Here is a 55,218-nt window from a genome sequence, read left to right as displayed (position 1 = left end):
CCCGCGACGGCCCGCATCGGTGGAAAGCCGCTGGTGGGGCGGGAGCTGCTGGCGTGGACGGGGGAGTTCCTGACCACGATTCTGGGGTCGTGAGCGGGCCGGGCCGCTGAAACCGCTTGCCTGTGGAGGCACCGTGCATGGAAAATGCATGCATGGTGGCTTTGCAGATTCGGGATGTGCCGGACGAGGTTCGCGACATACTGGCCGACCGGGCGCGGCAGCTCGGTCAGTCCCTCCAGGGCTATCTTCTGGAGCTGGTGAAAAGTGAGGCTGAGCGGGCGGGCAACATCGCGCTGTTGCAGCGGTTCGAGGGCCGCGCGGACGGTGTCGAGAGCGCCATGAGCGAGACGGTGCGTGAGCTCGACGCCGCCCGTGCCGAGCGCGACGCACAGCTCGGGCTCGACACGGGAGAGCCGGGGGCGACCGCGTGATCATTGTGGACGTGAGCGTGCTCACCGAAGCGCTCACGGGGGACGCCGCCGCCGGGAAAGCGGCTCGCGCACGCCTCGCCCAGGACCCGCACTGGGCGGCGCCCGGCCATCTCGTCGTCGAGACCTTCCACGCCGTACGCGGTCGGCTTCTCGGAGGGAAGATCAGTCGGACCCGCGCCGAGGATGCCGTGGCCGCACTGACCGGCGCGTCGATCGAGGTGATCGGCATCCAGCCGCTCCTCATACGCATGTGGGAGCTGCGGGGCAATGTCTCGGGCTATGACGCCGCGTACATCGCGGCGGCGGAGGCGTACCGGGCCCCGCTGATCACCGGTGACGCCAGGCTGAGCCGCTGCACGGTGGCGCGCTGCGCGATCGAGGTCATCGGCTGACGGTCGCGAGCCCGTCCGGGCCCAGGGGGGCCAGGCCCGGACGGCCAGGGGAGGCCGCCGCGCGGCACCCCCGTGGCCGCGCGGCGGCCGGCCCCGGGTCCCCGTAGGCGCGTTGGCGCATGGCGCATGCGGTCGGGGTCTTCCGTGGCTTGTTCAAGGACATTAGGCGGGGGCGGCGCGGGCGGCGAGGAACGATGTGCACAGTCATCGCGGTGCGCGGTTGTCCTTCGAACGGTGAGCCCGCGAGCCGCTCAGAGCGAGCCCAGCGCCCGCATCGCCAGCCATAGCTCGTACTTGGCGCTCGGCGCGCCGAGCAGCGACCGCCCCAGCGCGTTCTCGGCCCTGACCAGCCGCTTGCGCGCGCCCGGCAGCGAGATCCCGAGGGCGGCGGCGGCCGCGGACAGCCGGGCGTCGGCGCGCAGCCAGGCCCGTACGGTCTCGGGGCCGGCCGTCGGCCCGGCCTGTTCCAGGGGGCGGAGCTGGGCCCGCGCCCAGACCCCGGCGGTGGGCGTGGCCAGCAGGGCGTCGAGCGTGGCGGCGCGCCCCGGCGGCGCGGCCGCCCCCGGTGCCGGGTGCGGTGGCGCCGGGTCCGGTGGCGCCGGGTGCGGTGGGGCCGGGTGCGGTGGCGCCGGGTGCGGTGACGTCGAGCGTGGCGGCGCCGCGTACAGCCGCAGCGCGAGCCAGGCGGCCGACTGCCCGGCCAGGCTGTGGCTGACGTCGACGCCGAGCAGCTCGTCGATATGGCGTACGCGCGCGGCGAGCGTATTGCGGTGGATCTTCAGATGGCGGCTCGCCGCCCCGCCGAAGCTGAGCCATGAGCCGAGCGTGTCCAGCAGCTCCCGCGGGCCGGGGTCGGCGCGGCGGGGCGGCGCGTACCGCAGACAGGGCGCCAGCAGATCGCTCGCCCAGGTGTGCCCCTCGGGGCCGGCCAGCGCGGTGACATCGGCGTCGCCGCCGAAGGTCGCGCACCGCTCGGGCGCGTTACGGGCCACCGCCAGCGCGTGGATCGCCTGCTCGTAGCCGATCGGGGTGTCCCGCAGTGCGACCTCGGCGCTCACCCCGACCCGGCACCCGGGCGCCTGACGGGCGATCAGCAGATCGAGCCCCTCCGGCTCCTCGTCGGGCGTCGGTACGAGCGCGATGAGGTGATGGGGCTGCACCGGACACGGCACGATCCACGCCCGGCCCCGCACCGTACGGTCGATCCGGCCGGCTATCTCGCGCCGCCGGGGGCTCGGGCACTCGATCACATACACCCGCGTCACGGCGGGCAGCGCCGGGCGCAGCGCCCCGGCGATCCGCTGCGCGGCGGGCACGCTGCCGACCATCAGCAGATGCAGCACCGCCTCCCGGCTGTGCGCCTCGGCCGACTCGATCCGGCGCCGCGCCCGTTCGGCCTCCTCCAGCCGCCAGCACAGGGCGAGGGTGCGGGAGGCGTCGGCGAGGAGCACCCCGCAGCGCGGGTCGTCGGGCCCGACGACGGCGAGGTACGCCGCCGTGTCGGTGTCGAGGGCGACGAGGTGGACGGGGTGCGCCCCGTCGCCGCCCAGCACGGCGGACGGCGCACCGCGCCGGTGCAGTTCGGTGGCGGCGGTGGCGGCGGTGGCAGCGGCGGCGGCGGTGGCGGTCGCGGTGGTGGAGGTCGCGGTGGGGCCGGCCGTCCCGCCCGGCGCGGCCAGTACGGAACCGTCGCCTCCGGCCAGCACGGCCAGCCCCCCGGTACGCCGGGTGAGCCAGCCCAGAATGGCCCGTACCGCGTCGCGCTGGGCGGAGAGCCGGGCGAGGGCGAGCACATCGTCGGCGCGGTAGGTGCGCGGATCCAAGGACGAGGCTGCCATGAAGCAGCACATTAGTGCCCATGTTTCCGGCCGTGAAAGCGCTCGGCCGGGCCCGGGGGCCACACGGCGGCAGCCGCTGGGCTCGGCGGGGTGTCCGCCGTCATAGCCGCCATGATCACCGCCATCGTCGGCGTCCTCGGCACGCTCTTCGCGCCCGTGCTCGCACAGCGTATGACGGCACGTCAGCGCGGTGAGGACGCACGGGCCGAGGAGCGGCGGCGCCGCGCCGGCCCGCCGCGGACGCGGCCGTCACCGCCCCACCGCGTACCCCTGCGCCCCCCGCGGATTGGCGCCGGCCATCAGCACACCCGTCTCCGGGTCGCGCGCCACCGCGCACAGCCGCCCCTCCGACCACGCCGCGCCCACCGCCACCTCGTGCCCCCGGCGCCGGAGTCCGGAGATCACGCCCTCCCCGATCCGGGACTCGACCACCACCCTCCCGGCCGCCATCGAGCGTGGGTGGAAGGAGCCGGGGAAGCTCTCCTGGTGCCAGTTGGGCGCGTCGATGGCCCCCTGCAGATCGAGCCCGGAACGCACCGGTCCGCGCAGCGCCACACCGAGGAGGAAGTGGACGCTCCACTGGTCCTGCTGGTCGCCGCCCGGGGTGCCGAAGGCCATGACGGGGGTGTCGTCGCGCAGGGCGAGGGAGGGGGTGAGCGTGGTGCGCGGGCGGCGGCCGGGGGTGAGGGAGTTCGGCAGACCGGGGTCCAGCCACGCCATCTGGAGGCGGGTGCCGAGCGGAAAGCCCAGCGCGGGGATGACGGGATTGGACTGCAGCCAGCCGCCGCTGGGGGTGGCGGCGACCATGTTGCCCCAGCGGTCGACGACATCGAGATGGCAGGTGTCGCCGCGCACCGTGCCGTCGCCGCCGACCGTCGGCTCCCCGCCCCCCGGCCCCGCCACCGGCCCCGGCGTGTGCGACGCCGAGCGGGCGACGGCGGCCAGGGCCTGTTTGCTCAGACGCGGCTGCCGGCCCCCCGGCCGCCCCGGGCGCAGCTCGTACGAGGCCCGCTCGCCGATCAGCGTCCGCCGCTCGTCGTTGTACGGACGGTCGAGCAGCTCCGCGAGCGGGACGTCGGCGGCGTCCCCGTACCACGCCTCGCGGTCGGCCATGGCCAGCTTGCTGCCCTCGATCAAGGTGTGCACAAGGTCGGGCGTGCCCAGGTCGTCCGCGCCGAGTCCGTCCGGCAGCAGGGCGAGTTGCTGCAGGAATACCGGGCCCTGGCTCCAGGGGCCCGCCTTGCACACGGTCCAGCCGTTCCAGGTATGGCGGGCGGGAGCCTCGTACGTGGCCTCGAAGCCGGCCAGATCCTCCCCGGTGAGCGTCCCGGCGTGGCGCTCCCCGGACGAGTCCATGGCGGGCCGGGCCGCCGCGTCCGCCAGCTCCTCGGCGATGAAGCCCTCGCGCCAGACCCGGCGGGCGGCGTCGATCTGCGTCTCACGCCCCGGCCCGGCGGCCTCCGCCTCGGCGATCAGCCGCCGCCAGGTCGCGGCCAGCGCGGGGTTCTTGAGCAGCCGCCCGGGCGCGGGGGCGTGGCCGCCGGGCAGATACAGCTCGGCCGATGCCGTCCACTCGGTCTCGAACAACTCCCGCACCGTCTCCACCGTCTCGCCGATCCGCTCGACCGCGGGATGGCCGTGCTCGGCGTACCCGATCGCGTACCGCACCACCTCGGCGAGCCGCTTGGTGCCGTGGTCGCGCAGCAGCAGCAGCCACGCGTCGAACGCGCCGGGGACCGCCGCCGCGAGCGGACCGGTGCCCGGGACGAGATCGAGGCCGAGCGCGATGTAGTGGTCGATGGTGGCCCCGGCGGGGGCCGGGCCCTGTCCGCACAGCACGGTGGGCGCGCCACCCGCCGGCGCGAGGATGATCGGCACCTCGCCGGCCGGTCCGTTCAGATGCGGCTCGACCACATGGAGCACGAACCCGGCGGTGACGGCGGCGTCGAAGGCGTTGCCGCCGTCCTCCAGGACGGCCATGGCGGACTGCGAGGCCAGCCAGTGGGTGGAGGACACCATGCCGTGGGTGCCCTGGAGGGTGGGCCGGGTGGTGAACATGAGGGCTCCCTGATCCGAGGGGTGCGGCGCGCCGTGGTGCGGTCAGCATGGCGCAGGTACGGATCATCGGTCCATGGAGCCGGAGGCCAACCCTCTGGGGAGCGTCCCGTCGGACAGCGCTTACGGGCGGACGTACTTCCGGCACCCTCACCAGCCCCCCCGCCCGCCCCGGAGAAGATCTCCGACCTCCCGGAAGACGGCACCCTCGCCTTCCAGTTGACCATCGACGACGGCCCGTCCGCCTTCCTCATGGGCGCCAGCGACTTCAGCGAACGCGACGCCACCGGACTGCGCCCCGACGTCGCCATGATCGCCACCCCCGGCAGCCCCTCAACCCACCATTACGTCCCCCGCCTCCGTGAAGGCCCTGGGCAACCCCGCCACCGTCGTCCCGGTCCACTGGGACAACTTCGAACGCCCCCTGACCGACGGCGCGCACCGGGACCCCACGATGGATCTGGACGGCTTCGTCGACCGGATCCGCAAGACCAGCCCCGGCTCCCGCGTCCTGCTGCCCGAGTACCTGACGCCGTACCGCTTCTGACCCCCTCCCTATCCGAGCGCCGACGCCAGCAGCGCGGCCGTCTTGGCGACGAGCGGCTCGTCCGCCGGGGCGTCGGCGTCGTCCTTCGTGGACAGGACGGCGAGCACGACCGGTGCCCGATCCGGGGTCCAGGCGACCCCGACGTCATTGGTCGTGCCGTAATCGCCGGTGCCGGTCTTGTCCCCGAGGGCCCAGTCCTGGGGAAGGCCGGCCCGGAACCGTGCCCCGCTGGTGGTGTTGGCCAGCAGCCACGCGGTCAACTGCCTCCGGTCCCGGGGCGTGAGGGCGTTGCCGAGGGTGAGCCGTGCGTACGTCCGCCCGATGGCAACCGGACTCGTGAGGTCCGTGGTGCGCCACGGCTCGGCCGAGTTCAGCGCGGGCTCCCACCGGTCGAGCCGAGTCGTTCCGTCCCCGATCGAACGGCAGAAGCGGGTGACGGCCGTGGGACCACCGAGCTCGCGGAGCAGCAGGTTCGCCGCCGCGTTGTCGCTGTACGCGATGGCGGCGGCGCACAACTCGGCGACCGTCATCCCGTTCGCGAGGTGCTCGGGCGTGCCCGTGATGGGGGCATAGCCCGAGTCCTCGACGTCCTTTTCGCCGTACCGGATCCGCTGGGCCAGGAACTCGCCGTTCCGGTCGAGGTCCCGCAGAACTGCGGCGGCGGCGAGCGTCTTGAACACCGAACACATCGGAAACGCCTCGTCCGCGCGGTACAGCACGCTCTCACCGGTGACCGTGTTCCGCGCGAACACCCCGAGCCGAGCGGAATGCTCCCCCTCCAGCTCCCTCAGCGCCTGGATGATGTCGTCCTGCCCGCTCCGCGACGCCGCCCGCGCCGACCCACTCAGGGGCAGGGCGGTGGCCAGTGCCGTCCCGGCACCGGCGGCGAGCACCAAGCGGCGCCCCGGGCGCCTTCCGTAGGTCTCCACGATGTCTGTCTCTCCTCCGACCGGTGATCAACGTCTCAAGAGCAAGACTCCTCGACAGCCCCGTGAGGTTCCCGTAGCGCCGTGCGGAGCCGGCCGTAACCGCCCGGGCCCGGCCCGGTCGGACGCGTGCGCGGGCGTCCCGCACTCGGTGACATTGCGTAGACGCAGGGCTGCTTCCGGTCGCCGAGCTGCGCGAGGGGAGGGCCACGGATCTATGGGGACGGATCGTCCCGATACGCGCAAAACCGTGCAAGGCGACACGCACAAGGCACTCAGCCCCGCACCTGACCCGCCTGCGCTCGCTCTTGACCAACCTCTTGACCAACCTCTGGATCAACACGTCGGAAGAGCCCGCGCAGCGACGGACCTCCGCGCAGGCACCACAGCGCGATGACCGGGTCGCAGATGGCGCAGCCCAGCGATGAGTCGTGGGAGAAAGCGATCAAGGGGCTGCCCTTGAGATGGTGGACGACATCCCACGCGGTGTGCAGCAGCCAGCCGATGCCGATGAAGGTCCACGAGTCCAGGCCCCGGTAGGCGACGTAGGTGGCGAGCGCGGTGAAGGCGAACTCCCAGCCGCCCAGGCCGCCGCCGCTGAGGTAAGCGGCGCCCGCTCCGGCGACCATGATCGCGTTGAAGCGCCGCCGGTGCGGTTCGCGGATGAGGGACATCAGCAGCGCGTAGAGGATGCCGATGCCGACTGGCGTGAGGTACTGCATGCGAAAGCCTTCCGGAGGTGGCGGGTGGGCCGCGCGGCACGGCGGACGGAAGCTGCGCCGCCTTCCGCGTACGGGAGGCGCGTCCGGACCGGCGGCTGACGTGGGCCGGATCCGCCCCGACGCTATCCGCGCGGCCCCTGCCTCCCCAGTGGCGTTAACGACAGGTGTCAACGGAATACCGCCACGCTCATGCATGGCGTGTCTGCCCTGCCCCGATGGGCAGGGCTGCCGCCCCCTCGGCCGATCGAGGACGTCTGTCGGTCCGATAAATTCTGGACATGCACACGGTCGCCGTCCTCGCCCTCAGCCAGGTGATTCCGTTCGACCTGTCCACCCCGATCGAGGTCTTCACCCGCACCCGGCTGCCCGACGGCCGCCCCGGCTACCACATCCGCGTGTGTGCCGAGGAGCCCGAGGTCGACGCCGGTGCGTTCACCCTGCACGCGCCGTGGGGCCTGGAGGGGATCAGGGGCGCGGACACGGTCATCGTGCCCGGCACCGCCGACCCCGCCGCCCCGCTCGCACCCGCTGTGCGCACCGCGCTGCGAGAGGCCGCCGCCGACGGCACCCGCATCGCCTCCATCTGCAGCGGCACCTTCATTCTGGCCGCCAGCGGGCTGCTGGACGGCCTGCGAGCCACCACCCACTGGCTTGCCGCAGGCCAACTCGCCGCCGCCTACCCGGACATCGACGTCGACCCCGACGTGCTGTACGTCGACAACGGCCAGATCCTTACCGCCGCCGGCGCGGCGGCCGGGCTGGACCTGTGCCTGCACATGATCCGCCGCGACTACGGCTCCGCGGTGGCCGCCGACGCCGCCCGCCTGTCCGTGATGCCGCTCGAACGCGAAGGCGGGCAAGCCCAGTTCATCGTCCACGACCACACGCCCACCCCGGCCGGTTCGGCGCTGGAACCGATCCTGACCTGGCTGCGGGACAACCTCGCCCGCCCGCTCACCCTGGACGACATCGCCGCCCACGCCGGCATGAGCACCCGTACACTCATCCGCCGCTTCCGGGAACAGACCGGCACCACCCCCCTCCAATGGCTGCACCGCGCCCGCATCCGCCGGGCTCAGCACCTGCTGGAGACCACCGAGCACTCCGTGGAACGCGTCGGAGCCCAGGTCGGCTTCGGCTCGCCCACCGCCTTCCGCGACCGCTTCAAACGCACTACCGGCGTCAGCCCTTACGCCTACCGCCGCACCTTCAGCCGACCGGCCGACACGGTCTCTCGCGCCTGATCAGCAGTGCGGTCGACCGCCGTTCGATCAGTCCCACAGCTGTCCTCGAGCGGCGATCGAACCGTCAACGCCGGCGTAAGCCTCCAGCGGGCCCTGCCCGCATCCATGTCCCTCGCGGTCATCCGAATGGCGCACTGAGGTGAGGATCGGGACACGGGGCCCATCCGCGGGCCCATGGGAATCAGGCGTGCGGTGGAGAGGCGGTCTGCCATGCGATCCCTCCTGAATCGACCCGTTGAGGTAACCGTGTCCTGTACCTGCTGGGAAGCGCCGCCGCCCCTTCAGGATGAAGTGTTCCCGATGAAGTCGAGCAGGTCCTGGTTGAGTTCATCGGCGTGGGTAATGAAGATGCCGTGCCCCGCTCGGGGGTACTCCTTGTAGATGTTGTCCGGCACCAGCTTCGCCAGCCGTCGCCCGCACAGATCGATGGGAGCGGAGGCATCGGCGTCGCCGTGGATGATCAAGGTCGGCACCTGTAGCGCGCCGGCCTCCTCGCGCAGATCCGTGCAGAACCCAGTCCTGATCACCTCGACAGCCGCCTTGGCCGAGCAGTCAAGGCACCTCTGCACTGTCCACTCCATGAGCTCGGTGGAGATCTTGTTGCCCAGATGCGTCCCGAAGAACGCCTGTGCGTTCTGGGCCATCCACCTCGGGCGGTCTCTGGTCCGCTCCGCCTGCACGGCCTCGAAGGCGCTCCGGTCGATCCCCTCCGGGTTGTCCGGCCCCCAGACCATCAACGGCGCGGTGGCCGCGATCAGCACCACCCGGCTCACCCGGTCATAGCCGTGGCGGGACAGGTAGCGGATCACCTCCCCACCGCCCATCGAGTGCGCCACCAGGGTCACCTCGCGGAGGTCGAGGTGATCGAGCAGCGCCGCGAGATCATCGGCGAGGGTGTCGTAGTCGAAGCCGTGGCCGACCCAGTCCGAGCGGCCGTGCCCCCGCTTGTCAAAGGCCACGCAGCGCAGGCCCTCTTCGGACAGCGGGAGCATCTGGTACTCCCATGAGCTGCTGCTGAGCCAGGCCCCGGCCACGAATACCACCGGCTTGCCCTGTCCCCAGTCGGTGTAGAGCAGGCGTGTCCCGTCGGAGCCTTCGAAGTACGGCATGATCGAGTCCTTCCTGGGCGATGAAGTGGCTGCGCGGTGGAAATTCTCGTCCAGCGGAGGTCACACCGTCGATTACTCCGGAGGTAACGGGCAGCGCGAGCACCCCCGTCCGGTCCCGCAGCAGCACGCAGCCGCGCCCGGCCGTATCCACACCGACCAGCTTCAGCGCGTCGCCAGGCTCGGCCGCGGCTTCCCTCGCGTCCCGCCGGCCGCCCATGTAGTCCCCTCCGCGTACCCCCATCCCCGCGTGCAGGTCTTCCTCCTCCCGGCCGAACCTGTCGTCTTGGCCGCGTCGAACGAGGCACGACGACAACCCCGGTATCTTCGGCACCGGGGTTCGTCATGTGATCCTCAGCCGGACCACCCCGGAAGCTGTCCAGGCGCGGGGCGGCCCGGTGCCGCTTGTGCGGTTGTTGCGGCGTGATCCGGTCCGGGCGACCTCAGTGCCGTTGTCGGCCGCCGGGGTAGCGGGTCCCTTCTCGACACGGCGGCGCGTCGTCAGGGGCCGGTTCGCCGTCGAGCGCGTAACACAGGGCGGCGTGCAACTGCTCGGCCTCCACTACTGTCAGGACCAGCGAGGCCAGGGCGGCGCGCCCGGGGCGGAGCACCTGAAGCGGCAGTTCAAAGCGACCGTCCTTTCCTGGACGCAGACCACGGCCCGGTGCGGGAGCGACCTGCCATCCCTCCGATCTGTTGCTCATCCGAATGCCCCGCTCGCTTGAGTCGGTCCGTCGTCCTCGTCCTCCTCGGTCACGGGGAGACGCCTGCCGCGGCTCTCCGCCACGCGAAGCGCGTCCCTCAGCGCCTCGACCAGACGATTCGAGAGGAAGCGGAGCTCTCCGGCTTCCGTCTTGGGGTTGCCGAGCAGCAGGCCGGCATGGCCGAGTAGCTCAGCGCCCATGCGGAGCTGAACCGCTTCCATTTCGTCAGCGAGCCTCGACAGATACCCCTTGCCGTCTTCATCCGTCACCAGATAGCAGGGCTTGCCGGACGGTCCGTGCCATGGCAGCAATCGCGGTTGCGTACTCACCTGATCACCACCGGGCAATGAGGGGCGCGCATCGAGTGTCGGCGTTGGACAAGCTGAAGCTCCTATCTGGTCTCACGTGCCTTCAGACCGTCCAATGTGCTGCTTCAAACCGGCTGTGACTTCCCAGCCACGGGCATCCCCACGCTGGGTACACTCGGTGCGGGCTGATCAACGCTCGGTAAGACCGCGACCCTGGGGGTGCACCCTTGGCAGAGTCCCTCGCCCCCAACGCCCTGCCGGAACGACTGCTGGCGCGCGAGGACGTGCGGGCGGCTCTGCTGCGTCATGACTTCGGCACCTTCTTCGCGCTAGCTCGCAAGTGGTCCGGCATCAGCTTCATGCGGATCGCCGAGGCATGCGACATGAAGCCTGAGCGCGTCGGCAAGCTCGCACGGGGCGAAGGGCGCGTGACGAGCGTCGAGAAGATGGAGCAGATCGCCGATGGGCTGCGCGTCCCGGGCGGATTGCTGCGCCTGGCTCCCCGGCCTTGGGAGGCCCGCGAACCACGGCGGGCCTCTGACGCCGCCCGGGTCGGACGTACCCAGACCATGCCATGCTCGTCGGCATCCCCGGATTTGGCCGCGGTGGAGTCCTTCCGGGCTGCGGACCGGCAACTGGGCGGAGGGCATGTGTACGCCTCCGTTCTCCACTACCTGCATCACACGGTGGGACCACGGGTCTTTGGCAGCGAAACCGGCTACGACCCTGGCGAGAGCGGGACGTGACCATGTAACCGGTGGACCCCGTGTCCCCACCCTGGTAGCGAGACTGTATGCCATGGAAGCGCGAGCGCTCGCCCAGCTTGGGAATGGCGACGGGGCCCGCCGCGCACTGGCCGAGGCACAGAAGGAGATCGCCGAAATGCCGGACATTCAGTCATCTCCTTGGATCAGCTCCTTCGACACCGCCGCATTGGCGAGTGAGGCAGCCCTGGCCCTGCAGGATGCGGGTCGCCTGCCCGCCGCCGTGGAGGTGGCCGAAGAGGCCATCGCCCTCCGCTCCGGCGACCGCGCGAGGAGCCGGGTATTCAGCCAGATCACCCTGGCGTTGATCCGTACGCGGCAGCGGGAGCTCGAAGCAACGTGTGAGGTCGGCCGCGCGCTCCTCGGTGATTGCGGGACGCTCGGATCCCTGCGTATCACTCAGCAACTCGACCTTCTGGCCCGTGCCTTGGATCGCCACCGAGCGGAACGGATCGTGAGCGAATTGCTGGACTATCTGGCTGAGACGAAGCGGCAACGAGCGCTCATCCTTGCGGGTATCGGCGCGGTGCCCGCAGGTGGGGGCGCTGGGATATGACCACGCGCCCCCAGCCAGGCACCGCCGAATGGGACGCCTACTTGGCGGAAGGGAACGCCAAGCAGGCACGCAAGCGTGTGTCCGCAGACGTGCTCTTACGCGATGCCGGCGGGCGTCTGCTGGTGGTCAAGCCGACGTACAAGGAAGCGTGGGACCTTCCCGGCGGGATGGCCGAGGCGAACGAGTCCCCCGAGGATGCGGCCAGACGCGAACTGCGCGAAGAACTCGGGCTTGCCGTAGAACTGCGCGGGCTCCTGTGCGTCGACTGGGTCGCGCCGCACGGGCCCTGGGACGACCAGCTCGCGTTCATCTTCAACGGAGGCACGCTTACAGAGAGCCAGGCCCGGAGCTTGTATCCGCGCGACTATGAGCTCTCGGCCTGCGAGTTCGTCACCTCGGCTGACGCTCTGACCATGCTCCCGCACCGCACCCGCCGACGAGCCGCCCAAGCCCTCCGAGCTCTGGCTGAGCAGCAGCCCAGCTATCTGGAGAACGGTGAATCGACCAGTTGAGGCGAACCATGTCCTGTACCTGCTGGGAAGCGCCGCCCCGCCCGTGCTGAATGTCGCTGGAGTCGTGGAGCGAGCGCAGGCCGCCGGCTGGGATGTGTGCCTCGGATTGACCCCTACGGCCGCGCGCTGACGATCAGCTAACGGGGCTGGAGGAGCTGACCGGGCACCCTGTGCGCAGCCAGTACAAGCTGCCCTGGGAGCCGGAGGCCTGGCCTCCCGCGGATGTCGCCGTCCTGGCACCCGCCACCTTCAACACGATCAACCAGTGGGCCCTGGGATCACCGAGAAGTTCATCGTCGGATTCGTAGCAGAGGCCATCGGCAAGGGCATCCCCACCGTGACCATGCCGTGCGTCAACGCCGCCTACGTCCAGCACACCCAGTTCGACACCAGCGTTGCCACGCTCCGGGCGATGGGGGTGCGCGTGCTGTACGGGGAAGGCGGATTCGTGCCCAACAAGCCGGGCCAGGGGCGACCGGATGGCTATCCGTGGCACCTGGCCCTGGACGCGGCGGCGTCAGTCCTCGGTTGGGGAGATGCCGGTCGGGCATGAGCCACCCGAGCCCTTTTGCGACAGGACACCTGGCGGCATGGCGTCACCACGTAAAGGCGAACCGGTTTCTCTCGCCGTCGAAAGAGACGCTGACAGGGCGGGCGAACAGGCCGAACTCCTCCTCGGCCCAGGCCAATAGGGCCGCGGCAAGGCCCTCAGCCTGGAAGTCGGCTTCGGGGAAGAGGACGAGATGCACCGTGACCACGATCTGCTTCCCCGGGATCCGGGCCTCGATATCGCGCGCCGCCAGTTCCAGGCCGTGCCGCAGCCAGTCGGCTTCGTCCGCGGTAAGGCGCAGACTCGAGCGGTCGGCAGGCGTTGCTCGCGGACGGGCGTGGTGTCCAGCCACACCCGTTCGGCGAGCCGATCGGCACGGTGCGGAGGCGCCGAGGTGAGGCGGGCCTCGGCGGTGAGGTCGATGGCGATCCCCCGGGCAGACCGCAACAGCCGGTACGCCGTCGTGCGCACCGGCCGGGTCAGCCGTCGGCCGGGGCCACGCCGACCGGGCAGGAGACGCCCGTGCCGCCGATGCCGCAGTAGCCGCCCGGGTTCTTGTCCAAGTATTGCTGGTGGTGGGCTTCGGCCGGGTAGAAGGGGCCTGCCGGGAGGATTTCGGTGGTGATGTCGCCGTAGCCGGAGGACGTCAGGACGGACTGGTAGGCGGCGCGGGAGGACTCGGCCTCGGCCTGCTGCTCGGGGGAGTGGGTGTAGATCGCCGAGCGGTACTGGGTGCCGACGTCGTTGCCCTGGCGGAAGCCCTGGGTGGGGTTGTGGGATTCCCAGAAGAGCTTCAGGAGGGCGCCGTAGGAGGTGACGGCCGGGTCGTAGACGACGCGGACGGCCTCGGTGTGGCCGGTGAGGCCGGAGCAGACCTCTTCGTAGGTGGGGTTCTGGGTGTGGCCGCCCTGGTAGCCGACCAGGGTGGTGAAGACGCCCGGGGCCTGCCAGAACTTGCGCTCCGCGCCCCAGAAGCAGCCGAGGCCGAAGTCGGCGACGACCAGGCCCTCGGGGTACGGGCCGGTGAGCGGGGTGCCGAGGACCGTGTGGCGGTCGGGCACGGAGAAGCCCGGTTCGGCGCGGCCCTTCAGCGCCTCCTCGGGGGTCGGGAGGTGATTCTTGTGGCGGCTGAACAGCATCGGGGCTCCTCGGGCGACGCGGGCAGTGCAGGGGCGGGTACCCGGTACAACGGGCGTGGGCGCCGGTGAATTCCGCGCCGCCTCACTTCGGCAGCGTCGCCGGAGAGCCGCCCCGGCCCTCCCAGCCCGCGACCGCCAGCGCCCGGTAGACGGTGTACTCGGCGGCCGGGTCCGCCCCGTACGACCACGGCACCGCGCCGACGTGGCCGTCGACGTGCCGCAGCTGCTCCATCGCCTCCGCGTACCGCTCCGCCCGCACCAGGAACCAGACCAGCAGATGGCGGACGTGCGGCAGCACCGGGTGGTCGGCGGGGGCCTGGCGGACGGCGTAGAGGGCGCCTTCGATGGCCTTCGTGATCACCTCGCTCTGGTAGAGGGTGCGGACGAGGTTGCCGTCCGGCATGTGCTCGAAGACGCCGAAGAGCGGGAGCGCGGGCAGCAGGCTCTTGTCGGGGGCCGAGCCGGCGGCCGCGTGGGTGAAGGTGTCGGCGAGGTCCTGGGAGCCGTGCCACTTCTCGCACCAGTAGTGCAGGGCGGCGAGATGGGCGCCCATGTGGTGCGGGGCGCGCTCGGTGACCTTGGACCACAGCTCCTCGAAGTCGGCCTGCCGGTAGCCGAGGCCGCGGGCGACGCCGAGCTCGACGATGTACGGAACCGGGTCGTCCGGGGCCAGCCGGGCCGCCTCGCGGCAGACGCTCTGGGCCTCCTCCAGGATCATCCGGAAGTCGGGCGAGGACGGGTCGAGCAGCGCCTGGCGGACCAGGAACTCCGCGTGGACCGCCGCCGCGCCCGGGTCCTCGGGGGCCGCGACCCGCCAGGTGCGCAGCCACATGCCGCCGCGGCCGGGCGCCTGGGCCAGTTCGTGGGCGGCCGCCCCGGCCAGCGTCTGGACCCGCTGCCAGCGCAGCTCGGAGCCGGCCTTGGTCAGCGCGAGCAGCCGGGCCGCCGGCTGCCAGTCCTGCCGGGCCTGGACCTCCTCCAGGGCGTCGATGAGTTGGTGGTCCGGGCCGGGCAGCCGTACGTCCAGCCGCTCGCGCGGTACGAAGCCGTACTCCTGCGGGTCGCCGGCGCGCAGCGCGCCCCGCATGGCCTCGCGGCCCCCGCGCAGCCGACGCACCGCCGGCACGACGATCAGCCCGCCGATCATGACGAGGGCGATGAGGAAGATCAGAAGCTCCATGAGATGTCCCCGTGAGAAATCGAGCCCGTGGTCGAGCCGGTGAGTGCGGACGGCTTGCGGTCCAGCCTATGCGCCCCGGAGGTCGCTGAAACCGGACCGTGGCGGCGGGCATTACCCTCGGGCCCATGACCGACCAGCACAGCCAGAGCTTCGAGACGCTCGCCATCCATGCGGGCCAGGAGGCGGACCCGCTCACCGGCGCCGTCGTCCCGCCCATCTACCAGGTCTCCACCTATAAGCAGGACGGTGTGGGCGGCCTGCGGGGCGGCTATGAGTACAGCCGCTCCGCCAACCCCACCCGCACCGCCCTCGAGGAGAACCTGGCGGCGCTGGAGGGCGGCCGCCGCGGCCTCGCCTTCGCCTCCGGCCTCGCCGCCGAGGACTGCCTGCTGCGCACGCTCCTGGTGCCCGGCGACCATGTCGTGATCCCGAACGACGCGTACGGCGGTACGTTCCGCCTCTTCGCCAAGGTCGTCGAGCGCTGGGGCGTGGAGTGGTCGGTGGCCGACACCTCCGACCCGGCAGCGGTACGGGCCGCGCTGCGGCCCCGTACGAAGGTGATCTGGGTCGAGACGCCCAGCAACCCGCTCCTCGGCATCACCGACATCGCCGCCGTCGCCGACGTCGCCCGCACCGCCGGGGCCCGGCTCGTCGTCGACAACACCTTCGCGAGCCCCTACCTCCAGCAGCCGCTCGCGCTCGGCGCGGACGTCGTGGTGCACTCCACCACCAAGTACATGGGCGGGCACTCGGATGTCGTCGGCGGTGCGCTCGTCGTGTCCGACACCGGTCTCGGTGACGAACTCGCCTTCCACCAGAACGCGATGGGCGCCGTCGCCGCGCCCTTCGACTCCTGGCTGGTGCTGCGCGGCATCAAGACCCTCGCCGTCCGCATGGACCGGCACAGCGCGAACGCCACCCGCGTCGCGGAGATGCTCACCGCCCACGCCAAGGTGACCGAGGTCTACTACCCGGGGCTGCCGGAGCACGCGGGGCACGAGACCGCGGCCAAGCAGATGCGGGCGTTCGGCGGCATGGTGTCGTTCCGCGTCGCGGGCGGTGAGGAGGCGGCGGTCGAGGTCTGCAACCGGGCGCGGCTGTTCACGCTCGGGGAGTCGCTCGGCGGCGTCGAGTCGCTGATCGAGCACCCGGGGCGGATGACGCACGCCTCGACCGCGGGCTCGGCGCTCGAGGTGCCCGCCGATCTCGTACGCCTGTCGGTGGGCATCGAGTCGGCCGACGATCTCCTCACGGATCTCACCCAGGCGCTGGCCTGACCCGACGCCGGTTACAGGGTCACCACCCCTCCAGGGGAGGGGTGGTGTCGGCGGGCGGCGCCGTCCACGGATGGACGATCGCCGCCCACACGCTGAAGGCGACGACCGCGGCGAGCAGCAGCATCCAGCCGACGGTCCGCGCCGCCTGCCGACGGCGCAGCAACCGCCGCCCCCGGTCGGCCGCCCGCCCCGCCAGATCCGGCGGCAGCACCGGATGCGGGCCCTCCAGCATCCGGCGGACCTCGGTCTCCTTGCGGTCAAAGCTCATGGCGCCGCCCCTGCCGGGCGGCCGGCGACCGGGGGCCGCTCGGAGGCGCTCCGCCGCGGCATGGCGGAGCGCATCAACGTCACCGCCCGGGTACAGATCGCCCGTACGCGCTCGACCGGCAGCCCGAGCGCGGCCGCCGTCTGTTCCTCCGCGACCCCCTCGTACAGCCGCAGCACCAGCACCAGCCGCTCCTGCGGGGTGAGCCGGTCGAGCGGGCCGCCGCGCGGGCGGCGGTAGCGGCGGCCGCGGTGGGCGAAGAGGTCGGCGAGCTCCCGGCGGGTGCGGTCGTACGGGTCCTCGCCGCGCAGCCGGTCCCAGCGGGCGTAGGTGCGCGCGAGCGCGGCGATCAGCAGGCGCTCGGCGGCTTCGGTGTCCCCCTTTGGTTCCCCCGTGAGCAGCGTGGCGGTGTGCAGCAACCGGCCGCCCGCGCCCGCGACGAATGCCTCGAATTCCCGGGCCCGGCGGCTCTCCCGCGCTGCCCGCCCATCTCGCACCACGCCCTCCGCCTCCCGTTCCCTTAGGACACGGCAGGCACGGGCGCTGGGTCAAGAGGTCTGCCTCCGGTCACGAGGCGACCCGAAACCTGAAACGGGGCCCTCAGGAGGCGGGTGCCGCGCCGTGCGCGGCGGACAGGGCGCTGTTGAAACGGGTGAGCAGATCGCAGAAGAGATCGCGCTCCTCCGCGGTCCAGCCCCCGGTCACCTGGGCCATCAGCTCGCGCCGCGAGGAACGCACCTCCTCCAGCCGGGCCTTGCCGCGAGGGGAGAGCTGGAGCACGACCGCGCGGCCGTCCTCGGGGTGCGAGGTGCGCTTGACCATGCCGGAGTCGACCAGCGGGGCGACCTGGCGGGTCACGGTGGACGAGTCGATGCCCATGCCCCCGGCCAGCGCCTTGACCCCCATGGGGCCTTCCTGATCCAGCCGGTTGAGCAGCAGATACGCGGCTCGGTCCATGGAGTTGCGGGCCTGGCCGACGCCGCCGAGCCGGGTCTGTTCGGCGCGGCGGGCGAAGACGGCGACCTGATGCTGGAGCGAATCCATTACGCCTGTGTTGAGTTGAGTCGTCATGTCCGATTGGGTGGGCATGGCCTGGGGCTCACTTCATGCGGTGGTCTGTGGGATGTGGCACAGAGTACGCGGCTGGGGCCCTGCCCGTACGGGGGCTGCAGAAACCTGCCGATCCCGATCGGGCCGGGCCGCCGGGCCCGGGGCGAGCTGCGAGACTGTGACCATGGCTGCACGACTCGACGGCGAGGGCGGCCCCGACTCCGTCCCGCGCCCCGCACACTCCGCGATCACCCTCGACGATGTGCGCGCGGCACAGAAGACGCTGTCGGGGGTCTCGCGGCTCACCGCGCTGGAAGGCAGCCGCTATCTGTCCGGCCTGGTCGGCTCGCCGGTGCATCTCAAATGCGAGAACCTGCAGCGTACGGGGTCTTTCAAGCTGCGCGGCGCGTATGTGCGGATCGCCGGGCTCACCCCCGAGGAGCGGGCGGCGGGGGTCGTCGCGGCGAGCGCCGGGAACCATGCGCAGGGCGTCGCGCTCGCCGCCTCGCTGCTGGGGGTGCGCTCGACCGTCCTCATGCCCGAGGGGGCGCCGCTGCCGAAGGTGGCGGCCACCCGGGAGTACGGGGCCGAGGTGAGGCTGTGCGGCCAGATCGTGGACGAGACGATGCGGGCGGCGCAGGAGTACGCCGAGGAGACGGGCGCGGTCTTCATCCATCCCTTCGACCACCCGGACATCATCGCGGGGCAGGGCACGCTGGGGCTGGAGATCCTGGAGCAGTGCCCCGAGGTGCGCACGGTCGTGGTGGGCATCGGCGGGGGCGGGCTGGCCGCCGGGGTCGCGCTGGCGGTGAAAGCGCTGCGGCCGGATGTGCGGGTGGTGGGGGTGCAGGCGGAGGGCGCCGCCGCGTATCCGCCCTCGCTCGCCGCGGGGCGGCCGGTGTCGATCGAGGCGCCCGTGACGATGGCCGACGGCATCAAGGTGGGGCGGCCGGGCGACGTTCCGTTCAAAATCATTGGCGATCTCGTGGACGAGGTCCGTACGGTCACCGAGGACGAGCTGTCCAGCGCGCTGCTGCTCTGCCTCGAGCGGGCGAAGCTGGTGGTGGAGCCGGCGGGCGCGAGCCCGGTGGCCGCGCTGCTGTCGGCGCCGGAGTCCTTCGAGGGGCCGGTGGTGGCGGTGCTCTCGGGCGGCAATGTGGATCCGCTGCTGATGCAGCGCATCCTGCGGCACGGCATGGCCGCAGCGGGGCGCTATCTGTCGCTGCGGCTGCGGCTCACGGACCGGCCGGGGGCGTTGGCCACGTTGTTGGGGGCGTTGTCAGTGGCGGATGCGAATGTTCTCGATATCAGCCATGTGCGGACCAACCCGAGGCTGGGGCTGAGCGAGGCGGAGGTGGAGCTGCAGCTGGAGACGAAGGGGCCGGCGCATTGTGACGAGGTCCGTGAGGCGCTGCGCGGGGCCGGGTACACCGTGATGGCCTGAGGGCCGGTTGGAGCCGGTCCGAGGGGTGTGGCGGGTCTGAGGGCCGGTGAGGGGCCTGAGGGAGGCCGGGCTGTCGCGTTTTCGTTGGCCCCGCGTATATCGCGATGTATCGCGTCTAGGATACGATACGGATCCACTTGCCGCTGTGTGATGCACAGGCCGGGGGACGTATGCCTTGATTGAGCAGGTGTGTTCGCCGTGGCGGGAAACATTCGTCGCACATGGCGTCAACTGATCTCCGTGGAACTGACCCAACCCCTGGGAGTGCCAACATGCCAGGCGCTATTCATGCCGAGGGCCTGGTGAAAACCTTCGGCAAAGTAAGGGCTCTGGACGGCGTCGACCTCGACGTACCGGAAGGAACCGTCCTCGGACTGCTCGGCCCCAACGGCGCGGGCAAGACCACCGCGGTGCGCGTGCTGACCACGCTGCTGCGTCCGGACAGCGGGACGGCGGTGGTCGCGGGGGTGGATGTGCTGAAGCACCCCAACGAGGTCCGCCGTTCCATCGGGCTGTCCGGGCAGTTCGCCGCCGTCGACGAATATCTGACGGGGCGCGAGAACCTCCAGATGGTCGGCCAGCTCTACCAGATGGGCGCGCGCCAGTCGAAGGCTCGCGCCGCCGAGCTGCTGGAGCAGTTCAACCTCGCGGACGCGGCCGACCGGACCGCCAAGACGTACTCCGGCGGTATGCGGCGCCGGCTCGACCTCGCGGCCGCCCTGGTCGTCAGCCCGCCCGTGATGTTCATGGACGAGCCGACCACCGGTCTGGACCCGCGCAACCGGCAGGCGCTGTGGGAGGTCATCCAGGAGCTGGTGGCCGGCGGCACGACGCTGCTGCTGACCACCCAGTATCTGGAGGAGGCGGACCATCTGGCGCATGACATCTGCGTGATCGACCGCGGCCGGGTCATCGCGCGCGGCACCTCCGACCAGCTCAAGGCCCGTACGGGCGGGGAGCGCGTGGAGGTCGTGGTGCACGAGCGCGAGCACATCACGGTCGCCGAGCAGGTCCTGCGGGTGCTCGGCAAGGGCGAGACCACCGTCCAGGAGCACACCCGCAAGGTCACCGTGCCGGTCGTGGGCGGCGCCAAGCTGCTCGCCGAGGTCATCCGCGAGCTGGACACCCGCGGAGTCGAGATCGACGACATCGGGCTGCGCCGCCCGACCCTCGACGACGTGTTCATCTCGCTCACCGGCCATGGGGCCGGGGACGGCGGCGCCGCGACCGACGGCCAGGCAGGCGGCGGCGCGGACAAGGCCGCGGGCGACGGCAAGAGCGCGGGCGTGGGCGCGGGCGCGGACAAGGGAGACAAGTGATGGCCGTTGTCGAGGAGACCGGAGCCACCGTCGCGGCGGCCCCCCGGCCGGGCGGCGGACCGCTGCAGTCCAATCCTGTTCGCTCGTATCGGTCAGATTGCACCTCGCCGCGAATCCGAGACCGGCGGCCCAACGCGTTGAAGGAGCAGGTCAAGTGAGCGCCGTGAACGATTCCCTGGTCATGGCCCGCCGGAACTTGATTCGGATGACCAGGATTCCCGAAATGATTCTGTTTGGGCTCATCCAGCCCATCATGTTCGTGGTGCTGTTCACCTACGTGTTCGGCGGTTCGATGCAGATCGGCACCAGCACCGGTCTGGACGTCTACAAGAACTTCCTGATGGCGGGCATCTTCGCGCAGACCGTCACGTTCGCCACCGCCAGTTCCGGGGCCGGCATCGCCGACGACATGCACAAGGGGCTCATCGACCGGTTCCGCTCACTGCCCATGGCGCGCGGCGCGGTGCTGACCGGGCGGACCGTTGCGGATCTCGCGCAGACGGCCTTGACGCTACTCGTCCTCGCGATCGTCGCGTTGCTCGTGGGTTGGCGCCCCGGCTCCGTGGACCCGACCAACTTCGGGAAGATCTTGGGCGGCTTCGGCCTACTGCTTCTTCTGGGATACGCCTTCACATGGATCGGCGCGCTGATCGGTCTGTCCGTGCGCACCCCGGAGGCGGCTACATCCGGCGGACTGATCTGGCTCTTCCCGGTGACGTTCATCTCGAATGCCTTCGTGGACTCCAGCAAGATGACGCCCTGGCTGCGCCACATCGCCGAGTGGAACCCGTTCAGCGCGACCGTGCAGGCGTGCCGCAAGCTCTTCGGTGACCCCGGCCTGTCCCCGTCCGATGCCTGGCCCATGCAGCATCCGGTGTGGGCGTCGCTGATCTACTCGGTCCTGATCATCGTCGCCTTCCGCACGCTCGCGGTTCGCAAGTACCGCCGGACGGCCAGTTGATATTTCCGTTTTCCCAGATTCGGGGAGTTTGGTGAACTGTTCTGAGGCCGCTCGTGCCGGCGGGCGACCTCAGAAGGGCGTGCCGGGGTGAAGAGGTAGAAGCCACCTCCGATCCGCTCTGAGGAGAGGTGGACGCTCAGCCTCTTCGATGCCCTACCATCTGAGACAAAGAAACCGAACATATCGCCAGTACGAAACCTTTCGAGTGCCCATCATCAGCAAGTTTCTTGACTGGTTCAGATGATGCACTTCAGCCGCACTTGCGCGAATATCGGCAATCTGAAGATCCAGCTCTCTCATTCGCTCCCGGAGGGCCTCCAATTCCTCTTGATTTACATCCGCGAGGCGCGTACGGGTAACTGCCAGCTCCTGCCTAGCCTCGCTTCGCTTCTGCTCCGTCTCCTGATCGACTGCCGCCTTTTGAGCCTCAATTGACTCAAATCGCGATTGGAACATGATCTCAGTCTCTGCTTCTTCGTCTGCAGACAGGCGCACAGGGCATGAAGATTGCGACGTGTTCCGAATCTAGGTCATTTGGCTCCACCGCTGCGCCAGCGGTGGAGAGGTTCGAATCGAGTTTTGGAATGTCGTCAAAGTGCTTTTCGCGCAGCACTCTCAGCTGGCTCATAGAAGTGTTGACTACAGGGTCAGGATGGCGCAATAGACCCGGAAAGTGCGCCGAGCGGCGGGTCCTGGTCCGAACGCCCTACAGCCGGGCCGTGGGCGAGTGGGTTTTGCGCTGGGGCGCCCAGGTCGACGCCCGACCGCTCGGCACCAACGGCGCCGGACCCGACGATGACGCCGTTGCGGCGTACGTGGCGAAGTACGTCACGAACGGCGCCAGCGAAACCGGAGCCGGCATCGACCACAGAGTCACCACCTGGGACGGCATCGAGTCCGCACCCGTCAACGAACATGTCCGCACCCTCATGCGCACCTGCTGGCGCCTCAGCGGCCTACCCGAGTACGCGCCCCTCCGTCTCCGGGCCTGGGCTCACACTCTCGGCTACCGGGGCCACATCCTCACCAAATCCCGCGCCTACTCCACCACCTACGCGGCCTTGCGCACCGACCGCGCTGCCCACCGAAAGGACGGCGCGGAGCCGGGAGAGGGGACAGTCACAGAGGCCACCTGGCGTTATGCCGGCTCCGGTCACACCCCTGGTGCTGCCCAATTCGCTGCGGGAAGCGCAGAAGACCTTTCCCGAAACAGGGAGTTCGCCCATGAAGCAATGAACGAACAGGGGCGGTGCGAATGAGCTGCCCGAAGAAGTAACGGCCGCAGCCTGGCGAAGTGGTGTCTCGTTGGCGTGCTGTTGAGTGGGGAGATCGCGAAGAGCAGCGTCTGGCTGATCTTTTATTCGGTCGGCTACCCAACAGGAATAGGCAGGGCGGCAGTTTTCGGAAAAGACCTGCGGATTAGCAGGTGTACCGGCTATCCTGACGGGACATCACATGGAGGTCCCAGAGGGCGGCAACCCCCTGGGACCAGGCCAGTCATGGACCGGCCTGCCAGTCACGAAGGGACTGACATGGGGAAGGGTACCGTCATGCGCGGGCGCCGGACTGTTCGGGGCGTGGTTCGCGTAGCCGTCTACCTTCGCGTATCTACCGCGAAGCAGGTCGAGGGATACGGCCTCGATACTCAGGAAAAGCAGTGCAAGGCATGGCTGGACTACAAGCTAGGCCCTGGAAAGTACAAGATTCACAAGGTCTACGTCGATGGTGGAGGGTCCGGGAAGAACGACTCGCGACCTGACCTCGACGAGATGACCGGAGCAATTGAAAAGGGTCTCATCGACCTCGTTGTCTTCGGCAAGCTGGACCGCATCGGACGGGCCATGGAGGACATCCACCTTTGGGTGTTCAACGCCACCAAGCACCACAAGATCAGGGTTGCTACGGCGGATGGCCGTCTGGACAGTGACGACGAACTCTTCGGCATCATGATGAGCCTGCTGTCGTACATGGCGGAGCTGGAACACACCCTGATCCTTGAGCGAACCATGGGCGGTCGGGAGGAGAAGTTGGCTGCCGGCGGTTGGCCTCTTGGCCAGCCTCCGTACGGGGTGACTCTCGGCGGCAAGGGAAGGAAGGCGACTCCCGTCCTCTGTGAGGATGAGGTGCGCGTGATCAACATCGCCACGAATCTGGTCGTAGACCTCGGCTACTCACGCAACGAGGCTGCCGAGCACCTGAACACCCTTGGCATCCGCACCCGTAAGGGCCTGCCGTGGACCGGGTCGAACCTGGCCAGGCGGCTCAACTCCACTGCGCTTGACGGATATGTGGAGTTCCGCATTGAGCGCACGGCCGAGGATGACGAAGAGGAGGCCTTTGAGGTCTTCCGGATCGAGGTTCCCCGTCCGATCAGTGATCCGAAGCGCGTGGAAGCTCTGCGCAAGGCTCTCAACAGGCGGTCGTTCACGAAGAAGAACCTCAATCACTACCTGTTCACCGGTCGTCTGTACGCCCTGTGCGGCGGTCACTACACAGGTGGGAAGTCCGGCGAATCGCCCATCGGTTACTACCGCTGCATGGGCAAGCGGCTGGGACTGAACTGCGAGTGCGCGGAACTGCCCGCACCCGATGTGGAAAAGACCGTCTGGGCTGAGATCGAGGCTCTGCTCTCGGAGGTGGACAAGTTCAGGGCGCTCGCTGCCAGGTGGTTGGGAGCGATCCCGGCCCGAAGTGAGACCTATCGGGAGCGTCTCGCCGAGCTGGACGCGCAGATCGAGAAGAAGAAGGCCAGCCGCAAGGGGCAGCTCCTCCAGAGGCTCACCCAGCTCTTTGAGGACGAGTTGGGTGAGGGCGCCGGCGACGGCATCGACGAGGAGACGATCAGAGAGGTGAAACAAGCCCTCCAAGCGAAGGAAGAGGAGCTGACCACCGAGCGCGAGCGGGTGGCTCGTTGGCTTCGAGACGCCGAAGATCAGCAGCAGCGAGCAGACGAGATCGTTGCCCTTGTGGAGGGGCAGGCGACCGAGATGGACTCCTTCACTCCTGTGCAGCGTCGTGACCTGCTTGAGCTGTTGGACATCCGCGTGCAGGTGGTCGGCAAGGGGCAGCAGCACCGGAAGGGCATCGCCGAACCCCTCACGGAATGGCACAGGGAGACAGGCACGCTTGTGCCTCTCAAGATCAGCAATGAGGAGTGGGAGACAGTCGATGCCATGCTTCCCGGCCCTCGCCAGAACTGGACGCCGAAGCGTGAGATGTTCGAGGCGATCTTGTGGAAGCTACGGACCGCTGCCCCGTGGAGCGAGGTGACGGTCTCTGGGAACTCCTGGAGTGCCGTGAGGCGGCGCGCAGAGGTCTGGCGGACCTCGGGTGCATGGGCGGCCGTCATGGAGGCTCTGACAGGCTCCGGTGGGGTCCCGGTGCCGCCGCTTCTGATCCTGCCTCCCATGGAGGTCACAGGCAGCATTGATCCCAAGTTCGCGGCGCTGGAGCTGGAGACTCTGGATGCCTGCGACGGGAGATGGTGATTTTCGGCCTGATCCAGCCGATCATGTTCGTGGTGCTGTTCAGCTATGTCTTCGGCGGCGCGATCATGGTCCCGGGGCAGGCCAGCGCCGACGCGACCGTATATCGCGAGTTCCTGATGGGCGGGATCTTCGCGCAGACCGTCACCTTCGCCACGGCGGGCGCGGGCGCGGGGATCGCCGACGATATGCACAAGGGGCTGATCGACCGCTTCCGCTCGCTGCCGATGGCGCGCGGCGCGGTGCTCACGGGCCGTACGCTCGCGGATCTGGTGCAGACGGCGCTGACGCTGGTCGTGCTGGCGATCGTCGCGGTCATCGTCGGCTGGCGCATCCACGACGGCATCCTGAAGGCGCTCGGCGCCTTCGCGCTGCTGCTTCTGCTCGGCTACGGCAGCTGTTCGGCAATCCGGAGGGCGTGGTCTCGGACGCCTGGCCGATGCAGCACCCCGTGCCGGCGTCGATCCTCTGGTCGCTGCTGATCATCCTGGTCTTCCGGACGCTGTCGGTCCGTAAGTACCGCTCGGCGACCGCCTGAGAAGTCTCAGAAGACCGATAGAGCCCCGGCCGTCCGGCCGGGGCTCTTCCGTGGGCGCTCAGCCCTGGTAGGGCTTGGCCTCCAGGATCCGCACCGAGGCGGTGCGGCCATTGGGCAGCTCGTACTCGGCGTCCTGGCCGACCTTCTTGCCGTTCACACCCGAGCCCAGCGGGGACTGGGGCGAGAAGGTCTCGATGTCCGAGCTCGCGTACTCACGCGAGGCGAGCAGGAAAGTGAGGGTGTCGTCCGGGTCGCCGTCGAAGGCGATCGTGACGACCATGCCGGGGGCGACCACGCCGGTGTCCGCGGGTGCCTCGCCGACCTTCGCGTGCTCCAGGAGCTGCGTCAGCTGACGCACTCGGAGCTCCTGCTTGCCCTGCTCCTCCTTGGCGGCGTGGTAACCCCCGTTCTCCCGGAGGTCACCCTCCTCCCGGGCAGCCTCGATCTTCTTCGCGATCTCGATACGTGCGGGACCCGACAGGTACTCCAGCTCGGCCTTGAGCTGGTCGTACGCCTCCTGGGTCAGCCAGGTGACGTTCTCGCTGGTCTGGGTCACAGGTGCTCCTCGTCGGTGCTGGGAATACAAATGAACGCCCTACTCAGAAGGGTGCGCCTTCAAAGCCGGGCGAAACCACGAGCCTAACAATTCCGGCAAGAAACGGGGAGGAGGGAACTGGGCGCAATGTGGAGGAAACCCGTCGGCGCTGGTCAGCTCGTCCCTCGCTGACCGACACGTCCGGTTCGACTACCGGACGTCCCGCGCTCGGCCGCCGCACTGGGGCTCAGCCGCCGGATGCCTGGGGCTCAGCCGCCGGACACCTCGGTCGCCGGGGCCGCTCAGCCCCCCGACGCGGACTCGCAGCCGATCAGCTCCGCACTGGTCGCGCGGGCCGTGGTACGCACGGTGACCACCTTGACCACGTCGTCCTGACGCCGGCCGAAGGTGAAGTCCTTCCGCCCGACCTCGGTGTGGTACTTGTCCAGGGTACGCACGGTGCAGACGCCGGTGGTGTCCTTGTCCTTGGTGACCTCCAGCCGGACCTCGACGGCGTCGTCCGCGACCACCTTGAAACCGGTCATCCGGCCGCTGACGTCCTGACCGGTGATGTATGCGTACCCGAACCAGGAGATCAGGGCGACCAGCCCGGCCCCCAGCACCGCACCGACGATCCGCAGCGTGCGGTTGGCGCGCTCGTCGGCGGACCGGCCGTAGCGCCCGTCGGGCAGGCCCTCGCGCACCGCCGCCATGATCGTTCCTCCTGCTTGGGGGACACCGGAATTATTCGACCCCGCTTTGGGTCACTATAGAAGCCGTCTTCCGCGACGAATACTGAGGATCCAACTTGACTGAGCAGCTGCGTTTGATGGCCGTGCACGCGCATCCGGATGACGAGTCGAGCAAGGGCGCGGCCACCATGGCCAAGTACGTATCCGAGGGGGTGGACGTGCTGGTCGCGACCTGCACAGGCGGTGAGCGCGGCTCCATCCTCAACCCGAAGCTCCAGGGTGATCCCTATATCGAGGAGCACATTCACGAGGTCCGCGCCAAGGAGATGGACGAGGCGCGCGAGATCCTCGGCGTGAAGCAGGAGTGGCTGGGCTTCGTGGACTCCGGGCTGCCCGAGGGCGACCCGCTGCCCCCGCTGCCCGAGGGGTGCTTCGCACTGCACGACGTGGACGAGGCCGCGGGCCGGCTGGTGAAGCTGATCCGCTCGTTCAAGCCGCAGGTGATCACGACCTATGACGAGAACGGCGGCTATCCGCACCCCGACCACATCATGACCCACAAGATCACGATAGTGGCGTTCGATGCGGCCGGCGACCCCGAGAAGTACCCCGAGGCCGGGGAGGTCTGGCAGCCGCAGAAGCTCTACTACAACCAGGGCTTCAACCGGCCGCGCACCGTCGCCCTGCACGAGGCGCTGCTGTCGCGCGGCATCGAGTCGCCCTACGGGGAGTGGCTGGAGCGCTGGAAGGAGTTCGCACGGGCCGAGCGCACCCTGACCACCTATGTGCCGTGCGCCGACTTCTTCGAGATCCGCGACAAGGCGCTGATCGCGCACCGTACGCAGATCGACCCCGACGGCGGCTGGTTCCGGGTGCCGATGGACATCCAGAAGGAGGTCTGGCCCACGGAGGAGTACGAGCTCGCCAAGTCGCTTGTGGACACCTCCCTCCCCGAGGACGACCTCTTCGCGGGCATCCGCAACAATTGACGTCATGATGAGCGTGACAAGCACCCTCGCCCTGACGCATCTCGTTCCGCTCGCCAAGGACCTGGACGAGAACAAGGTGACCCCGGGCACCCTCGGCTTCATTGTCTTCGCGGTGATCGGCGGCGTGGTGTGGCTGCTGATGAAGTCCATGACCAAGCACATGAAGAAGGTGGACTTCGAGGAGGCGCCGGAGCCCGGTAACGCCCCGGCCACCGCCTCCGCCGCTGCCGACGGCACCAAGGGCGAGCGCACCGCCTGACCCCGCCCGGGCCGCCCGGTCCGGACGGGCCGCCCGGTCCGGACGGGGCGCGCGGTCCGGATGGGCCGCCCGGGCCGGATGGGCCGCCCGAGCCGGATGGGCCGCCCGGTCCGCACGGGGTGGCATCACGCGCGGGTCCCGCCTGGCAGCACGGCCATGACCTCGCGGGAGTGGCGGCTCGGCACCATGCCGAGCTGCCATGCCTGCCACCCCGTCTCCGGCTCGACCCCGCGCTCCAGCACCAGCGCGAACGCCTCCGCGCACCCCTCCAGCCGGGAATCGCCCCCCGCGCCCTCCTCCCGCAGCTCCCGCAGCAGCTCCGCCAGCTCCTCCTGGGCCACCGCCGTGCCGATGACCGAGCCGCCCGCGGAGGCGAACGGCAGCAGGGTGCAGCGCAGGAACCGGGCCCAGGACCGGCCGCGCCGGTCCCCATAGCCCGCGAACAGACCGGCCGCCTCGTCCACCAGCTCCAGCGCCTGCGTGGCCTTGCCGTTGCCCGCGTCGATCACCGCCAGCTCGACGCATGACCACGCCTCGCCATGGGCCACCCCCACCCGCCGGAAGTCCTGCCGGGCATCCTGCAGCAGCTGCCGCGCGAAGCCGCTGTTGCGCAGCGAGCCCGTCTGCGCCGCCCGCAGATCACGGGTGACCCGCGCCGAGTGATGCCGGGCACACGCCAGCCCGTACACATCCCGCATCCGGTTGAACATTGCGCGGGCCCGCTCCAGCTCGCGCACCGCCGAATCGTGGTCGCCGCGCTCCTCCAGCGCCTGGCCCAGGTAGTACAGCGTCCACGCCTCGCCGCGTGCGTCGTCGTTGTCCCGGTGCCGGGAGAGGGCCTGGCGCAGCTGGTCGACGGCGGCCGACGGCTCCCCGTCCACCAGCCGGGCCCGGGCCAGCTGGGTCAGCGCCCATGCCTCGCCGCGCTGGTCGTGGGTGCTGCTGTACGCGTCCAGCGCGTCCCGCAGCTCGGCCTCGGCGCGCTCCACATCGCCCATCCGCAGACACGCCTGGCCGAGCTGGAAGTGCGCCCAGGCCTGGCCGTGCAGGCTCTCGCTCTCCTCGTGCAGCTCCAGGGCCTCGTGCAGCAGCTCCAGCGCCTCGGCGAGCCCGCCGCGGTCCCGCTCCACGGCGGCCAGCGCGTGCATCGTCCAGCCCCGGTCCCCGCGCAGCTCCTCGGACGCCTGCAGCGACAGCGCCTCACGCAGCTTCGCCGCCGCCTCCGCCAGATTGCCCTGGTGGTGCAGGGTGATGCCCAGACTGCACAGCGCACGGGCCGCGCCCGCCTCGTGCTGTGCCTCGAAATACAGATCCACCACCGAGGACAGCGTCGTCCGTGCCTGGTCCAGCTTGCCGAGCTGCCGCGCCGCGATACCGGTGCGCCACTGCACCGACCGCACCAGCAGCCCCTGGTCGACCGCCTGGGTCAGCTCGCTGATCTCGCCCAGTCGGTAGAGATCGCCGCGCAGCAGGCAGTAGTCGCACAGCGCGCCCAGCAGATGCAGCACCGCGGACTGGTCCACGCCCTCCGCATGGCGCAGCGCCGCCGTGATGAAGCTCGACTCGTCATCCAGCCAGCGCAGCGCCGCGTCCAGCGAGGTGAAGCCATGGCCGCCGGCCGTGCCCTTGACGAAGATGTCGGCGCGGGTGGACGTCTTGCCGTCGACCAGCCGGATCACCGAGTCCGCGAGCTCGGCATAGCTGCGGATCAGCCGCTCCTGCGCGGCCGTGCGCTGCTCCGGCTGCTCCTCGTCCAGCAGCCGGGCCTGGGCGAAGGAGCGCACCAGATCGTGCAGCCGGTAGCGGCTGCCGCGCACATGCTCGATCAGCCCGGCCCGGCCGAGCGCGGCCAGATGGCGGGCCGCCTCCTGCTCCTCGGTCGCCAGCAGGGCGGCGGCCGCCGCCGTGCCGAGGCTGGCCCGCCCGGCCAGCGCCAGCCGGCGCAGCAGCCGCCGGGCGCCGTCCTGCTGGTCGGTGTAGCGCAGCCACAGGGTGCGCTCGACCGGGCCCACCGGTCCGTACGCCTCCAGCTCGGCGACGAGGGTGCCGGGGGTGCGCGGGCCGAGCGAGGAGCCCGCGATCCGCAGCGCCAGCGGCAGCCGCCCGCACAGCTCCGCGATCCGTTCCACCGACTGCCCGTCGTACGGGCCCGCCCCGCTCGGCTCCTCGGCGGAGGCCCGCAGCAGCTCCTCGGCGCCCGGCTCGTCCAGCGGGCCCACCTCCAGCCGGTGCACCCAGGCGGCCAGATCCGCCGGCAGGGTCAGCGGGGTCCGCGAGGTGACCAGGACCAGGCTGTCGGACCGCTCGGGGATCAGCGTGCGCACCTGCGCGGCGTCGCTGGCGTCGTCGAGCACGATCGTCACCGGCAGCCCGGTCAGATGCTGGTGATAGAGCTCGGTGAGCCGCTTGAGGTGCTGGTCCTGTGTGGACTGCTCCCTGAAGAGCAGCTGGTCGCGGGGTGCGCCGAGCCGGTTCAGCAGATGCAGCAGCGCGTCGCGGGTCGGCAGCGGGGCCTGCTCGGCGCTGTCGCCGCGCAGATCCACCAGACACGCGCCCCGGAACTGATCGCGCAGATGGTGCGCCGCCCGCACGGCCAGCATGGTCCGGCCCGAACCCGGCGGGCCCTCCAGCAGCACCACCGTCGGCTTGGTCTCGGTGCTCGCCCGCGCCTGCCGCACCCACTGGGCGATCTGCGTCATCTGCGCCCGGCGCCCGGCGAACGGGCCGTCCGCCTCGGGAAGCTGGCCGAAGGACTGCTCCAGCACCGTGCGTCTGCGGGCCGCCTGGCTGCGGTCCGCGCCGCGCAGCCGCGGCGCCTGCCCGGTGGCGGAGGCGGAGCGCTTCGCCGAGCCGCCGCCCTGGCGGGTGGCGGCCGTCGTCATCCGGTGCTGGTCGACGAACGGCCGGATGCCCCGCACCTCCACCGCCGTCAGCCACTGCAGCCTGAGCTGCTCGGCGCCGCCGGGCTGATTGCGCAGCGCGGCCTGGCGGTGGGCCGCCGGCCAGTGCCCGGCGGTGAGCTTGATGACCGCGGCGGCCGATCCGGCCACCGCGGCGGTCACCCCCGCGCCCAGCGCCGTGCCCGCCGAGGTGCCGAAGGTGAGATCCGCGCCGAAGGCCGCCGCCGCGGCGACCGTCGCGGCCAGCGCCGGGGCGCCCAGCTGTCCGCGCGTCAGCCGCGCGGACAGCGGCCTGCTCCCCGCCTCCGCCTCATCCAGCGCGCGCACATACGCGCCGTACTCCTCGACCGCTGTCGCCGCCATCTCCTCCAGGGCGCCCCGCGCCCGGCTGAGCAGCACCCCGCCGTCCGTGCGGCCGCCCGAGCGGCGCACCTCCTCCTCGACGGCGCGCGACAGCAGCCGCTCGATCTCCGTCCGGTGGCTGTCCCGCAGCACCGCCAGTGAGCCCGGCATGTGATCCCCCTCCGCAAGATTCCTTCCAGTCTTCCGCTTCTGGCTCTTATCCGGCAGTCCTGTGGATAACTCCCTGTGGATAAATCGCGCGGGGGTTCAGGTGGGGGAGGATGGGGCCATGCCGAACCATCTGGCGCACGAGACGTCCCCTTACCTCCTCCAGCACGCAGACAATCCGGTCGACTGGCGGCCGTGGTCCGACGATGCGTTCGAGGAAGCGCGTCGGCGCGGGGTCCCCGTGCTGCTGAGCGTCGGCAGGCGTTGTGGGAGCCGTTTCGGCGGGTGGTGCCGCCTGCGGAAGTCAGACGCCCACAGGGCGGCGGGCGGAGGCGGGCGGGCGACCGTTAGGTTTTGACCGCGATCGTGTTCGTGGCGGCGTCCGGCTGCTCCTGGCGGCAATTGCCGCCGGTGTTCGGGCCAGCCAGGCCCGCCGCGACGCTTCGCCCAGTGGTCCAAAGCGCGGGTGTGGGCCCGGCTGCACCGTGTCATCCTCGACGAACTCGGTGTCCGTGGCGAGTTGGACTGGTCGCGCTGCGCCATCGATTCCGTCAGCGTCCGCGCCCTCGAAGGGGGCGACTGACGGGACCGACTCCGACCGATCGTGGCGAACTCGGATCGAAAATCCACGTCATAGTCGACTGATGGAATCTGCCGATCTCCGTCGCTAACGCCTCGCCCTGCGGCCTCTCGTGACAGGCATACCTCCCATCCGCAGTCCACGCGGGCCACGACGCCGTCGACCATGCAAACTGCACGGAGACAAGGGCTCACCAACTGATACGACATCTCGCAATGCCAGTTACACCACTCGTTTGACAGTCCCGTGTGGTGTAGCGGGCGATGCCGTAGGTCGATGGTCCAGGTTCCGGCAGCCTCGTTGTCGATGCGCGCACCGGTCGGCTGGTCCCCACCTCGTGCGTCTCGCTGATCGCGACGGTCACGGCGAAGAACGCGCTGAAGGCATCGGTGGGCGCGGTGCGTTCCAAGGCGCCATGGCGTGCTCGGAGGGGGCGACGGCTCCGTCGTTGTCTTCGTCGCACTCGCTCACGCTGCCCCGGCGGCGGTGCCCGCCCGGCCGATGGCGTCCCAGTCGATGTGCCGGGCACCACGGCGCTCGTGCATGGAGTCGATCTCGGTCCGGTCGATCGCGCCGTCGGCGCCGTATGAGGACGCCATCCCCGCGAGCGCTCAGCGGCGGCGTCTACGGAGAGAATCCTGAGGGGCTGGTGCCCGGCCACACGGTCGGATGCCCGCCCCCCAGGCCTCGATGCCCGGACGCTACTCAGCCGGCGGGGAGCGGTCCTGTCGACTCTCGGATCTTCAGCGAGACCGACGAAGGCGGCGGAGAGGCCGGCTCGGCGCCGTCCACCATGCCGAGCAGCAGCTTGGCGGCCTTCACGCCCATCTCCCGCGCGGGCTGCCGGACGGTGGTGAGACCCGGAGTGAGGAGGGAAGCGAACGGCAGGTCGTCGAACCCGACCACTGAGACGTCCTCCGGCACCCGCAGGCCGGCGCGGCGACAGTAGGAGAGAGCACCGATCGCCATCAGGTCGTTCGCGCAGATCAGCGCTGTCGGCCGCTCGCCCGCGGGGCGGCTCAGGATCTCCGCGGCCAGTTGCTCGCCCGACGACATCCGGTAGTCGCCGACGAGCAGAGGTACGGTGTCGGGATCCAGCCCGGCGGCGGCGATGGCTTCGCGGTAGCCCGAGAGGCGCTGTTCGGCCGTCCAGAGCTCGAGCGGGCCGCTGAGGATGGCCAGTTGCTCGTGCCCGAGAGAGGTAACGTGGGCCGCGATCTCCCGCGCGCCCCGACGGTTCTGCGAGACCACGCACGGCAGGCCGAAGCCGGGGAGCTTCTCGTCAACGAGGACGACGGGACCGACCCGGGTCAGCTCCACCAGAGGCTCCATCCGGGTCTCGGCTCCGGACAGGTAGATGAGCCCGTCGAGCCGCTGGCTGCGCAGCAACCGGCTGTTCCAGGACTCGCCGTCACCGGTTGCCTCCGGCGTACAGAAGACCACCAGGACATCCTTCTCGGACGCGGCCTGCTCCACTCCCTCGGCGATCATCGCGAAGTACTGGTTCACCAGGTCGGGGACTACAAGACCGACAGTGGCCACACTGCGACGCTTGAGGTTGCGGGCCGACTCGTTCGGCAAATAGCCCAGCGCGCTGACGGCCTCCAGCACCCGTACGCGCCGGTCGGCGGCGACGGGTCCGCTGTCGTTGAGCACATAGCTCACCGTGCTGACCGCGACTCCCGCCCGCTCAGCGACATCCTTCATCGTGGGCCTGCGCGTCGGCATGGCTCCCCGAACCCCATCCCTCTATGTCGGTATGTCGCGCTCCAGTCACGATCGCGTGAGATAACCATACTCGATTCTACCCAGCGACCGGCCCGCCTGATCGGTCGCACGGAGGCGACCGTCGTATCGTCCCGCGACAGAGCGTCTTGGGATAACGCTGTGGCTCCATCTGGAATACGCCGGAGGAAGCGGTGCGGCCCGTTGCCTCCCGCGTTGCGGTGGACCGGATCGGGTGTAGAGCGTCCAAGCCGGTCACTGCGGTCGACACGACCGGTGCCGGCGACACGTTCAATGGCGTACTCGCGAAGTGCCTGGCCAGTGGTGACGACACCGGGGCCGCTGTCCGGGCCGCGGCCACGGCCGTATCGCTGACTGTCACCCGTCGCCCGCGCCCGGTCCGGGGTGCCTGAAGCGGCACGGATCGAGTGGGCCGACGCCGGGCGCACGCGACGACTGCAGCGGCGGCCTACGGGAACAGCCGGGCCGCCGTCGACGCCTTCGCTTCGGCCTGGGCCGCCGGGAATGTGGACGCGCTGATGGCCCTGATGGCGCCGGAGTGCGAGTTCCAGCTCTCGGTGGGTCCCGAGTCCGGCGTCCGGTCCGTCGGTCGTGCCGAGGTCGAGCGAGATCTCCGGATGCACCTCGCCCCTGCGGCGGGCCGGCGGCCGGAGGCTGTCGGCACGGGGAACCTCTTCGGCGACCACTTCGCGGTCACCCGGTGGACGATCCGCGCGATCGGCGGGGACGGGCAGACGTCCGAAGCCCACGGCTGCGACGTCTTCGAGCTGGACGGCGACCTCATCCGGGTCGAGGCCACCTGCCCCAGGGCCAGGAGCACGGATCTCCTAAGCCACCTGACAACCGATCGAAACGCACCGTTTACACGGTGGATCTCGCTGTGAGACAGTGACCGACTAGAAAGGTTTCTACAAGGCAGATCGATGATCGGTGAGGGTGAATGGGCGGTTCAGGTCGACTGCTCCACCTTCACGTTAGAACCGTTAATAGTCCGCTGCGGCCGACTCGGCCGTCAGAGGGCCACCCAGAGGGAGGGTGCAACCAATGTCCTTGGGCGAGCAGTTCGACAACCTCATCATCAACACCGACAACTACAAGCACTGCCACTATCCGCTGTACCCGCCGGGCACTGAGTACATCTCGTCGTACATCGAGTCCCGCGGCGGCACGTACCCCGTGACCATGTTCGTCGGCCTCCAGGCCTTCATACGCGACTACCTCATGCGCCCGGTGACGCTGGAGGATGTAGACGCGGCGGAGTACCTCATGCGTGAGCAGGGGATGCACTTCAACCGCCAGAACTGGTTGGGCGTCATCAACGACCACGGCGGCTACCTGCCGGTGGAGATCGAGGCAGTCCCCGAGGGCACGGTCCTCCCCACCCGCAACGTCCTCGTGCAGCTCGTCAACACCGACCCGAAGTACTACTGGGCGACCAGCTTCTTCGAGACGGCACTGCTGCGTGCAGTGTGGTACCCGACATCGGTCGGCACCATCAGCTGGCTCTCGAAGCAGGTGATCCGGACGGCCCTTGAGCGCACCTCCGACAACGAGCACCTCGTGCGCTTCATGCTCCACGACTACGGTGCACGCGGTGTCAGCTCGCAGCAGTCTGCTGCACTCGGGGGCATGGCGCACCTGGTGAACTTCAACCAGAGCGACACAACGCCAGGCATCCTCGCCGCGAAGCGCTGGTACAACGCCGTCGCCCCGTCCAACTCCGGCCCGAACTCCGAGCACGCGGGATTCACAGCCTGGGGCCGCGACCATGAGGTCGAGGCGATCCGGAACATGCTGGAGACGCACCGCGACCACGGTGTCGTGCTGGTCCTCACCGACACCTACGACCACGAGAACTGCGTCAAGAACATTCTCGGCGGTGAGTTGAAGGAGATGGTCCAGAAGTTCCCCGGCTTCGTGGGAGCGCGCCCCGACTCCGGAGACGTCGTGCAGGTGACGGCCGACACGACCGAGTGGCTGATGGACTCCTTCGGCTACGAGACCAACAGCAAGGGCTTCAAGCTGCTGCCTCCGTTCATCCGGGTCGTCCAGGGAGACGGCCTCACAGCGACGAGCCTCCGAGACGTGTACATCGAGCTCGAACGCCGTGGTCTGGCCGCAGACAACGCAGTCTGCGGCATGGGCGGCGGTCTGCTTCAGCACGTCAACCGCGACACGATGAACTTCGGCCAGAAGGCCAACGCCGTCTGCGTCAACGGCGAGTGGCGCAACATTTCCAAAACCCCGACCGGTGCCGACTTCAAGGTGTCGAAGGCCGGCCGACTGGCTCTCATCAAGGAGAACGGCGAGTACAAGACGGTCCCGCGGGACTCGGTCGCCCCCGAGCAGAACCTCCTCCAGCCCGTCTTCCGCAACGGGAAGCTCCTGAAGAAATGGGACTTCTCGGAGCTGATTGCCGCCAGCGAGGAACCGGTGCCGCAGAAGTGGTACGAGAGCTGGATCGCTCCGATGCTGGAGACCACCCCGGCCGTGGAGCCGGTCGCCACCTGAACCCACAGATGCACGGGGCGTCGATGATGCCGTCCCGGGCATCGTGGTTTCCGACGTTGCCGTGGATGACTGGGGCCGGGCGCGTCGGCAACCGCTTCCGGCCCCTGGTCAAGAGCGAACACAGTTGAGGAGTGCACGATGGCAATGAAATTCTGGGTAACGGCTCCGTTCTTCTACCCGGACATGACTCGGCCCTGGTCAGAGGTCTTGGACAGCATGATCAGGATCGTCGATGCCGCCGAGGAGCTCGGCTTCGAGGGGATCACGATCAACGAGAACCAGTTCCAGAACTACGTGAGCAATCCCTCGGCGATGATGTTCGCGGCGGTTGCAGCAGCGCGGACCGAGCGGCTCAGGATCGTCCCGGGCGTGGTCGTCCTGCCGGCCTACAATCCGCTCCTGGTCGCCTCTGAGATGAGCCTCCTGGATCATCTCGCGCCGGGGCGAATCGGCATCGGTGTGGCACGCGGCGGCAGCCGGTTCCAGCTCGACCGGCTCGGGGTGAAGCCGGAGAACCAGCGTGTGCTGTACGAAGAGGCGCTGGAGATCGTCCGTCGCCTCTTCACCGAGGACGACGTGTCCCATGACGGTCAGTTCTTCTCGTTCCCGCCGACGACCCTGGTTCCGAAGCCGGTGACGAAGCCGCACCCCGAAATCTGGGTCGCATCGCAGAGCACCAACGGTGTCCGCAGGGTCGCCCAACAGGGCCTGAACCTGATCACGGCGCCGAATTACGGCAACTTCGAGCCATACGGCGACCTGGAGGAACTGATCGAGAGTTACAACGACGAGATCGCCAAGACCGGGAATCCTCGCGGAGAGGTCATGGTGCTCCGCCACACCTGGGTCGGTCGCACCGAGGAGGAGGCGTTGGAGTACTTCGATGACGTGGTGAACGAGTACAACTACTATATGGCGCTGGTCAAGGGCCCCGGCACCGTCGATACGCGCGAAGGCCGCCTCGCCACTCGCGACGTGGGCGAGAGCCGTGACTTCGTGCACCGCGGGAATATGCGGCCTGAACAGCACTCCTTCTCCAAGGACAACCTGCTCGAGAAGTACGCCGACCCGGTGCTCACCACGCCTGATCGCATGATCGAGCGGTTCAAGGCCTACGAGAGGATGGGAGTGGACCACCTGGCATGCCTCATCGCGGTCGGCATGCCCACCGACGCGATCATCAAGAACATGGAGATGATGGCTGCCGAGGTCCTTCCTGCGTTCGCTGACTAGCGTCGCTCGTTCCGCCGGTGAATCTGAGGCCATGAGCGGGACAAGAGGGCGGCACCACCGTCCTCCGCCGTGACGGGTCAGAACTCGAAGACAGCAGAGGAAATCAGCAAGGTGATCTACGAGGTGCGCGAGTACGTCCCGGTGCCGGGTCGGCTGGGAGATGTCGTCGACCTGTTCAGGTCGGTCGTGATCCCACTCTTCCGCAAGCACAGGATGGAGATTACCCAGGCGGGTTGCACCACCATCGGTGACAACTCCTTCAACGAACTCGTCTACACGATGAGGTTCTCCGACTTGGCTGAGTTGGAGCGTAAGTGGGGGGCATTCCTCGCAGATCCTGACTGGGCGTCAGCGCTGGCCACTCGCGAGGAGAACGGCCCGCTCTACCAAGCCATCCGCCGGCGGGTAGTCGATTCCGCACTCTTCGACGAGGTGCTGAAGGACTCCGTCTGATTCCGCAGTTACACATCCTCAGGCCGCCCGCTGGCGGTACTCGACCGCGGAGACGGTGCTCCACCGCCGAACGGGTGCGATGCGATGAAGGTCCGGTCGGCAATTGATGACAACCACGAGTACTGCCGCAGCCGAACATTTGGAGGTCAACGATTCCCATGACGACCAAGACAACAGGATCGCCCATCGCGAACTCAGAGAAGTTCTACATCGATGGGAAGTGGGTCGACTCGTCGACGAACCACACGATCGACGTGGTCGAAGCCTCGACGGAGGAGCTGTACTTCACTGTCGCTGAGGCCGAAGCGGCGGATGTCGCACGAGCAGTGGGAGCGGCTCGCCGAGCCTTTGACGAAGGTCCGTGGCCACGGATGTCGCCGACCCGGCGGGCGGAATACCTCCGCGCCATTGCCCAGGCTGTTGCTGAGCGCGTCGATGACATGGTCCAGTTGTGGCCACGTGAGTCAGGCGTCATCGCCCGCGTGGTGCCGGCTGTCATGGAGGAGGTCCCGGCGGCGTTCACCTACTACGCCGATCTCGCCGATCGGTACCCGTTCGAGCAGGAGGCACCCACCAGCTCGGGCGAAGGCTTCGGGATGATTGTCGGCGAGCCCGTGGGCGTCGTCGGAGCGATCATCCCGTGGAACACGCCGATGCATCTGATCGCGTACAAGCTCGCCCCCGCGCTGCTCGCCGGGTGCACGGTGATCGTCAAGGCGTCCCCCGAGGCTCCAGGGGCCGCGTACGTGATCGCGGAGATCGCCGAACAGGTCGGGCTCCCCCCGGGTGTTGTGAACGTGCTCACCGCCGACAGGGAGGCGTCCGAGACGCTGGTGAGCGATCACCGCGTCGACAAGATTACCTTCACCGGTTCCACGGAGGTCGGTAAGAGGATCGCCGGGATCATGGCCGAGCGCATCGGGCGATACACACTTGAGCTCGGAGGCAAGTCGGCGGCCGTCATCCTCGAGGACATGGACATTGCCGAGGCGGCGGACAGCCTGACCGGCGGTACATGCTTTCTCTCCGGCCAGATCTGTGCATCGCTGACCCGGATCATTGTGCCTCGCCATCGGCATGACGAGATGGTCGAGGCCCTCGCTGACCGGTTCTCTCGGATCAAGGTCGGGAACCCGTTCGACCCCAGCGTCGAGATGGGGCCGCTGACCTCACAGCGGCAGCGTGAGCGGGTCGAAGGCTACGTCCAGATCGGCAAGGACGAAGGAGCGACTCTCGCGTTCGGTGGCAGCCGACCCAAGGATCTCAACCGGGGCTGGTTCATTGAGCCGACGGTCTTCGGGAATGTCGACAACTCCTCGCGGATCGCCCGGGAGGAGATCTTCGGACCAGTGATTTCAGTCATCGCTGCGGCGGACGAGGAAGACGCGATCCGTGTCGCGAACGACTCGGTGTTCGGCCTCAATGCTGCTGTGTTCACCCGTGACGCGGCACGTGGCCGAGAGGTGGCCAGGCGTTTGCGCGCTGGGACTGTCGGACAGAACGGCAACCGGGCGGACTTCGGGATCGGCTTCGGGGGCTTCAAGCAGTCGGGGATCGGGCGTGAGGGTGGCGTCGCGGGTCTGCTCCCGTACCTGGAGAACAAGACCATAGTGCTCGACCAGAACCCGCGTCTCTCCTCATCCGAAGAGCAGCTGGGAAAGTGAGCAACTCCGCTGAGACCGCTGCCGTCGGTTGCCTCCACGTCTTCGACATGGACGGCACCCTCCTGAGGAGCACCGCCACCATCGAACTGGCCCGTCAGATGGGCCAGCTCAAGGCTGGGCGGGAAATCGAGAAGAAGTGGGTCGAGGAGAAGATCTCGGACACTGACTTCTGGTTGCGACTCCTCGACATCTGCAAAGGCGCAACCGCTGCCGACCTCGACGAGGCGTTCCAGAACGCGCCCTGGATGAAAGGGATCGCCGGAACCTTCGCAGATATCCGATCTCGCGGTGAGGAGGTGATCGTGATCTCCCAGTCGCCGACGTTCTTCGTCCGCGGGCTCGAGCTCTGGGGAGCCGATGAGACCTACGGCTCGGCCGTGGAGTTGGGAAGCCCGCTGGGGGACTCAGCCACGCTGATGCCAGAAGAAAAGGTGGCGATCACCGAGTCGGCCCTCGCTGCTCGCAGCCTGAGCGCGGATGACTGTGTGGTTTACGGGGACTCCTCCAGCGACGTGGGGCTCTTCAAGGCGTTCTCGCACACGGTCGCGGTGAACCCGACGCCCATTTTGGCGCCACTGGCCGCGACGAGCTACGTGGGGACCGACATTCGCGAGGCGTACGCGATGGGTCGCCAACTCCTCCCTGCATCAACCAGAAAGCAATCAGAGCAAGGAAGTCCAAACTGATGAGCGTTACCGGGTCGTCGATCAAGGTCCTGTTCGTGGGAGAGTCGTGGGTGAAGCACACGATCCACATGAAGGGCTTCGACCAGTTCCACTCGACCGAGTACGAAGAGGGCGCGGGGTATTTCCTTGACTGCCTCGATGACGCAGGCTTCGACGTCAGCTACGTCCGGGGCCACGAGATCACATTGCGGTTCCCCCGCTCGGCGGAGGAGCTCGACGAGTTCGACGTAGTCGTCATCTCCGACATCGGATCCAACTCCTTCCTGCTGCCCGACGAGACCTTCCTGAGGTCGGAGAAGTCGCCAAACCGGCTCGGCCTGGTGGCGGATTTCGTCCAGCGAGGCGGTGGCCTGGTCATGATCGGGGGGTATCTTTCCTTCACCGGGATCGACGGTAAGGGCCGATACGGCATGAGCCCGCTTGCCGAGCCGCTGCCGGTGACGATGCTGCCGTATGACGACCGTGTCGAGAGGTCGGAGGGCGTCGAGGTGGAGGTCTGCGAGCCCGATCACCCGGTCCTCGGCGGCACGCCGTCCGACTGGCCGCACCTGCTCGGCTACAACAAGCTCATGGCGAAGCCAGACGCCACCGTCGTGGCGCGGGTGGGCGAGGATCCGATGCTGGTCGTCGGTGAGTACGGCCAGGGCCGGACGGCTGCGTTCGCCTCCGATCTCGCTCCGCACTGGGCACCTCCGGAGTTCCTGGACTGGCCGCACTATGCCGGGATGTGGACGGCCATGCTTTCGTGGACCGCACAGGCGTAGGCAGCGCGGACGCTTGCCGAACAGGTGCCGAGAGTTTGGCCGGAGTGACGTGACAGATCCCCATCAGCGGCGCCCCATCATGAAGGACACGGTGGCGAACGCCCAGGTGTCGTCGAGCTCGGTCAGCCACGTGCTGAACGACTCAGGACCGGTCGCGCCCGAGCGCCAGCGGCGGGTACGCGACGCGGTTCGTCTACTTGAGTACGCGCGCGACGAGTCTGGAGTGACGGAGCCGACCTCGTCCCGGGACGCCCTGGTCTCGGTGGCGGTGCACGGTCGCGAGGTCGACACGATGACCGAACTGGAGACGAAGGTGCAGTTGAGAGAGTCGGTGTGCAGACCGGTGGACGAGGCATGAGCGGCCGGCTGCTGGTCGTCGGAGCATTGAATGTCGACATGGTCGTCACCGCGCCCAAGCTGCCGGGGCCAGGGGAGACCGTCGTGGGGGCCGACCTGCAGCGTCACGGCGGCGGGAAGGGCGGCAACTCGGCTGTCGCGGCAGTGCGCTCGGGGGCCGATGTCCGCTATGTCGGCGCCGTCGGACGTGACGAGCTCGGGATGACTGCGCTGGCCGAGCTGCGTGCCGAAGGGATCGATGTCACCGACGTCGTGATCAAGGAGGGATCCGCCACTGGAGCTGCCCTCATCGTCGTGGATTCCGTCGGCGAGAACCAGATTGCTGTAGCTGCGGGCGCAAACGCCGCGGTCGCTGCCCAGGACGTGAGCACCGCGGTGGAGCGAGCGAGCGGGTGGCCGGGTTGCGTCCTGGTCAGCACCGAGATCTCGGTGGCGGCAGTTGCCACCGCCGTCGAGGCCGCGACAGCACAAGGCTGGCTCTGCGTGCTCAACCCGGCTCCGGTCGAGCCCGGCATCCGAGAGCTCCTCAAGCTCGCGCCGATCATCACGCCGAACCAGGGTGAGCTGCGAGACCTCTACCGTCTGCTCGGCGAGCACGGAGACCCGCCGGTGGAGATGATGGCGGCCGCGGTGGCGTCCCACACCAAGGCGCCGGTGGTCGTCACGTTGGGTGCCGACGGTGTGCTCTCGTGTGGTGCTGACGGAGTCAGCACCCGGATCCCGGCTGGTTCGGCACGTCGGGTGGTCGACACCACCGGCGCCGGCGACACCTTCAACGGCGTGTTCGCCGCCAGCCTGGCAGCGGGGGAGGACGTCACCAGTGCGGCTCGTCGCGGCGTGGTGGCTGCGGCGTTGTCGGTCGAGTCGGCGGGAGCGCGCACGAGCATGCCGAGTGCGCCAACGATCGACGTGGTGCTGGCGACCGCCGACAGTACGAACACGTGATTCAGGTGGGCTATCAGTGATTTTTATTGACCCGAGTAGAAAGGTTTCTACTTCATGAATCAGAGCAGGCACAGTACAGGAGAGTCGGACAGTCGCGCAGGCGTTGGCACCGAAGGACCAGTGATTTCATGAACGCGTCGTTGCAGGCGGATTGCGGCAAGCGGCTCATGGTGTTCTCGGGCCGCTCCAACGCGCCGCTGGCGGGTGCCATCGCCGAGCTCCTCAAGATCGAGCTCGGCAAAGTGACCCTCAAGACGTTCTCCAGCGGAGAGGTTTACAGCAGGTTCGAAGAATCGATTCGAGGCGCGGATGTCTTCATCGTCCAGCCGATGTGCGCGAACCCCGAGACCGGTGTCAACGCCAACGACTCGCTCCTGGAGCTCCTGGTGATGGCGGACGCTGCCGTCGGTTCGAGCGCACACCGCGTGATCGCAGTGACTCCGTGGTACGGGTACTCGCGGCAGGACAAGAAGTCGGCTCCGCGCGAGCCGATCTCGGCGCGCATGGTGGCGCGCGCTCTCGAGGCGACGGGTGTCGACCGCGTGCTGACGATGGACCTGCACGCCGGCCAGCTGCAGGGTTTCTTCGGCATCCCGGTGGACCACATGACCGCCGTGGGTATCCTCGGTGACTACTTCGCCGGCCTCGGCGACGACCTGGTGATCGTCGCTCCGGATGCGGGCCGGGTGAAGCTCAACAAGCAGTTCGCCACCCAGACCGGGGCCGGCCTGGCAATCCTGGACAAGGAGCGGCCGCAGCAGCAGGTCGCCGAGATCAACACCGTCATCGGTGATGTCCGCGGGAAGACCGCGATCGTGGTCGACGACATCATCGACACGGCGGGCACGCTGTGCGCAGCAGGAGAGGCGCTCATGCGCGCGGGGGCTCGTCGAGTGCTCGCCGCGGCGACCCACGGCGTCTTCAGCGGGCCTGCGTTCGAGCGACTTGCCGCGTCACCGTTCGAGCGGGTCGTCGTCACGGACACAATCCCGCTCCGCGCAGGTGCTCCCGCCAAGATCGAGGTGCTTTCCTGTGCCCCGTTGCTCGCGGACACGATCAGCAGGATATTCACCGACGGCTCCGTGAGCGCGGTCTTCGGTGGAAGAAACCACACGTTCTGAGGGGAACAGACATGTCGGATCCAGAGACCTTCCTGGACTTGCGGTGACACCCGGCGACATCGCCATCGAGGGCGGCGTGGTCTGGTCGGGGCCGGGTGAGCACCACGAAGACGGGCTCGTCCATATCCGAGCGGGCACGGTGGTCTACGCAGGGCCAAGGGTAGACGGCAAGGTGCCGCAGGGGACCCCGTGTCTCGACGCCGCGGGTTGCACAGTCCTGCCCGGCCTGATCGACGCACACGTCCACCTGACGACCAACTCCGATCACCACCACGTGATTGCGAGTGATGTCTTCCGCGGCCAGGTGAGCAAGCCGGGCAAGCTGCTGCACGGGCTGCGGAACGCCCACCGATCGCTCGCCGCCGGATTCACGACGCTGCGGGTCATGGGGCACCGCGGCGCCGGAGAGATCCAGCTTCGCGATTTCATTGATGAAGGGCTGGCCGTCGGACCTCGTTTGCTGGTCGCGCCGTGGTGGATCACGATGACAAACGGTCACGGCGATCTGTTCTACCCGCCGTACACACAGCGGGAGCAGTGGGACACGGCGGACGGCATCGACGAGTGCCGCAAGCTGGTGCGGCTCCACGCCAAGGCTGGTGCGGACTTCATCAAGGTGATGGCCAGCGGAGGGATGTCGAAGGGCGAACGGCCGAGCTGGCCAAATTACAGTGCTGCCGAGTTGACTGCCATCGTCGAGACAGCCCACGAGTTGGACCTGCGGGTCGCGGCTCACGCACTCTCCGCGGAAGGCATCCGGCGCAGCCTCGCGGCAGGTGTCGACTCCATCGAGCACGGCTCGTACCTCGAGGAAGACATGGCGGCCGAGATGGCTGAGCGTGGGACCTTCCTCGTCCCCACGATGTCCTTCAACGACTGGTGCCAACGGGAGGGGACGCTCCGTGGTCTGACCGCACAGGGGGTGGCTGATCTCAGTGACGCACACGACCGGACCCTCGAGTCGTTCGCACTGGCGCGCGAGGCAGGGGTCAGGGTGGTGATGGGCACCGACTCCTCGGGGACCCTGTGCCCGTTCGGGGCGCACGCTCGAGAGCTCGAACTGTACGTGGAGCACGGCATGTCCACCGACGAAGCGCTCGCCACCGCTACGGCGAACGCGGCGTCGCTGCTGGACCGACCGGAGCTCGGCTCACTGCGGCCCGGTGCCGTCGGAGATGTCGTCGTCGTGGAGGGGAACGTGCTTACGGACATCAGTCGCCTGGCCCAGCCCTCCAACATCAGGCACGTCGTGCGGGCTGGGCGTGACCTCAGCGGCTATTTGCGCGGTGTATCGGAGGTGCTCGACCTCCGGGCAGCTGAATACCCGACCCGGTCCGACGGGTCCTGATCGACCAGCGACACGACCGAGGCCGACCCACCAGGCTCGACGGTCCTCCCACCCTGGAACCACGAGAGAAGGAGAAAGAGAACAATGGCTCACATCGAAGCTTCGTTCTTCAACAGGCGTTTCGACGACGAGAAGTTCAGCGAGCAGATGGTCGAGGCGCTTACCCATGCGGTCGCCTCGGTCCTGGGCGAGGACGCGGGGAACGACACGAGCGTCATCCTGCACAGTGTCGAGCCGTCGCGCTGGGGCTACCGCGGCAAGCTGCTGGGCTGAACAGCGGGGCCCTGCAGACCGGACTCATGCCCGCGACCAGCGGCTTGTCAGACCGACGACTGTTGGCCGACGACAGGCTCGTCGGCCAACATGTCTACGCCCGCGCGCGACCTCTCAGCACCGAGTACATCTCCAGCTGCATCGAGTCCCGCGGGGGCGAGCCCGAGCCCTGCTACGCGCCGGTATTCGCGCCCATGCCGGCCGCAGCCGGGGCGTCGAGGCGGGAGGCCCTCACCGGGCCCTCCTCCTGGGCCCCTGACGGCAGGTCTTCTGCCCTTCCCCCGCTGTCGGAGTGCAGGAGGTTGATGTCGTTCAGCAACAGCCACACGGGCAGCATGGGCGGGTCCAGTTCGGGAACCGTCACGTCGACCGCCTTTCCCAAGGCAGAACGAGGAGTGGAAGAAGATGTCGGACTTTAAAGACCTGGTGCGTTCGGCCTGGGATGCTGCCTGGAACCACGGGGACTCTGATGCCCTGGACGAGATTGTCCATCCCGACTACGCGTTGGAGAACGCCGGGCTGGGGCGTACCTCGGGACTGGCCGAGCTGAAGGGCCAGGTCCGCGACATGCGGGCCGCCATTCCCAACCTGCAGACGACAGTGGACATGATCGTCGTGGACGGCGACGACTTCGCGATCTTCTGGTCGGCTACGGGGATGTTCATAAACGCATTTGGCGACGTCCCCCCGACAGGCCGTACTCTCCAGGCCCGAGGCGCGATCCAGGGAGCGCTCCGCGAGGGCCGGATCATCCGCGAGCGCGTGACGTGGGACCCCAGCGTCGAGATGCTCTCCGACCTGGGAGCGCCAGGGCTGGAGTCGGCATTCGAGCGAGCCGGGACACATGTCGGCGTCGGCGAGCCCGATGAGGGGCCCAGCATCGAGGAGCTCAAGGAGTTCAATCGCAAGTTCGTGACCGGTGTCACGGTGGTGACGGCCAGCGACTCCGCTGGTCGACCCCGCGGGCTGGCCGTCAGCGCCTACATGCCCATATCGCTGGATCCGCCGCTGGTGGTCGTGTGTGTGCAGAAGACGTCGTCGACCTACCCTTCGCTCTTCGAGTCCGGGCACCTCGGCATCAACATCATCGCCAACACGCAGCGGGCGGTGGTGGACAGGTTCGCCTCCAAGGCCGAGGACAAGTTCGCCGGGCTCGACTGGCACACCGCACCGGCGGGGTCTCCGCTCATCCGCGGGGCATCCGCCTCGATCGAGGCGGAGATCAAGGAGCGCTTCCGGGCCAAGACCCATGTGGTTATCGTCGCCAGAATCCGCTATCTGGAGGTCTCCAGCGTGGACCCGATGGTCTACAAGGCCGGGAAGTTCTACGACGGCGCGTCGCTCGAGGAGATCTGAACAGTCCTCGACGATCGCAGGGCTCACCTCCGCAGGCGGATGGGGCATGCGCCTCACGTTCCCCGGCAGCCGCCCCAGCGCCCGGGCGCTGGGGCCGCCGTGCGCGTCGCCATGACTGAGCGCCCACGCTCGGCGACTCTCCCCGAGCCTCCGAGCGTGCCCTTGTCCGCGACGCAGAACCTGGTGACCTTGGGCACCGTCCCCGGCGTGCGGCATGCGAGGGTGTGCGCGCGGTCATCGTGGTGGCCGACAGGCGATGCCACCGCAGACGACCAGCGCCCCCGCGACCGGCGGGCTCCATGATCAACTCGTCGTCGATGCAAGGGTTCGCGGGCGACGTCCTGCTGGCCGCGTAACGGCACGAGCAAGGCGGCCGTCAACTACCTGACCATGTCCATCGCGACCGGCTTCGGCCGCCGGGGCATCCGCGCCAACGCCATCGCTCCGGGCTGATTCCGCCGCCCGGCACGCTGGGCGGGACCGGCGCGGTCCCGCACCGGCTGGAAGCCGTCGCTGCGACGGACCTGATCCCCCACTCGCAACTGCTCGACGCGCCGGGGAGCAGGCGGACGTCGCGCACCGTGCTGTTCCTCGCCCCCAGGCGAGTCCCGGTTCATCACCGGGCAGGGCCTGTACGTGGACGGCGGCTTCACCGCGCACATGCCCACCTACGCCGACCGGCGCAGGACGAGGCGGCCCACCCGGGCGCGGCGGACCGGCGCACCTGAGTCCGGGCCGCGCGACCCGGGCGGAGCTTGAGCAGCGAGATCGAGGTGCTGCGCATGCTGGCGGAAGGGCTCGGCAACGGCGAGATCCGCGGCCGCCTCAACTATTCCGAGCGCACCATCAAGCCCGGCCGCCGCCCGTCGGCAGCTTTCTGCCGCCGACCACCTCCTCGGTGGCGTTGATCGTGTTGCAGCCCCAGGCGCGCAGGTCCCCCTCCAGGCCGTCGCGCAGCCAGGCGGCCTTGCCGCTCCTGCCACAGGCGGAGGTTGTGCGGGTACATCAGGTTGGTCTCGTCGGCGTGCGTCACGCCGATGCTGACGATCCCCGCGCCTCCCGGGTCGACCAGGCTCCACCGGTCGGCCGTCTTCACCACGGTGAAGGCCGTCTTGTCGGTCATCAGACTTCTCCCTTCGGCCCCGGCGCGGGCGGAAGCGTGGGGCGACGGGGCAGTCATCCTCCCACCCGGTTATGCGGTTACGCGGTGGATTTGGTGCCTCTGGCTCGTGGGGACCGGCGCGATCAGAGGGCCTGTCAGCTGATGCTGGCTACGTAGGCGCCCTGATCGAGACGGGCCGACGGGCCGCCCGCGCATGTATGGCTACCGTTATTCCACGCCCGACGCGGACGACCACTCGTCACAGCCCAGATCGTGCGACGATGCAGTTATGAACCGACTTGCCAATGAGCAGTCGCCCTACCTGCTCCAGCACGCCTCCAATCCGGTGGACTGGTGGCCATGGGGAGAGGAGGCGATGAAGGAAGCTAAGCGGCGGGACGTACCCATCCTCTTGAGTGTGGGGTATGCGTCCTGCCACTTATAGCTTCTGCTAATTTACTGGTGCCATGTCATGGCCCATGAATCCTTCGAGGACGAGGCGACCGCCGACTATCTCAACGCCCACTTCGTCTCCGTGAAGGTCGACCGCGAGGAGCGACCGGACGTCGACGCCGTGTACATGGAGGCGGTGCAGGCCGCCACCGGCCAGGGCGGCTGGCCGATGACGGTGTTCCTGACCCCGGACGCCGAGCCCTTCTACTTCGGCACGTACTTCCCGCCCAAGCCCCGGCACGGCATGCCCTCCTTCCGGCAGGTGCTGGAGGGCGTCCGGGCCGCGTGGGCGGACCGGCGGGACGAGGTCCGCGACGTCGCCGGGCGGATCGTCCAGGACCTGGCCCAGCGCACCGGCATCTCCCTGGGCTCCGGCGCACCCCAGCCGCCCGGCACCGAGGATCTGCATGCCGCGCTGATGGGGCTGACCCGCGAATTCGACGCCGTGCGCGGCGGGTTCGGGGGCGCGCCGAAGTTCCCGCCGTCCATGGCGCTGGAGTTCCTGCTGCGCCACCATGCCCGCACCGGCTCCGAAGGCGCGCTCCAGATGGCGCAGGCCACCTGCGAGGCGATGGCCCGTGGCGGCATCTATGACCAGCTCGGCGGCGGTTTCTCGCGCTACTCCGTCGATGCCGGCTGGGTGGTGCCGCACTTCGAGAAGATGCTGTATGACAACGCGCTGTTGTGCCGGGTCTACGCACATGTGTGGCGGGCCACCGGCTCGGATCTCGCCCGTCGCGTCGCCCTGGAGACGGCGGACTTCCTGGTCCGCGACATGGGCACCGCACAGGGCGGCTTCGCCTCCGCGCTGGACGCCGACAGCGACGACGGCACCGGGAGGCATGTCGAGGGCGCGTACTACGTCTGGACGCCGGAGCAGCTGCGCGAGGTGCTGGGCGAGTCGGACGCGGACTTCGCCGCCGGGTACTTCGGGGTCACCGAGGACGGCACCTTCGAGGAGGGCGCCTCGGTGCTCCGGCTTCCCGACGGTGAGCGGCTGACGGACGCCGCGCGCGTCGCCTCCGTACGGGAGCGGCTGCTGGCCGCGCGCGAGCGGCGGGCCCGCCCCGGGCGCGACGACAAGGTCGTCGCCGCCTGGAACGGCCTGGCCATCGCGGCCCTCGCCGAGACCGGGGCGTACTTCGACCGCCCCGACCTCATCGAGGCCGCCACCGAGGCCGCCGACCTGCTCGTACGGCTCCATATGGACCAGCACGGGCGGCTGGGCCGGACCTCGCTGGGCGGCGTCCGCGGTGGTCACGCGGGTGTGCTCGAGGACTACGCCGATGTGGCCGAGGGCTTTCTCGCCCTCTCGGCGGTGACCGGGGAGGGCGTCTGGGTCGACTTCGCCGGACTGCTCCTGGACACCGTGCTGCGCCACTTCGCCGCCGAGGACGGCACGCTGTACGACACCGCCGACGACGCGGAGGCGCTCATCCGCCGCCCCCAGGACCCCACCGACAACGCCGCCCCCTCCGGCTGGACGGCCGCCGCCGGGGCACTGCTGTCCTACGCCGCCGTCACCGGAAGCGCCCGGCACCGGGAGGCGGCCGAGCGGGCGCTGGGTGTGGTGAAGGCGCTCGGCGCGCGCGTGCCGCGCTTCATCGGCTGGGGGCTGGCGGTGGCCGAGGCGCGGCTCGACGGGCCGCGCGAGGTGGCCGTCGTCGGGCCCGACGACGACCCGTCGACCCGGGCTCTGCACCGCGCCGCCCTGCTGGGCACCGCGCCGGGGGCGGTTGTCGCGGTCGGTGAGCCGGGTTCGGAGGAGGTCCCGCTGCTGTCGGACCGGCCGCTGCTGGAGGGGCGTCCGGCCGCGTACGTGTGCCGCCACTTCACGTGCGACGCGCCGACGGCTGATGCCGAGGCGCTGGCGGCGAAGCTCGGGGGGTGACCGTGGGCCGGGGGCGGGTGGGTCCGGCCTCTTGCCGCCTTACAGGGGCAGGCCGCGGGCGAGGACGTCGAGCGCGCGGTCGATGGTTTCTTCCATGTCCTCGACCCGCTGGTGGTCGAAGCAGTGGAAGACGGCTTCCTGAAGGGCGCCGATAACGGCCCCGACGACCACCCGGACCTCGAAGTCGTCCGGTGCCCGGCCGCTGCGTTCGGCCAGTACCCCGCCGAGCATGACGCCGGTTCTGGCCAGGCCCTCGCCCATGCGGGCGCGCAGGGCCGGGGACTGGCGTATGAGGGCCAGCCGGGCCGGCGTCTCGTCGCGCTCCTTGCCGGCGAACTGCTCCAGGAGGCCGACGGTGACATGACGCAGGGCAGTGATCGGCGGTTCGTCCAGGGGGCGGTCTCGGATCGCGTCCGCGATGAGCGCGTCGTACTCGTCCGTGAGGACGATGTCCTCCTTCGTGGGGAAGTACCGGAGGACGGTGCTGGGGGAGACCTCGGCGGCTTCCGCGATCTGGTCCACCGGGGTCGCGTCGTAGCCCTGCTCCGCGAAGAGGCGGTAGGCGGCGCGCTGGATCGCCTGCCGGGTCTGGATCTTCTTCCGCTCCCGCAGCCCGGGCTTGGGCTGCGGGGCGGACGTCGTACGGGGGGCCATGTGTCTCATTCTCGGGCGATGGCACGGCCCGGGCGGGGTCAGGAGTGCTGGTACGCCACCAGCGAGATGCCGACGTAGTGCACGACGAAGGCTGCCAGCGTGAAGGAGTGGAACAGCTCGTGGAAGCCGAACCAGCGGGGTGAGGGGTTGGGGCGCTTGGTTCCGTAGATCACCGCGCCCACGCTGTAGAGCAGTCCGCCGATGATGATCAGCGTCATGACGGCGATGCCGCCGGTGCGCATGAAGTCGGGGAGGAAGAAGACCGCCGCCCAGCCCAGGGCGATGTAGCACGGGGTGTAGAGCCAGCGCGGGGCGCCGACCCAGAAGACCCGGAAGGCGATTCCGGCGAGCGCCCCGGCCCATACCAGCCACAGGAGGAGCTGCTGCTTGCCGTGCGGCAGAAGCAGCAGCGTGAAGGGCGTGTAGGTACCGGCGATGATCAGGAAGATATTGGCGTGGTCCAGCCGCCGTAGTACGGCGTTGCCCCGCGGGCCCCAATTGCCGCGGTGGTAGAGCGCGCTCGTGCCGAACAGCGCGCACGCGGTGACGGTGAAGATGGCGCATGCCACCCGGCCGCGGGGGCTGTCGGCGAGGGCGGTCAGCACGACGCCCGCGATCAGCGCGGCCGGGAACATGCCGGCGTGCAGCCAGCCGCGCAGCATCGGCTTGACGAGGGGCGGTGGAGCTGCTTCAGGCCCTGGGGGGGTGTGGGAGGCGGCGTCGGGCGCGGCGGCAGTCATGGCGCTCATGCTACCTACGCCACCGTAAGTTACCGGTCTGTGTCGAGTGGTGATGGTCACCAAGGTGCCCACTGGACAGATCGGCCGCACAGTCGGATGATCAAATGAGCGCGGTCGGCACCGGATGAGCTGAGCATCCGGGTCGCAGCCCCCAAGGGGTAGCTGTCTCCATATGCGGATATGCGTGCACATATCCGCCTACAACCCTCAATCGATGACGCCGGAGCTGTGTGGTTCCCGGCGGAATGGAGCGATCGTGGCGCCCAGCAATGTGGCTTCCTCCCTCACCACCACCCCGAGCCCCACGAACCACCAGGAACTCATCTCCTGGGTGGGCGAGATCGCCGCCCTCACCCAGCCCGACCAGGTGGTGTGGTGCGACGGCTCGGAGGCGGAGTACGACCGCCTGTGCGCGGAGCTTGTGGAGAAGGGGACCTTCCAGCGTCTGGATCCGATCAAGCGGCCGAACTCGTACTACGCGGCCTCCGATCCGAGCGATGTGGCGCGCGTCGAGGACCGCACCTTCATCTGCTCCGAGAAGGAGGCGGACGCCGGCCCGACCAATCACTGGAAACACCCTTCCGAGATGCGTGCCATCTTTTGCGGAGAAGAAGGCGGTGTCGCGGGCGAACAGGGCATATTCCGGGGCTCGATGCGCGGCCGGACCATGTACGTCGTGCCGTTCTGCATGGGCCCGCTCGGCTCGCCGCTGTCCGCGATCGGTGTCGAGATCACCGACTCCGCCTACGTCGCCGTCTCCATGCGCACCATGACCCGCATGGGGCAGCAGGTTCTCGACGTCCTCGGTGACGAGGGCTTCTTCGTGAAGGCCGTCCACACCCTCGGCGCCCCGCTGGAGCCGGGCCAGACCGATGTCCCCTGGCCGTGCAACTCGACCAAGTACATCTCGCACTTCCCCGAGAGCCGGGAGATCTGGTCCTACGGCTCCGGCTACGGCGGCAACGCCCTGCTCGGCAAGAAGTGCTACGCCCTGCGCATCGCCTCCGTGATGGCCCGCGACGAGGGCTGGCTGGCCGAGCACATGCTGATCCTCAAGCTCACCCCGCCGCGCGGTGAGGCGAAGTACGTCGCCGCGGCGTTCCCGAGCGCCTGCGGCAAGACCAACCTCGCGATGCTGGAGCCGACCATCCCCGGCTGGACGGTCGAGACGATCGGCGACGACATCGCCTGGATGCGGTTCGGTGAGGACGGCCAGCTGTACGCCATCAACCCCGAGGCCGGCTTCTTCGGCGTCGCGCCCGGCACCGGCGAGCACACCAACGCCAACGCCATGAAGACCCTGTGGGGCAATTCGGTCTTCACCAATGTCGCCCTCACCGACGACGGCGATGTGTGGTGGGAGGGCATGACCGAGGAGCCGCCCGCTTCTCTGACCGACTGGAAGGGCAACGACTGGACCCCGGCCAGTGAGACCCCCGCGGCCCACCCCAACGCCCGTTTCACCGTGCCGGCCGGCCAGTGCCCGATCATCGCGCCCGAGTGGGAGGACCCCAAGGGCGTGCCGATCTCGGCGATCCTCTTCGGCGGCCGCCGCGCCAGCGCGGTGCCGCTGGTCACCGAGTCCTTCGACTGGCAGCACGGCGTCTTCCTCGGCGCGAACGTGGCGAGCGAGAAGACCGCGGCGGCCGAGGGCAAGGTCGGCGAGCTGCGCCGCGACCCGTTCGCGATGCTGCCGTTCTGCGGCTACAACATGGGCGACTACATGGCCCACTGGGTCAAGGTCGGCAAGACCTCCGACGAGGAGGCCGCGGCCAAGCTGCCGAAGATCTACTACGTCAACTGGTTCCGCAAGGACGCCGGCGGGCGCTTCGTGTGGCCGGGCTTCGGTGAGAACAGCCGGGTGCTGAAGTGGATCGTGGACCGCCTGGACGGCAAGGCCGAGGGCGTCGAGACCCCGATCGGCGTGCTGCCGACGCGCGACGCGCTGGACACCGCCGGTCTCGACCTCGACGACGCCTCCCTCGATCTGCTGCTCACCGTCGACAAGGACGTCTGGCGCGAGGAGGCGGCCCTGGTGCCCGACCACCTGAACACCTTCGGCGAGCACACGCCCAAGGAGATGTGGGACGAGTACCACGCGCTGGTGAAGCGCCTGGGCTGATCCGCCCGCCCCTGGAGGCCGGGGCCCGCACTCAGGTGCGGGCCCCGGCCTCTTGGCGGTGCGCGAATCGGCCGCGGGCCGCTACGCGGCGACGCCCAGCGCCGCCGCGTGGGACTTCAGGCGCTCGGCCGCCAGCGTCGTGGCCGCCGTGTCGTTGCGGGACGTGGCCACCACCAGCGCCCAGCCCGCCAGGGTATGGGCCCGCTGGTGGAGGGCCGCGATATGCGTCGGCTCCGAGATCGCGGTCGTGGGGGCCGCGCGGAACGGGGCGCGGCCGTCGCGCAGGCGGGCGGCCTGGTCGGCGATCCGATCGGCGGCGTCGTCAAGGCCGGGATCCGGGGCGAGGGCGCGCAGCTCGTCGGTCACGGTCAGCAGGGCGGTCAGATGTCCGGCCAGCCGGATGTCCAGCTCCTCCTCGCGGGAGCGGTGCGGGAAGTCGGCGGGCTCGGGCTCGGCCATGCTGTGGACCGACTTGCCGCGGATCGGTTCGTACATGGATGGCCTCCAAGGGTTCAGGAGACCATCCTAACTTGGACGCTGTCTAAAGTTGAGTCGCCGCTAAGATGATCAGGGCTGTCCGTATCCGTCGAGGAAGTTCCCGATCCGGGTCACCGCGTCGGCCAGGTCCTTCTTCGCGGGGAGCGTGACGATGCGGAAGTGATCCGGCTCCGGCCAGTTGAAGCCCGTACCGTGCACGATCATGATCTTCTCGGCGCGCAGCAGATCGAGCACCATCTGCCGGTCGTCCTTGATCTTGTAGACCTTGGGGTCGAGCCTCGGGAAGGCGTACAGCGCACCCTTCGGCTTGACGCAGGTGACGCCCGGAATCTGGGTCAGCAGCTCATGGGCGGTGTCGCGCTGCTCCAGCAGCCGGCCACCGGGGAGCACCAGGTCGTTGATCGACTGACGGCCGCCCAGGGCCGTGGCCACCGCGTGCTGCGCCGGCATATTGGCGCACAGCCGCATATTGGCGAGGATCGTCAGCCCCTCCAGATAGCTGGTGGCGTGGGCCTTCGGACCGCAGACCGCCAGCCAGCCGCTGCGGTAGCCCGCGACCCGGTACGCCTTGGAGAGCCCGTTGAAGGTCAGGGTCAGCAGATCCGGGGCGATGGCGGTGGTCGGGGTGTGGGTGGCCCCGTCGTAGAGGATCTTGTCGTAGATCTCGTCGGAGCAGACGATCAGCCGGTGGCGGCGGGCGATGTCGGTGATGCCGCGCAGCACCTCGTCGCTGTAGACGGCGCCCGTCGGGTTGTTCGGGTTGATGATGACGATCGCCTTGGTGCGGTCGGTCACCTTGCGCTCGATATCGGCCAGGTCCGGCAGCCAGTCCGCCTGCTCGTCGCAGCGGTAGTGGACGGCGGTGCCGCCGGCGAGGGAGACCGCGGCGGTCCACAGCGGATAGTCGGGGGAGGGGACGAGGACCTCGTCACCGTCGTCGAGCAGCCCCTGCATCGCCATCTGGATCAGCTCGGAGACGCCGTTGCCGAGGAAGATGTCCTCGACATCGAGGTCGACGCCCTTGGTCTGGTAGTGCTGCATCACCGCGCGCCGCGCGGTGAGCAGACCCTTGGCGTCGCCGTAGCCATGGGCGTCGCCGAGGTTCCGCAGCATGTCCTCAAGGATCTCCGGGGGGCATTCGAAGCCGAAGGTCGCCGGGTTGCCGGTGTTGAGCTTGAGAATGCGGTGACCCGCTGCCTCCAGTCGCATCGCCTCCTCGAGTACCGGGCCACGGATTTCGTAGCAGACGTTGGAGAGCTTCGTGGACTGGATCACCTGCATGTCGGTCACCTTACGGGGGTGTATCGGGAGTCGCTCGGTGTTTTTCGCCACGTGGACGGTGTGCGGGAGCGCTCGCGGGTGGGTGTCATGGCGTCGCGCGCCGCCGTCCGCCCGGCTTTGTGGAGGCCGAGCTGGGCCGCCGCGCCCCTAGATGAATGAGTCCAAGGGGTGCCGTCGCGGTTAGTGATCGTAGGCGATCAGTGACCGCTTGATGGGTTGCCCTTCCTTGTCGTTGTGCCAGA

The 55,218-nt window shown here is 69.1% G+C and carries 55 protein-coding genes and 6 pseudogenes (1 of these 61 only partly in view); 37 read left to right on the top strand and 24 right to left on the bottom strand.

Annotated features, from left to right (window positions below; all coding sequences use genetic code 11):
- The 3 genes in view from mfd to ABZS71_RS28140 are tightly spaced (at most 59 nt apart) and all read left to right on the top strand, a layout consistent with a single transcriptional unit that may run on beyond the window.
- Positions 1-93 carry the 3' portion of a transcription-repair coupling factor gene (gene mfd, locus ABZS71_RS28150; protein WP_355853064.1) on the top strand. The gene continues 3,444 nt to the left of window position 1, outside the view, so only the last 93 of its 3,537 coding nucleotides appear in the window; its start codon lies beyond the left edge, outside the window; the stop codon is at positions 91-93.
- Between the two features lie 59 nt (positions 94-152).
- Positions 153-431: a hypothetical protein gene (locus tag ABZS71_RS28145; RefSeq protein WP_355853061.1), complete on the top strand. Its 279-nt coding sequence runs from the start codon at positions 153-155 to the stop codon at positions 429-431.
- Between the two features lie 11 nt (positions 432-442).
- Positions 443-823, top strand: a complete 381-nt coding sequence (locus tag ABZS71_RS28140; protein WP_356214579.1) for a PIN domain-containing protein — start codon at positions 443-445, stop codon at positions 821-823.
- Between the two features lie 251 nt (positions 824-1,074).
- On the opposite strand, the gene ABZS71_RS28135 is transcribed toward ABZS71_RS28140, so the two are convergent.
- Both ABZS71_RS28135 and ABZS71_RS28130 read right to left on the bottom strand, forming a co-directional pair.
- Positions 1,075-2,661: a helix-turn-helix domain-containing protein gene (locus tag ABZS71_RS28135; protein WP_356214576.1), complete on the bottom strand. Its 1,587-nt coding sequence runs from the start codon at positions 2,659-2,661 to the stop codon at positions 1,075-1,077.
- A 249-nt stretch (positions 2,662-2,910) separates the two neighbouring features.
- Positions 2,911-4,719 carry a gamma-glutamyltransferase gene (locus ABZS71_RS28130; RefSeq protein WP_356214574.1) on the bottom strand — a complete coding sequence of 603 codons (1,809 nt, stop codon included), beginning with the start codon at positions 4,717-4,719 and terminating at the stop codon, positions 2,911-2,913.
- A gap of 358 nt (positions 4,720-5,077) precedes the next feature.
- Between ABZS71_RS28130 and ABZS71_RS28125 the strand changes: the two genes are divergently transcribed.
- Complete coding sequence (locus tag ABZS71_RS28125) at positions 5,078-5,263, top strand: hypothetical protein (RefSeq protein ID WP_356214572.1); 186 nt, start codon at positions 5,078-5,080, stop codon at positions 5,261-5,263.
- Between the two features lie 8 nt (positions 5,264-5,271).
- Here ABZS71_RS28125 and bla read toward each other — a convergent pair whose 3' ends face one another.
- Positions 5,272-6,192 (bottom strand): class A beta-lactamase, encoded by a 921-nt coding sequence (bla, locus tag ABZS71_RS28120; protein ID WP_356214570.1) that lies wholly within the window; start codon positions 6,190-6,192, stop codon positions 5,272-5,274.
- A gap of 272 nt (positions 6,193-6,464) precedes the next feature.
- Positions 6,465-6,911 (bottom strand): DUF6010 family protein, encoded by a 447-nt coding sequence (locus tag ABZS71_RS28115; RefSeq protein WP_356214568.1) that lies wholly within the window; start codon positions 6,909-6,911, stop codon positions 6,465-6,467.
- Positions 6,912-7,189: 278 nt separating this feature from the next.
- Between ABZS71_RS28115 and ABZS71_RS28110 the strand changes: the two genes are divergently transcribed.
- Positions 7,190-8,155, top strand: coding sequence for a helix-turn-helix domain-containing protein (locus tag ABZS71_RS28110; protein WP_356214566.1), 966 nt, complete (start codon positions 7,190-7,192; stop codon positions 8,153-8,155).
- A 281-nt stretch (positions 8,156-8,436) separates the two neighbouring features.
- Here the strand turns inward: ABZS71_RS28110 and ABZS71_RS28105 are convergent, their stop codons facing one another.
- From ABZS71_RS28105 to ABZS71_RS28095, 3 genes are all read right to left on the bottom strand, one after another.
- On the bottom strand, positions 8,437-9,264 hold the full coding sequence (locus ABZS71_RS28105) for an alpha/beta hydrolase (RefSeq protein ID WP_356214564.1): 828 nt from the start codon (positions 9,262-9,264) through the stop codon (positions 8,437-8,439).
- 440 nt (positions 9,265-9,704) lie between these two features.
- Positions 9,705-9,965, bottom strand: coding sequence for a hypothetical protein (locus ABZS71_RS28100; protein WP_356214562.1), 261 nt, complete (start codon positions 9,963-9,965; stop codon positions 9,705-9,707).
- Positions 9,962-10,294 carry a hypothetical protein gene (locus tag ABZS71_RS28095; protein ID WP_356214560.1) on the bottom strand — a complete coding sequence of 111 codons (333 nt, stop codon included), beginning with the start codon at positions 10,292-10,294 and terminating at the stop codon, positions 9,962-9,964. Before ABZS71_RS28095 ends, ABZS71_RS28100 begins: the two co-directional genes overlap by 4 nt.
- 206 nt (positions 10,295-10,500) lie before the next feature.
- Here ABZS71_RS28095 and ABZS71_RS28090 point away from each other — a divergent pair, with 206 nt between their 5' ends.
- The 4 genes and pseudogenes from ABZS71_RS28090 (at position 10,501) to ABZS71_RS28075 (ending at position 12,658) form a co-directional block, all read left to right on the top strand.
- Entirely contained in the window at positions 10,501-11,019 is a 519-nt protein-coding gene (locus ABZS71_RS28090) for a helix-turn-helix domain-containing protein (protein WP_356214558.1), read from the top strand.
- A 52-nt stretch (positions 11,020-11,071) separates the two neighbouring features.
- Positions 11,072-11,593 carry a hypothetical protein gene (locus ABZS71_RS28085; protein ID WP_356214556.1) on the top strand — a complete coding sequence of 174 codons (522 nt, stop codon included), beginning with the start codon at positions 11,072-11,074 and terminating at the stop codon, positions 11,591-11,593.
- Positions 11,590-12,105 carry an NUDIX hydrolase gene (locus tag ABZS71_RS28080; RefSeq protein ID WP_356214554.1) on the top strand — a complete coding sequence of 172 codons (516 nt, stop codon included), beginning with the start codon at positions 11,590-11,592 and terminating at the stop codon, positions 12,103-12,105. Before ABZS71_RS28085 ends, ABZS71_RS28080 begins: the two co-directional genes overlap by 4 nt.
- A pseudogene (locus ABZS71_RS28075) lies at positions 12,089-12,658 on the top strand (flavoprotein). Before ABZS71_RS28080 ends, ABZS71_RS28075 begins: the two are co-directional and overlap by 17 nt.
- Positions 12,659-12,701: 43 nt before the next feature.
- Here ABZS71_RS28075 and ABZS71_RS28070 read toward each other — a convergent pair.
- From ABZS71_RS28070 to ABZS71_RS28060, 3 genes are all read right to left on the bottom strand, one after another.
- On the bottom strand, positions 12,702-13,007 hold the full coding sequence (locus tag ABZS71_RS28070) for a hypothetical protein (RefSeq protein WP_356214552.1): 306 nt from the start codon (positions 13,005-13,007) through the stop codon (positions 12,702-12,704).
- 127 nt (positions 13,008-13,134) lie between these two features.
- Positions 13,135-13,794, bottom strand: coding sequence for a peptide-methionine (S)-S-oxide reductase MsrA (gene msrA, locus ABZS71_RS28065; RefSeq protein ID WP_356214550.1), 660 nt, complete (start codon positions 13,792-13,794; stop codon positions 13,135-13,137).
- 82 nt (positions 13,795-13,876) lie between these two features.
- A complete protein-coding gene (locus ABZS71_RS28060; RefSeq protein ID WP_356214548.1) occupies positions 13,877-14,974 on the bottom strand; it encodes a hypothetical protein in 1,098 nt (365 codons plus the stop codon).
- A gap of 125 nt (positions 14,975-15,099) precedes the next feature.
- On the opposite strand from ABZS71_RS28060, the gene ABZS71_RS28055 reads away from it, so the two are divergent.
- A complete protein-coding gene (locus ABZS71_RS28055; protein WP_355853017.1) occupies positions 15,100-16,251 on the top strand; it encodes a cystathionine gamma-synthase in 1,152 nt (383 codons plus the stop codon).
- 19 nt (positions 16,252-16,270) lie between these two features.
- On the opposite strand, the gene ABZS71_RS28050 is transcribed toward ABZS71_RS28055, so the two are convergent.
- The 3 genes from ABZS71_RS28050 to ABZS71_RS28040 form a co-directional block, all read right to left on the bottom strand.
- The gene (locus ABZS71_RS28050) at positions 16,271-16,519 is read right to left on the bottom strand and encodes a hypothetical protein (protein WP_355853014.1); all 249 of its coding nucleotides are present in this window, start codon (positions 16,517-16,519) and stop codon (positions 16,271-16,273) included.
- Entirely contained in the window at positions 16,516-17,013 is a 498-nt protein-coding gene (locus ABZS71_RS28045; protein ID WP_356214546.1) for a sigma factor-like helix-turn-helix DNA-binding protein, read from the bottom strand. The genes ABZS71_RS28050 and ABZS71_RS28045 overlap by 4 nt, the downstream gene beginning before the upstream one ends.
- A gap of 103 nt (positions 17,014-17,116) precedes the next feature.
- Positions 17,117-17,605, bottom strand: a complete 489-nt coding sequence (locus ABZS71_RS28040; RefSeq protein WP_356214544.1) for a MarR family transcriptional regulator — start codon at positions 17,603-17,605, stop codon at positions 17,117-17,119.
- Between the two features lie 145 nt (positions 17,606-17,750).
- On the opposite strand from ABZS71_RS28040, the gene ilvA reads away from it, so the two are divergent.
- The 6 genes and pseudogenes from ilvA to ABZS71_RS28010 all read left to right on the top strand — a co-directional run bounded on the left by ilvA (position 17,751) and on the right by ABZS71_RS28010 (position 25,313).
- Entirely contained in the window at positions 17,751-19,010 is a 1,260-nt protein-coding gene (gene ilvA / locus ABZS71_RS28035) for a threonine ammonia-lyase (protein WP_355853008.1), read from the top strand.
- 272 nt (positions 19,011-19,282) lie between these two features.
- A complete protein-coding gene (locus tag ABZS71_RS28030) occupies positions 19,283-20,329 on the top strand; it encodes an ATP-binding cassette domain-containing protein (protein WP_356214541.1) in 1,047 nt (348 codons plus the stop codon).
- Between the two features lie 181 nt (positions 20,330-20,510).
- Positions 20,511-21,290, top strand: coding sequence for an ABC transporter permease (locus tag ABZS71_RS28025; protein WP_356214583.1), 780 nt, complete (start codon positions 20,511-20,513; stop codon positions 21,288-21,290).
- Positions 21,291-22,009: 719 nt separating this feature from the next.
- Complete coding sequence (locus ABZS71_RS28020) at positions 22,010-22,549, top strand: replication initiator (protein WP_356214539.1); 540 nt, start codon at positions 22,010-22,012, stop codon at positions 22,547-22,549.
- A 273-nt stretch (positions 22,550-22,822) separates the two neighbouring features.
- A complete protein-coding gene (locus ABZS71_RS28015; protein WP_356214537.1) occupies positions 22,823-24,778 on the top strand; it encodes a recombinase family protein in 1,956 nt (651 codons plus the stop codon).
- Positions 24,772-25,313, top strand: a pseudogene (locus ABZS71_RS28010) (hypothetical protein). Before ABZS71_RS28015 ends, ABZS71_RS28010 begins: the two are co-directional and overlap by 7 nt.
- A 58-nt stretch (positions 25,314-25,371) precedes the next feature.
- On the opposite strand, the gene greA reads toward ABZS71_RS28010, so the two are convergent.
- Together greA and ABZS71_RS28000 are read right to left on the bottom strand one after the other, a co-directional pair.
- Positions 25,372-25,869: a transcription elongation factor GreA gene (gene greA / locus ABZS71_RS28005; RefSeq protein ID WP_355852999.1), complete on the bottom strand. Its 498-nt coding sequence runs from the start codon at positions 25,867-25,869 to the stop codon at positions 25,372-25,374.
- A gap of 281 nt (positions 25,870-26,150) precedes the next feature.
- Complete coding sequence (locus ABZS71_RS28000) at positions 26,151-26,561, bottom strand: DUF4307 domain-containing protein (RefSeq protein ID WP_356214535.1); 411 nt, start codon at positions 26,559-26,561, stop codon at positions 26,151-26,153.
- A gap of 95 nt (positions 26,562-26,656) precedes the next feature.
- Between ABZS71_RS28000 and mca the strand changes: the two genes are divergently transcribed.
- Both mca and ABZS71_RS27990 read left to right on the top strand, forming a co-directional pair.
- The gene (gene mca, locus ABZS71_RS27995) at positions 26,657-27,529 is read left to right on the top strand and encodes a mycothiol conjugate amidase Mca (RefSeq protein ID WP_356214533.1); all 873 of its coding nucleotides are present in this window, start codon (positions 26,657-26,659) and stop codon (positions 27,527-27,529) included.
- Positions 27,530-27,536: 7 nt separating this feature from the next.
- Entirely contained in the window at positions 27,537-27,788 is a 252-nt protein-coding gene (locus ABZS71_RS27990) for a hypothetical protein (protein WP_356214581.1), read from the top strand.
- Positions 27,789-27,913: 125 nt separating this feature from the next.
- Here ABZS71_RS27990 and ABZS71_RS27985 read toward each other — a convergent pair whose 3' ends face one another.
- The gene (locus ABZS71_RS27985) at positions 27,914-31,201 is read right to left on the bottom strand and encodes a tetratricopeptide repeat protein (RefSeq protein WP_356214530.1); all 3,288 of its coding nucleotides are present in this window, start codon (positions 31,199-31,201) and stop codon (positions 27,914-27,916) included.
- Between the two features lie 118 nt (positions 31,202-31,319).
- Here ABZS71_RS27985 and ABZS71_RS27980 point away from each other — a divergent pair.
- Together ABZS71_RS27980 and ABZS71_RS27975 are read left to right on the top strand one after the other, a co-directional pair.
- Positions 31,320-31,448: pseudogene (locus tag ABZS71_RS27980) on the top strand (DUF255 domain-containing protein); the annotation flags it as partial.
- A gap of 14 nt (positions 31,449-31,462) precedes the next feature.
- Positions 31,463-31,968, top strand: a pseudogene (locus tag ABZS71_RS27975) (transposase); the annotation flags it as partial.
- A 277-nt stretch (positions 31,969-32,245) separates the two neighbouring features.
- Here the strand turns inward: ABZS71_RS27975 and ABZS71_RS27970 are convergent.
- Positions 32,246-32,377, bottom strand: a complete 132-nt coding sequence (locus ABZS71_RS27970; RefSeq protein WP_355860013.1) for a hypothetical protein — start codon at positions 32,375-32,377, stop codon at positions 32,246-32,248.
- 106 nt (positions 32,378-32,483) lie between these two features.
- Positions 32,484-33,485, bottom strand: coding sequence for a LacI family DNA-binding transcriptional regulator (locus tag ABZS71_RS27965; protein WP_355860015.1), 1,002 nt, complete (start codon positions 33,483-33,485; stop codon positions 32,484-32,486).
- Between the two features lie 212 nt (positions 33,486-33,697).
- Here ABZS71_RS27965 and ABZS71_RS27960 point away from each other — a divergent pair, with 212 nt between their 5' ends.
- The 13 genes from ABZS71_RS27960 (at position 33,698) to ABZS71_RS27900 (ending at position 44,879) form a co-directional block, all read left to right on the top strand.
- Positions 33,698-33,916 carry a PfkB family carbohydrate kinase gene (locus ABZS71_RS27960; RefSeq protein WP_356214528.1) on the top strand — a complete coding sequence of 73 codons (219 nt, stop codon included), beginning with the start codon at positions 33,698-33,700 and terminating at the stop codon, positions 33,914-33,916.
- Between the two features lie 15 nt (positions 33,917-33,931).
- Positions 33,932-34,408, top strand: a complete 477-nt coding sequence (locus ABZS71_RS27955) for a nuclear transport factor 2 family protein (RefSeq protein ID WP_356214526.1) — start codon at positions 33,932-33,934, stop codon at positions 34,406-34,408.
- A gap of 160 nt (positions 34,409-34,568) precedes the next feature.
- Positions 34,569-36,035 (top strand): nicotinate phosphoribosyltransferase, encoded by a 1,467-nt coding sequence (locus ABZS71_RS27950; protein ID WP_356214524.1) that lies wholly within the window; start codon positions 34,569-34,571, stop codon positions 36,033-36,035.
- Between the two features lie 138 nt (positions 36,036-36,173).
- A complete protein-coding gene (locus ABZS71_RS27945; RefSeq protein ID WP_355860020.1) occupies positions 36,174-37,268 on the top strand; it encodes an LLM class flavin-dependent oxidoreductase in 1,095 nt (364 codons plus the stop codon).
- A gap of 69 nt (positions 37,269-37,337) precedes the next feature.
- Positions 37,338-37,721 carry an NIPSNAP family protein gene (locus ABZS71_RS27940; RefSeq protein ID WP_356214522.1) on the top strand — a complete coding sequence of 128 codons (384 nt, stop codon included), beginning with the start codon at positions 37,338-37,340 and terminating at the stop codon, positions 37,719-37,721.
- A 158-nt stretch (positions 37,722-37,879) separates the two neighbouring features.
- Positions 37,880-39,385: an aldehyde dehydrogenase gene (locus ABZS71_RS27935; RefSeq protein WP_356214520.1), complete on the top strand. Its 1,506-nt coding sequence runs from the start codon at positions 37,880-37,882 to the stop codon at positions 39,383-39,385.
- Between the two features lie 47 nt (positions 39,386-39,432).
- Positions 39,433-40,071, top strand: a complete 639-nt coding sequence (locus ABZS71_RS27930; RefSeq protein ID WP_356214518.1) for an HAD-IB family phosphatase — start codon at positions 39,433-39,435, stop codon at positions 40,069-40,071.
- Entirely contained in the window at positions 40,071-40,835 is a 765-nt protein-coding gene (locus tag ABZS71_RS27925; protein WP_356214516.1) for a glutamine amidotransferase, read from the top strand. Before ABZS71_RS27930 ends, ABZS71_RS27925 begins: the two co-directional genes overlap by 1 nt.
- A gap of 49 nt (positions 40,836-40,884) precedes the next feature.
- Positions 40,885-41,193, top strand: a complete 309-nt coding sequence (locus ABZS71_RS27920) for a LacI family DNA-binding transcriptional regulator (RefSeq protein ID WP_355860028.1) — start codon at positions 40,885-40,887, stop codon at positions 41,191-41,193.
- Positions 41,190-42,137 carry a PfkB family carbohydrate kinase gene (locus tag ABZS71_RS27915; RefSeq protein ID WP_356214514.1) on the top strand — a complete coding sequence of 316 codons (948 nt, stop codon included), beginning with the start codon at positions 41,190-41,192 and terminating at the stop codon, positions 42,135-42,137. Before ABZS71_RS27920 ends, ABZS71_RS27915 begins: the two co-directional genes overlap by 4 nt.
- Before the next feature lie 128 nt (positions 42,138-42,265).
- Positions 42,266-43,258, top strand: coding sequence for a ribose-phosphate pyrophosphokinase (locus tag ABZS71_RS27910; protein ID WP_355860032.1), 993 nt, complete (start codon positions 42,266-42,268; stop codon positions 43,256-43,258).
- Between the two features lie 43 nt (positions 43,259-43,301).
- Positions 43,302-44,606 carry an amidohydrolase family protein gene (locus tag ABZS71_RS27905; RefSeq protein WP_355860034.1) on the top strand — a complete coding sequence of 435 codons (1,305 nt, stop codon included), beginning with the start codon at positions 43,302-43,304 and terminating at the stop codon, positions 44,604-44,606.
- An 84-nt stretch (positions 44,607-44,690) separates the two neighbouring features.
- The gene (locus tag ABZS71_RS27900) at positions 44,691-44,879 is read left to right on the top strand and encodes a tautomerase family protein (RefSeq protein WP_356214512.1); all 189 of its coding nucleotides are present in this window, start codon (positions 44,691-44,693) and stop codon (positions 44,877-44,879) included.
- Between the two features lie 172 nt (positions 44,880-45,051).
- Here the strand turns inward: ABZS71_RS27900 and ABZS71_RS27895 are convergent, their stop codons facing one another.
- Positions 45,052-45,243, bottom strand: coding sequence for a hypothetical protein (locus ABZS71_RS27895; RefSeq protein ID WP_355860037.1), 192 nt, complete (start codon positions 45,241-45,243; stop codon positions 45,052-45,054).
- Between the two features lie 41 nt (positions 45,244-45,284).
- Here ABZS71_RS27895 and ABZS71_RS27890 point away from each other — a divergent pair, with 41 nt between their 5' ends.
- Positions 45,285-46,235: a flavin reductase gene (locus ABZS71_RS27890; protein ID WP_355860039.1), complete on the top strand. Its 951-nt coding sequence runs from the start codon at positions 45,285-45,287 to the stop codon at positions 46,233-46,235.
- Positions 46,236-46,604: 369 nt separating this feature from the next.
- Positions 46,605-46,688, top strand: a pseudogene (locus ABZS71_RS27885) (hypothetical protein); the annotation flags it as partial.
- 376 nt (positions 46,689-47,064) lie between these two features.
- Here ABZS71_RS27885 and ABZS71_RS27880 read toward each other — a convergent pair.
- Positions 47,065-47,358: a hypothetical protein gene (locus ABZS71_RS27880; protein WP_356214585.1), complete on the bottom strand. Its 294-nt coding sequence runs from the start codon at positions 47,356-47,358 to the stop codon at positions 47,065-47,067.
- 268 nt (positions 47,359-47,626) lie between these two features.
- Between ABZS71_RS27880 and ABZS71_RS27875 the strand changes: the two are divergent.
- Positions 47,627-49,681 (top strand): annotated as a pseudogene (locus ABZS71_RS27875) (thioredoxin domain-containing protein).
- A 39-nt stretch (positions 49,682-49,720) separates the two neighbouring features.
- Here the strand turns inward: ABZS71_RS27875 and ABZS71_RS27870 are convergent.
- Positions 49,721-50,335 (bottom strand): TetR family transcriptional regulator, encoded by a 615-nt coding sequence (locus ABZS71_RS27870; RefSeq protein ID WP_356214510.1) that lies wholly within the window; start codon positions 50,333-50,335, stop codon positions 49,721-49,723.
- A 38-nt stretch (positions 50,336-50,373) separates the two neighbouring features.
- The gene (locus ABZS71_RS27865) at positions 50,374-51,075 is read right to left on the bottom strand and encodes a hemolysin III family protein (protein ID WP_356214508.1); all 702 of its coding nucleotides are present in this window, start codon (positions 51,073-51,075) and stop codon (positions 50,374-50,376) included.
- A gap of 256 nt (positions 51,076-51,331) precedes the next feature.
- Here ABZS71_RS27865 and ABZS71_RS27860 point away from each other — a divergent pair, with 256 nt between their 5' ends.
- Complete coding sequence (locus tag ABZS71_RS27860) at positions 51,332-53,197, top strand: phosphoenolpyruvate carboxykinase (GTP) (RefSeq protein ID WP_356214506.1); 1,866 nt, start codon at positions 51,332-51,334, stop codon at positions 53,195-53,197.
- 81 nt (positions 53,198-53,278) lie between these two features.
- On the opposite strand, the gene ABZS71_RS27855 is transcribed toward ABZS71_RS27860, so the two are convergent.
- Complete coding sequence (locus ABZS71_RS27855; protein ID WP_356214504.1) at positions 53,279-53,692, bottom strand: hypothetical protein; 414 nt, start codon at positions 53,690-53,692, stop codon at positions 53,279-53,281.
- Positions 53,693-53,764: 72 nt separating this feature from the next.
- On the bottom strand, positions 53,765-54,976 hold the full coding sequence (locus ABZS71_RS27850; RefSeq protein WP_355855596.1) for a pyridoxal phosphate-dependent aminotransferase: 1,212 nt from the start codon (positions 54,974-54,976) through the stop codon (positions 53,765-53,767).
- Positions 54,977-55,218 lie beyond the last annotated feature (242 nt).

This window comes from Streptomyces sp. NPDC005393, from assembly GCF_040606675.1.
GTDB lineage: Bacteria > Actinomycetota > Actinomycetes > Streptomycetales > Streptomycetaceae > Streptomyces.
This window is presented reverse-complemented; position numbering and strand designations above follow the sequence as displayed.

What these genes read in the sequence shown, in the direction of transcription:
- ABZS71_RS28145 (WP_355853061.1), top strand. Translation starts at nt 153, where the DNA reads ATGGTGGCTTTGCAGATTCGGGATGTGCCGGACGAGGTTCGCGACATA.
- ABZS71_RS28135 (WP_356214576.1), bottom strand. Translation starts at nt 2,661, where the DNA reads ATGGCAGCCTCGTCCTTGGATCCGCGCACCTACCGCGCCGACGATGTG.
- ABZS71_RS28130 (WP_356214574.1), bottom strand. Translation starts at nt 4,719, where the DNA reads ATGTTCACCACCCGGCCCACCCTCCAGGGCACCCACGGCATGGTGTCC.
- ABZS71_RS28115 (WP_356214568.1), bottom strand. Translation starts at nt 6,911, where the DNA reads ATGCAGTACCTCACGCCAGTCGGCATCGGCATCCTCTACGCGCTGCTG.
- ABZS71_RS28110 (WP_356214566.1), top strand. Translation starts at nt 7,190, where the DNA reads ATGCACACGGTCGCCGTCCTCGCCCTCAGCCAGGTGATTCCGTTCGAC.
- ABZS71_RS28105 (WP_356214564.1), bottom strand. Translation starts at nt 9,264, where the DNA reads ATGCCGTACTTCGAAGGCTCCGACGGGACACGCCTGCTCTACACCGAC.
- ABZS71_RS28100 (WP_356214562.1), bottom strand. Translation starts at nt 9,965, where the DNA reads ATGAGCAACAGATCGGAGGGATGGCAGGTCGCTCCCGCACCGGGCCGT.
- ABZS71_RS28085 (WP_356214556.1), top strand. Translation starts at nt 11,072, where the DNA reads ATGGAAGCGCGAGCGCTCGCCCAGCTTGGGAATGGCGACGGGGCCCGC.
- ABZS71_RS28080 (WP_356214554.1), top strand. Translation starts at nt 11,590, where the DNA reads ATGACCACGCGCCCCCAGCCAGGCACCGCCGAATGGGACGCCTACTTG.
- msrA (WP_356214550.1), bottom strand. Translation starts at nt 13,794, where the DNA reads ATGCTGTTCAGCCGCCACAAGAATCACCTCCCGACCCCCGAGGAGGCG.
- ABZS71_RS28060 (WP_356214548.1), bottom strand. Translation starts at nt 14,974, where the DNA reads ATGGAGCTTCTGATCTTCCTCATCGCCCTCGTCATGATCGGCGGGCTG.
- ABZS71_RS28055 (WP_355853017.1), top strand. Translation starts at nt 15,100, where the DNA reads ATGACCGACCAGCACAGCCAGAGCTTCGAGACGCTCGCCATCCATGCG.
- ABZS71_RS28050 (WP_355853014.1), bottom strand. Translation starts at nt 16,519, where the DNA reads ATGAGCTTTGACCGCAAGGAGACCGAGGTCCGCCGGATGCTGGAGGGC.
- ABZS71_RS28040 (WP_356214544.1), bottom strand. Translation starts at nt 17,605, where the DNA reads ATGCCCACCCAATCGGACATGACGACTCAACTCAACACAGGCGTAATG.
- ilvA (WP_355853008.1), top strand. Translation starts at nt 17,751, where the DNA reads ATGGCTGCACGACTCGACGGCGAGGGCGGCCCCGACTCCGTCCCGCGC.
- ABZS71_RS28030 (WP_356214541.1), top strand. Translation starts at nt 19,283, where the DNA reads ATGCCAGGCGCTATTCATGCCGAGGGCCTGGTGAAAACCTTCGGCAAA.
- ABZS71_RS28025 (WP_356214583.1), top strand. Translation starts at nt 20,511, where the DNA reads ATGGCCCGCCGGAACTTGATTCGGATGACCAGGATTCCCGAAATGATT.
- ABZS71_RS28015 (WP_356214537.1), top strand. Translation starts at nt 22,823, where the DNA reads ATGGGGAAGGGTACCGTCATGCGCGGGCGCCGGACTGTTCGGGGCGTG.
- ABZS71_RS28000 (WP_356214535.1), bottom strand. Translation starts at nt 26,561, where the DNA reads ATGGCGGCGGTGCGCGAGGGCCTGCCCGACGGGCGCTACGGCCGGTCC.
- ABZS71_RS27990 (WP_356214581.1), top strand. Translation starts at nt 27,537, where the DNA reads ATGAGCGTGACAAGCACCCTCGCCCTGACGCATCTCGTTCCGCTCGCC.
- ABZS71_RS27985 (WP_356214530.1), bottom strand. Translation starts at nt 31,201, where the DNA reads ATGCCGGGCTCACTGGCGGTGCTGCGGGACAGCCACCGGACGGAGATC.
- ABZS71_RS27970 (WP_355860013.1), bottom strand. Translation starts at nt 32,377, where the DNA reads ATGGCGTCCTCATACGGCGCCGACGGCGCGATCGACCGGACCGAGATC.
- ABZS71_RS27965 (WP_355860015.1), bottom strand. Translation starts at nt 33,485, where the DNA reads ATGAAGGATGTCGCTGAGCGGGCGGGAGTCGCGGTCAGCACGGTGAGC.
- ABZS71_RS27950 (WP_356214524.1), top strand. Translation starts at nt 34,569, where the DNA reads ATGTCCTTGGGCGAGCAGTTCGACAACCTCATCATCAACACCGACAAC.
- ABZS71_RS27945 (WP_355860020.1), top strand. Translation starts at nt 36,174, where the DNA reads ATGGCAATGAAATTCTGGGTAACGGCTCCGTTCTTCTACCCGGACATG.
- ABZS71_RS27935 (WP_356214520.1), top strand. Translation starts at nt 37,880, where the DNA reads ATGACGACCAAGACAACAGGATCGCCCATCGCGAACTCAGAGAAGTTC.
- ABZS71_RS27930 (WP_356214518.1), top strand. Translation starts at nt 39,433, where the DNA reads ATGGACGGCACCCTCCTGAGGAGCACCGCCACCATCGAACTGGCCCGT.
- ABZS71_RS27925 (WP_356214516.1), top strand. Translation starts at nt 40,071, where the DNA reads ATGAGCGTTACCGGGTCGTCGATCAAGGTCCTGTTCGTGGGAGAGTCG.
- ABZS71_RS27915 (WP_356214514.1), top strand. Translation starts at nt 41,190, where the DNA reads ATGAGCGGCCGGCTGCTGGTCGTCGGAGCATTGAATGTCGACATGGTC.
- ABZS71_RS27910 (WP_355860032.1), top strand. Translation starts at nt 42,266, where the DNA reads ATGAACGCGTCGTTGCAGGCGGATTGCGGCAAGCGGCTCATGGTGTTC.
- ABZS71_RS27900 (WP_356214512.1), top strand. Translation starts at nt 44,691, where the DNA reads ATGGCTCACATCGAAGCTTCGTTCTTCAACAGGCGTTTCGACGACGAG.
- ABZS71_RS27890 (WP_355860039.1), top strand. Translation starts at nt 45,285, where the DNA reads ATGTCGGACTTTAAAGACCTGGTGCGTTCGGCCTGGGATGCTGCCTGG.
- ABZS71_RS27880 (WP_356214585.1), bottom strand. Translation starts at nt 47,358, where the DNA reads ATGACCGACAAGACGGCCTTCACCGTGGTGAAGACGGCCGACCGGTGG.
- ABZS71_RS27870 (WP_356214510.1), bottom strand. Translation starts at nt 50,335, where the DNA reads ATGGCCCCCCGTACGACGTCCGCCCCGCAGCCCAAGCCCGGGCTGCGG.
- ABZS71_RS27865 (WP_356214508.1), bottom strand. Translation starts at nt 51,075, where the DNA reads ATGACTGCCGCCGCGCCCGACGCCGCCTCCCACACCCCCCCAGGGCCT.
- ABZS71_RS27855 (WP_356214504.1), bottom strand. Translation starts at nt 53,692, where the DNA reads ATGTACGAACCGATCCGCGGCAAGTCGGTCCACAGCATGGCCGAGCCC.
- ABZS71_RS27850 (WP_355855596.1), bottom strand. Translation starts at nt 54,976, where the DNA reads ATGCAGGTGATCCAGTCCACGAAGCTCTCCAACGTCTGCTACGAAATC.